General features: G+C 62.8%; 53 protein-coding genes and 1 pseudogene (1 of these 54 cut by a window edge). 34 read left to right on the top strand and 20 right to left on the bottom strand.

Annotation, left to right across the window (positions count from 1 at the left end; genetic code table 11):
- The 5 genes in view from ACFVSJ_RS18385 to ACFVSJ_RS18365 are tightly spaced (at most 23 nt apart) and all read left to right on the top strand, a layout consistent with a single transcriptional unit that may run on beyond the window.
- Nucleotides 1–985: the 3' portion of a glycosyltransferase gene (locus ACFVSJ_RS18385; RefSeq protein WP_387438387.1), read on the top strand. The gene continues 179 nt to the left of window position 1, outside the view; the window shows 985 of its 1,164 coding nt (coding positions 180–1,164); the start codon falls outside the window, past its left edge; it ends in the stop codon at nt 983–985.
- On the top strand, nt 985–1,731 hold the full coding sequence (locus ACFVSJ_RS18380; RefSeq protein ID WP_387438386.1) for a hypothetical protein: 747 nt from the start codon (nt 985–987) through the stop codon (nt 1,729–1,731). Before ACFVSJ_RS18385 ends, ACFVSJ_RS18380 begins: the two co-directional genes overlap by 1 nt.
- Nucleotides 1,732–1,733: 2 nt before the next feature.
- Nucleotides 1,734–2,423, top strand: coding sequence for a hypothetical protein (locus ACFVSJ_RS18375; RefSeq protein WP_387438385.1), 690 nt, complete (start codon nt 1,734–1,736; stop codon nt 2,421–2,423).
- Nucleotides 2,404–3,741, top strand: coding sequence for an O-antigen ligase family protein (locus ACFVSJ_RS18370; protein ID WP_387438384.1), 1,338 nt, complete (start codon nt 2,404–2,406; stop codon nt 3,739–3,741). The genes ACFVSJ_RS18375 and ACFVSJ_RS18370 overlap by 20 nt, the downstream gene beginning before the upstream one ends.
- 23 nt (nt 3,742–3,764) lie before the next feature.
- Complete coding sequence (locus ACFVSJ_RS18365; protein ID WP_387438383.1) at nt 3,765–5,072, top strand: hypothetical protein; 1,308 nt, start codon at nt 3,765–3,767, stop codon at nt 5,070–5,072.
- 1 nt (nt 5,073) lies between these two features.
- Here ACFVSJ_RS18365 and ACFVSJ_RS18360 read toward each other — a convergent pair whose 3' ends face one another.
- The 3 genes from ACFVSJ_RS18360 to rfbB form a co-directional block, all read right to left on the bottom strand.
- Nucleotides 5,074–7,758: a WecB/TagA/CpsF family glycosyltransferase gene (locus ACFVSJ_RS18360; RefSeq protein WP_387438382.1), complete on the bottom strand. Its 2,685-nt coding sequence runs from the start codon at nt 7,756–7,758 to the stop codon at nt 5,074–5,076.
- Nucleotides 7,759–7,952: 194 nt separating this feature from the next.
- Nucleotides 7,953–9,362 carry a sugar nucleotide-binding protein gene (locus ACFVSJ_RS18355; protein WP_387438381.1) on the bottom strand — a complete coding sequence of 470 codons (1,410 nt, stop codon included), beginning with the start codon at nt 9,360–9,362 and terminating at the stop codon, nt 7,953–7,955.
- Nucleotides 9,363–9,365: 3 nt separating this feature from the next.
- Nucleotides 9,366–10,364 (bottom strand): dTDP-glucose 4,6-dehydratase, encoded by a 999-nt coding sequence (rfbB, locus tag ACFVSJ_RS18350; RefSeq protein ID WP_387438380.1) that lies wholly within the window; start codon nt 10,362–10,364, stop codon nt 9,366–9,368.
- Nucleotides 10,365–10,415: 51 nt separating this feature from the next.
- Between rfbB and rfbA the strand changes: the two genes are divergently transcribed.
- Nucleotides 10,416–11,282 (top strand): glucose-1-phosphate thymidylyltransferase RfbA, encoded by an 867-nt coding sequence (rfbA, locus tag ACFVSJ_RS18345; protein ID WP_387438379.1) that lies wholly within the window; start codon nt 10,416–10,418, stop codon nt 11,280–11,282.
- On the opposite strand, the gene ACFVSJ_RS18340 is transcribed toward rfbA, so the two are convergent.
- Entirely contained in the window at nt 11,279–12,205 is a 927-nt protein-coding gene (locus ACFVSJ_RS18340) for an aldo/keto reductase (RefSeq protein ID WP_387438378.1), read from the bottom strand. The genes rfbA and ACFVSJ_RS18340 overlap by 4 nt on opposite strands.
- A 51-nt stretch (nt 12,206–12,256) precedes the next feature.
- Between ACFVSJ_RS18340 and ACFVSJ_RS18335 the strand changes: the two genes are divergently transcribed.
- Nucleotides 12,257–13,090, top strand: a complete 834-nt coding sequence (locus ACFVSJ_RS18335) for an undecaprenyl-diphosphate phosphatase (RefSeq protein ID WP_387438377.1) — start codon at nt 12,257–12,259, stop codon at nt 13,088–13,090.
- A 15-nt stretch (nt 13,091–13,105) separates the two neighbouring features.
- Nucleotides 13,106–14,386 (top strand): cysteine--1-D-myo-inosityl 2-amino-2-deoxy-alpha-D-glucopyranoside ligase, encoded by a 1,281-nt coding sequence (gene mshC / locus ACFVSJ_RS18330; protein WP_387438376.1) that lies wholly within the window; start codon nt 13,106–13,108, stop codon nt 14,384–14,386.
- A 113-nt stretch (nt 14,387–14,499) separates the two neighbouring features.
- Here mshC and ACFVSJ_RS18325 read toward each other — a convergent pair whose 3' ends face one another.
- Entirely contained in the window at nt 14,500–15,405 is a 906-nt protein-coding gene (locus tag ACFVSJ_RS18325) for a PAC2 family protein (RefSeq protein ID WP_387438375.1), read from the bottom strand.
- A 122-nt stretch (nt 15,406–15,527) separates the two neighbouring features.
- Here ACFVSJ_RS18325 and ACFVSJ_RS18320 point away from each other — a divergent pair, with 122 nt between their 5' ends.
- From ACFVSJ_RS18320 to ACFVSJ_RS18235, 18 genes are all read left to right on the top strand, one after another.
- A complete protein-coding gene (locus ACFVSJ_RS18320; RefSeq protein WP_387438374.1) occupies nt 15,528–16,247 on the top strand; it encodes an HAD family hydrolase in 720 nt (239 codons plus the stop codon).
- Nucleotides 16,248–17,417, top strand: a complete 1,170-nt coding sequence (locus tag ACFVSJ_RS18315; RefSeq protein WP_387438373.1) for a site-2 protease family protein — start codon at nt 16,248–16,250, stop codon at nt 17,415–17,417.
- Between the two features lie 111 nt (nt 17,418–17,528).
- Nucleotides 17,529–18,584 carry a tRNA (adenine-N1)-methyltransferase gene (locus tag ACFVSJ_RS18310; protein ID WP_387438372.1) on the top strand — a complete coding sequence of 352 codons (1,056 nt, stop codon included), beginning with the start codon at nt 17,529–17,531 and terminating at the stop codon, nt 18,582–18,584.
- 97 nt (nt 18,585–18,681) lie between these two features.
- On the top strand, nt 18,682–20,490 hold the full coding sequence (arc, locus tag ACFVSJ_RS18305) for a proteasome ATPase (RefSeq protein WP_387438371.1): 1,809 nt from the start codon (nt 18,682–18,684) through the stop codon (nt 20,488–20,490).
- Between the two features lie 50 nt (nt 20,491–20,540).
- A complete protein-coding gene (gene dop / locus ACFVSJ_RS18300) occupies nt 20,541–22,160 on the top strand; it encodes a depupylase/deamidase Dop (protein ID WP_387438452.1) in 1,620 nt (539 codons plus the stop codon).
- Between the two features lie 116 nt (nt 22,161–22,276).
- A complete protein-coding gene (locus ACFVSJ_RS18295; protein ID WP_216925702.1) occupies nt 22,277–22,480 on the top strand; it encodes a ubiquitin-like protein Pup in 204 nt (67 codons plus the stop codon).
- Nucleotides 22,481–22,559: 79 nt separating this feature from the next.
- On the top strand, nt 22,560–23,369 hold the full coding sequence (prcB, locus tag ACFVSJ_RS18290; protein ID WP_387438370.1) for a proteasome subunit beta: 810 nt from the start codon (nt 22,560–22,562) through the stop codon (nt 23,367–23,369).
- A gap of 1 nt (nt 23,370) precedes the next feature.
- Nucleotides 23,371–24,078: a proteasome subunit alpha gene (gene prcA, locus ACFVSJ_RS18285; RefSeq protein WP_387438369.1), complete on the top strand. Its 708-nt coding sequence runs from the start codon at nt 23,371–23,373 to the stop codon at nt 24,076–24,078.
- 1 nt (nt 24,079) lies between these two features.
- Nucleotides 24,080–25,444, top strand: coding sequence for a Pup--protein ligase (gene pafA, locus ACFVSJ_RS18280; protein ID WP_387438368.1), 1,365 nt, complete (start codon nt 24,080–24,082; stop codon nt 25,442–25,444).
- A gap of 126 nt (nt 25,445–25,570) precedes the next feature.
- The gene (locus ACFVSJ_RS18275) at nt 25,571–26,500 is read left to right on the top strand and encodes an FKBP-type peptidyl-prolyl cis-trans isomerase (protein WP_387438367.1); all 930 of its coding nucleotides are present in this window, start codon (nt 25,571–25,573) and stop codon (nt 26,498–26,500) included.
- A gap of 92 nt (nt 26,501–26,592) precedes the next feature.
- Entirely contained in the window at nt 26,593–26,988 is a 396-nt protein-coding gene (locus ACFVSJ_RS18270; protein WP_387438366.1) for an FKBP-type peptidyl-prolyl cis-trans isomerase, read from the top strand.
- Nucleotides 26,989–27,080: 92 nt separating this feature from the next.
- Nucleotides 27,081–29,087 carry a helix-turn-helix transcriptional regulator gene (locus ACFVSJ_RS18265; protein WP_387438365.1) on the top strand — a complete coding sequence of 669 codons (2,007 nt, stop codon included), beginning with the start codon at nt 27,081–27,083 and terminating at the stop codon, nt 29,085–29,087.
- Nucleotides 29,088–29,096: 9 nt separating this feature from the next.
- On the top strand, nt 29,097–29,447 hold the full coding sequence (locus tag ACFVSJ_RS18260; RefSeq protein ID WP_387438364.1) for a hypothetical protein: 351 nt from the start codon (nt 29,097–29,099) through the stop codon (nt 29,445–29,447).
- Nucleotides 29,448–29,482: 35 nt separating this feature from the next.
- Nucleotides 29,483–29,752, top strand: a complete 270-nt coding sequence (gene tatA, locus ACFVSJ_RS18255) for a Sec-independent protein translocase subunit TatA (protein WP_387438363.1) — start codon at nt 29,483–29,485, stop codon at nt 29,750–29,752.
- Between the two features lie 6 nt (nt 29,753–29,758).
- Entirely contained in the window at nt 29,759–30,595 is an 837-nt protein-coding gene (gene tatC / locus ACFVSJ_RS18250; protein WP_387438362.1) for a twin-arginine translocase subunit TatC, read from the top strand.
- A 24-nt stretch (nt 30,596–30,619) separates the two neighbouring features.
- Nucleotides 30,620–33,571: a DEAD/DEAH box helicase gene (locus ACFVSJ_RS18245; RefSeq protein WP_387438361.1), complete on the top strand. Its 2,952-nt coding sequence runs from the start codon at nt 30,620–30,622 to the stop codon at nt 33,569–33,571.
- 45 nt (nt 33,572–33,616) lie between these two features.
- A complete protein-coding gene (locus ACFVSJ_RS18240) occupies nt 33,617–35,257 on the top strand; it encodes an amidohydrolase (RefSeq protein ID WP_387438360.1) in 1,641 nt (546 codons plus the stop codon).
- A gap of 179 nt (nt 35,258–35,436) precedes the next feature.
- Nucleotides 35,437–36,180 (top strand): polyprenol monophosphomannose synthase, encoded by a 744-nt coding sequence (locus tag ACFVSJ_RS18235; protein WP_387438359.1) that lies wholly within the window; start codon nt 35,437–35,439, stop codon nt 36,178–36,180.
- Nucleotides 36,181–36,263: 83 nt separating this feature from the next.
- Here ACFVSJ_RS18235 and ACFVSJ_RS18230 read toward each other — a convergent pair whose 3' ends face one another.
- The 4 genes from ACFVSJ_RS18230 to ACFVSJ_RS18215 form a co-directional block, all read right to left on the bottom strand.
- On the bottom strand, nt 36,264–36,611 hold the full coding sequence (locus ACFVSJ_RS18230; RefSeq protein WP_387438358.1) for an RNA polymerase-binding protein RbpA: 348 nt from the start codon (nt 36,609–36,611) through the stop codon (nt 36,264–36,266).
- 257 nt (nt 36,612–36,868) lie between these two features.
- Nucleotides 36,869–37,849, bottom strand: a complete 981-nt coding sequence (locus tag ACFVSJ_RS18225; protein ID WP_387438357.1) for an SPFH domain-containing protein — start codon at nt 37,847–37,849, stop codon at nt 36,869–36,871.
- 91 nt (nt 37,850–37,940) lie between these two features.
- Complete coding sequence (locus tag ACFVSJ_RS18220) at nt 37,941–38,402, bottom strand: NfeD family protein (RefSeq protein ID WP_387438356.1); 462 nt, start codon at nt 38,400–38,402, stop codon at nt 37,941–37,943.
- Between the two features lie 80 nt (nt 38,403–38,482).
- The gene (locus tag ACFVSJ_RS18215; RefSeq protein WP_387438355.1) at nt 38,483–39,337 is read right to left on the bottom strand and encodes a methyltransferase domain-containing protein; all 855 of its coding nucleotides are present in this window, start codon (nt 39,335–39,337) and stop codon (nt 38,483–38,485) included.
- A gap of 68 nt (nt 39,338–39,405) precedes the next feature.
- Here ACFVSJ_RS18215 and ACFVSJ_RS18210 point away from each other — a divergent pair, with 68 nt between their 5' ends.
- Nucleotides 39,406–41,421, top strand: a complete 2,016-nt coding sequence (locus ACFVSJ_RS18210; protein ID WP_387438354.1) for a S9 family peptidase — start codon at nt 39,406–39,408, stop codon at nt 41,419–41,421.
- A gap of 6 nt (nt 41,422–41,427) precedes the next feature.
- Here the strand turns inward: ACFVSJ_RS18210 and ACFVSJ_RS18205 are convergent, their stop codons facing one another.
- Nucleotides 41,428–42,102 (bottom strand): peptide deformylase, encoded by a 675-nt coding sequence (locus ACFVSJ_RS18205; protein ID WP_387438353.1) that lies wholly within the window; start codon nt 42,100–42,102, stop codon nt 41,428–41,430.
- Nucleotides 42,103–42,168: 66 nt separating this feature from the next.
- On the opposite strand from ACFVSJ_RS18205, the gene ACFVSJ_RS18200 reads away from it, so the two are divergent.
- Nucleotides 42,169–42,606, top strand: coding sequence for a nuclear transport factor 2 family protein (locus tag ACFVSJ_RS18200; protein ID WP_387438352.1), 438 nt, complete (start codon nt 42,169–42,171; stop codon nt 42,604–42,606).
- Here ACFVSJ_RS18200 and ACFVSJ_RS18195 read toward each other — a convergent pair.
- Genes ACFVSJ_RS18195 through ACFVSJ_RS18185 form a run of 3 tightly spaced genes read right to left on the bottom strand, consistent with a single transcriptional unit; the run spans nt 42,593 to nt 45,577 of the window.
- Entirely contained in the window at nt 42,593–43,738 is a 1,146-nt protein-coding gene (locus ACFVSJ_RS18195; RefSeq protein WP_387438351.1) for an FAD-dependent oxidoreductase, read from the bottom strand. The two genes, ACFVSJ_RS18200 and ACFVSJ_RS18195, sit on opposite strands and share 14 nt — an antisense overlap.
- Nucleotides 43,716–44,444: a class I SAM-dependent methyltransferase gene (locus tag ACFVSJ_RS18190; RefSeq protein WP_387438350.1), complete on the bottom strand. Its 729-nt coding sequence runs from the start codon at nt 44,442–44,444 to the stop codon at nt 43,716–43,718. Before ACFVSJ_RS18190 ends, ACFVSJ_RS18195 begins: the two co-directional genes overlap by 23 nt.
- On the bottom strand, nt 44,441–45,577 hold the full coding sequence (locus tag ACFVSJ_RS18185; protein WP_387438349.1) for a type III polyketide synthase: 1,137 nt from the start codon (nt 45,575–45,577) through the stop codon (nt 44,441–44,443). Before ACFVSJ_RS18185 ends, ACFVSJ_RS18190 begins: the two co-directional genes overlap by 4 nt.
- A 219-nt stretch (nt 45,578–45,796) precedes the next feature.
- Between ACFVSJ_RS18185 and ACFVSJ_RS18180 the strand changes: the two genes are divergently transcribed.
- The 3 genes from ACFVSJ_RS18180 (at nt 45,797) to ACFVSJ_RS18170 (ending at nt 49,887) form a co-directional block, all read left to right on the top strand.
- The gene (locus ACFVSJ_RS18180; RefSeq protein ID WP_387438348.1) at nt 45,797–48,190 is read left to right on the top strand and encodes an ATP-binding cassette domain-containing protein; all 2,394 of its coding nucleotides are present in this window, start codon (nt 45,797–45,799) and stop codon (nt 48,188–48,190) included.
- Between the two features lie 574 nt (nt 48,191–48,764).
- Nucleotides 48,765–49,670, top strand: a complete 906-nt coding sequence (locus ACFVSJ_RS18175) for a recombinase XerD (protein WP_387438347.1) — start codon at nt 48,765–48,767, stop codon at nt 49,668–49,670.
- Nucleotides 49,657–49,887: a hypothetical protein gene (locus ACFVSJ_RS18170; RefSeq protein WP_387438346.1), complete on the top strand. Its 231-nt coding sequence runs from the start codon at nt 49,657–49,659 to the stop codon at nt 49,885–49,887. The genes ACFVSJ_RS18175 and ACFVSJ_RS18170 overlap by 14 nt, the downstream gene beginning before the upstream one ends.
- A gap of 79 nt (nt 49,888–49,966) precedes the next feature.
- Here ACFVSJ_RS18170 and ACFVSJ_RS18165 read toward each other — a convergent pair whose 3' ends face one another.
- Both ACFVSJ_RS18165 and ACFVSJ_RS18160 read right to left on the bottom strand, forming a co-directional pair.
- Nucleotides 49,967–50,206, bottom strand: coding sequence for a hypothetical protein (locus ACFVSJ_RS18165; protein ID WP_387438457.1), 240 nt, complete (start codon nt 50,204–50,206; stop codon nt 49,967–49,969).
- Nucleotides 50,207–50,332: 126 nt separating this feature from the next.
- Nucleotides 50,333–50,488: pseudogene (locus ACFVSJ_RS18160) on the bottom strand (DUF4304 domain-containing protein); the annotation flags it as partial.
- A gap of 77 nt (nt 50,489–50,565) precedes the next feature.
- On the opposite strand from ACFVSJ_RS18160, the gene ACFVSJ_RS18155 reads away from it, so the two are divergent.
- Entirely contained in the window at nt 50,566–51,060 is a 495-nt protein-coding gene (locus ACFVSJ_RS18155; protein ID WP_387438345.1) for a hypothetical protein, read from the top strand.
- Nucleotides 51,061–51,132: 72 nt separating this feature from the next.
- Here the strand turns inward: ACFVSJ_RS18155 and ACFVSJ_RS18150 are convergent, their stop codons facing one another.
- From ACFVSJ_RS18150 to ACFVSJ_RS18135, 4 genes are all read right to left on the bottom strand, one after another.
- The gene (locus ACFVSJ_RS18150; RefSeq protein ID WP_387438344.1) at nt 51,133–51,444 is read right to left on the bottom strand and encodes a hypothetical protein; all 312 of its coding nucleotides are present in this window, start codon (nt 51,442–51,444) and stop codon (nt 51,133–51,135) included.
- Entirely contained in the window at nt 51,441–51,827 is a 387-nt protein-coding gene (locus ACFVSJ_RS18145; RefSeq protein ID WP_387438343.1) for a hypothetical protein, read from the bottom strand. The genes ACFVSJ_RS18150 and ACFVSJ_RS18145 overlap by 4 nt, the downstream gene beginning before the upstream one ends.
- A gap of 154 nt (nt 51,828–51,981) precedes the next feature.
- Nucleotides 51,982–52,365: a hypothetical protein gene (locus ACFVSJ_RS18140; RefSeq protein ID WP_387438342.1), complete on the bottom strand. Its 384-nt coding sequence runs from the start codon at nt 52,363–52,365 to the stop codon at nt 51,982–51,984.
- A 498-nt stretch (nt 52,366–52,863) separates the two neighbouring features.
- Complete coding sequence (locus ACFVSJ_RS18135) at nt 52,864–54,288, bottom strand: GntR family transcriptional regulator (RefSeq protein ID WP_387438341.1); 1,425 nt, start codon at nt 54,286–54,288, stop codon at nt 52,864–52,866.
- Between the two features lie 159 nt (nt 54,289–54,447).
- Here ACFVSJ_RS18135 and ACFVSJ_RS18130 point away from each other — a divergent pair, with 159 nt between their 5' ends.
- Both ACFVSJ_RS18130 and ACFVSJ_RS18125 read left to right on the top strand, forming a co-directional pair.
- Complete coding sequence (locus tag ACFVSJ_RS18130; protein WP_387438340.1) at nt 54,448–54,594, top strand: hypothetical protein; 147 nt, start codon at nt 54,448–54,450, stop codon at nt 54,592–54,594.
- A gap of 38 nt (nt 54,595–54,632) precedes the next feature.
- On the top strand, nt 54,633–56,453 hold the full coding sequence (locus ACFVSJ_RS18125) for a glycoside hydrolase family 15 protein (RefSeq protein WP_387438339.1): 1,821 nt from the start codon (nt 54,633–54,635) through the stop codon (nt 56,451–56,453).
- A 15-nt stretch (nt 56,454–56,468) separates the two neighbouring features.
- Here ACFVSJ_RS18125 and ACFVSJ_RS18120 read toward each other — a convergent pair whose 3' ends face one another.
- Entirely contained in the window at nt 56,469–56,798 is a 330-nt protein-coding gene (locus ACFVSJ_RS18120) for a hypothetical protein (protein ID WP_387438338.1), read from the bottom strand.
- Nucleotides 56,799–56,840: the final 42 nt, after the last annotated feature.

Genomic DNA, 56,840 nt, shown 5'->3' with positions numbered 1-56,840 from the left:
CGAAGCCGTTTCGCCGTCGATCAGCAGGCTCCGGCTTCCTGCGCTTCCTGGCTTCAGCCGCCCTCTGGTCCGGCGCACCACGGAATCGCTGGCAAGGAAAGCAGTCGCGTCCGCCGCGCAGAAGGTGCGCGTTGCCGCCGTCGTCAATGCATCGCCGGTGGTGCCGTTCCCTCCAAGCGTCAGGGCTCCCCGGCTGCTTCATCTCACCGACGATTGGTTGGCGGCTTCGGACCTCCTTGGTTTGTCACGTCGCCACGTGGAACGCGTGCTGGAAGTGAACTGCGCGCTGGCAGACGTGATCACCGCAGTCTCGCCGGGCCTGGCGCAAAAGATGACGGCGCTCGCGGGGCGCACGGTGGAGGTTCTGCCCAATGGCTGCAGGACCCCGCGGCCGGTGCACCCGGCTCTTGCGGTGCACCACGTTGCCGCACTGGTGGGGCAGCTGAATGAACGGCTTGACACGGATATCCTCGCTGGACTGGGCAACTCGGGAGTGCCCCTGGTGGTAGTCGGGCCCCGTGCCGAGCGCGATCCGGCAATGACCCGCTTCCTGGACGGATTCCTGGCACTGCCGTCGGTTGATTGGCGCGGCGAAGTGGCACCCGGCGAAGTGGCCCGCATCCTCCAAACAGTTGCTGTGGGCCTGACCCCGTACCGCGTTTCGGAGTTCAACACGTCAAGTTTTCCCTTGAAGACCCTCGAGTATCTCTCCTCCGGCCTTCCGGTGGTAGCGACGGACCTTCCCGCCACACGCTGGGTAGGGGGTCCGTTCGTTTCAATCGCCGGGACACCAGGGGAGTTCGTGGATCTTGTGCGTTCCATGATCGCGCACCCGCCCGGCCCTGGGCGGCGGCTGGCGATCCAGGATTCGGCCTTTGCGCACACGTGGAATGTCAGGGCAGAACAACTGCTTTCCCTTGTGGGCGAGCAGCAAACCACGGAGCCGGGCAGCACAAGCGGTCCCCGTCATGTTGGGAGCAAATGATGCAATTTCGTACCGTCTTAGCGAGCGTTGTCCGGCGGTGGTATGTGCTCGTTGCGGGCATCCTGGTCACGGGCCTGCTGTGCGCGGCCATCCAAATGAACGCCCCGGACAAGTTCAAAGCCCAGGCCAGCCTTGTCCTGATGCCCTCAAGCCAAAGCATCGGTGCGGCGGGAAACCCCTACCTGTACCTGGGAGGCATGAGCGAGGCCCTGGACATCCTGATCCGCAAGCTGTCCTCCCAACCGGTCAGGGAAAGGGTCCTGGCGAATTTCGGCACGGCCACCTACACGGCAGAGCCGGACCGCGGTACCAATGGTGCCATCCTGGTCATCACGGCGAACGCGGACTCGCCCGAACAGACCATGTCCCTGCTCAAGGCCGTCATGGAAGAGACCCCACGGTCCCTCAACGAAATGCAGGAAGCCCTGAACGTGGCCGTCCCGGCACGGATCACCACCATGAACCTGCTGGTGGACCGCCAGGCGGTACCGGAAGTCAAAGCCCGCACGCAGCTCGTCCTCGTGGCCGGCGCAGGCGGCGTAGCCATGACCCTCGTGATTGCTGTCCTCCTCGATGGACTGCTCCTCACCCGGCAGCGCCGCAAGCAGGCGGCGGAACAGGAAATCACGGTGGACCAATTGGCCGCCGCGCCGCCCCGGTCCCGCAACCGGCACACGTCCAAGAGCCGGGCGGCCACTGAAGCTGAAAGCGACGGTGTCCTGCCCCTGTCCTCCGGACCAAGTTAGCCATGACTGCGGCTACTTTCCTCGGGATCCTCCTGCGCCGCTGGTACGTGGTGGCCATAGGCCTGGTTCTTGGCCTGGCTGCGCTGGGTGCCATCAGGTCTTCCGAGCCCGTCTTCTGGACCGAGGCAGACGTCACGTTCCTGGCCCCCGAACGGGAACCTGCCTACTGGATCTCAGGAGGCAGCGCCATGACGTTGGTGGAGTTCGCAGACATGGTCAAGCGCCGCGTCAACCAGGAGACGCCTGCGGTGGACCTGGTGCTGACGAGCGGAACCCTCTATGGCGCAGGGGTCCAGCAGGGCTTCTCCGTCACGCTGCCCAACAATGGCGGCCAGTGGAACAAGACCTTCAGCCAACCGGTCCTCAAAGTGCAGGTTGTCGATTCGAGCGCGGAGAAGGTGAACGAAGTGCTGGCCAACATCCTGGACCGGATCAACAATGCCACGGTCCAGCTCCAGGCCGAGGCTGCGGTCAGGGGAGACTTGATTTCCACCCAGACCACACCATCCAAGTCCGAGGTGGTGTTCGGAGGCGGGACCCCGGTTACCCGGCTCAAAGGTGCCGCGGTGCTGGAAGCGCTCTGCCTGTCGGTCACATCGGTGGCCACGATCTACGTAGACCGCTGGATGGTCCGCCGCCGCCGGCTGCGGACCCAACCGAGGGAGGTATCCGGTGAAAAGTCCCGGGTCTGAGAGGAACAAACTGGTTCCGGCCCCCACGCCCCTCGAACCGGCCGAGCGCAGGGACGTCTCATCGTTCGTCATCGTCTACCTGCTCCTCGCCTGCGCCATACCGTCCAATCTGACCCTTACTGCCCTGGGGTCGGTGGGCAGGCCGAGCACCCTCTGTGGACTCCTCGCCTTCGCCTGGTGGCTGCTGTACCAATTACAGCGCACCACTCCAAGCCGCGCAGGAACGCAAATGGTCCGCAACGCCATGGCGGTCTTCCTCGCCATAGCATTGGCCAGTTACGCGCTGGCCATGCTCCACGGCGTCCCTGAACCCGAGGCCAGCCCCGCGGACAGCGGCATTATCCGCCTCACGAGTTGGGCCGGCATCTTCCTGCTGATCAACGACGGCCTGGCCAGCCGGCGGACCCTCATGAAGGTCCTGCGTGCACTTGTCCTGGTTGGAACGGGAACAGCGCTCCTGGGACTCCTTCAGTTCGCCACCGGCCAATCGTTGGTGGACTGGATCAGCTTCCCCGGATTCAGCGCCGCCTCCGAACTCTCCGGCGTCCAGTCCAGGGGCGGATTCGTTCGGGCGGCCGGGATGGCAAGCCACCCCCTGGAATACGGCGTCGTCCTTGTCGCCTCCCTCCCCGTCGCGATCGCCTTCGCCGTGACCGACAGGCACCGGGGGTGGCTCCTGAGATGGCTGCCGGCCGCGATCATCTCAGCCGCCGCCGTCCTCTCCGTCTCCAGGTCGGCCCTCACAGCCTTCGCCATCGCCGTGGTCGCACTGGTTCCGTCCTGGCCCAGGAAGATACGACGCCGGGCAGTGCTCCTGGCCGTCGTCCTGGCCGGCGCCATGTACGTACTCACTCCCGGGATGCTGGGGACCCTTCGTGGACTCTTCACCGTAGGCACGGCCGACCCAAGCATCAGTTCCCGCACCAGCGCCTACGGCACTGCTTTCGGAATGCTGGCCAACGACCCGATCGTCGGCCGCGGCTTCGGCACCTTCCTTCCCGACTATGTGATCGTGGACAACCAATACCTGGGCACGCTCGTGGAACTTGGCGTCCTGGGCCTGACCGCCTTCGTGGGCCTGATCGCCTGCGCGATCGTGGCCGCCTGGCGGGCCAGGAAGCTCGCCACCGATGCCTCAGCCCAGCAGCTCTCCCAAGCCGTCCTCGCCTCCGTGGCGGCGATCGCCGCGACCTTCGCCTTCTTCGATGGGCTGTCCTTCAGCATGTCCGCCAGCGTCCTCTTCTTCATGCTTGGAATCTCGGGAGCGCTGTGGCGGCTGGCCCGCACCGATGCTGCCCTTGAACCCACACCCCACTAGTCAATGGGAACTCGGGGAAACCAATGAAGGGCAGGTCCGCGGCAACACTCGGAGGCTTGGCCCTGTTGTGCTTCATCACGGCGGCAACCGTCAGCGGGGGAGCGCCCCTCCCGTACGCAGCCACATCGCCGGAGCCCACCCACCCGGCCGGCACCGCCCTGCGCATGATCGACGGCGGTCCGGACTTCTACGGACAATTCACCAACCCGCTACCCACCGAGCCGAACTACTTCCCCGTTGGTGTGTGGTTCGAAAGTGCGCTGGAAAAGGACTACCTGGCCAAGGACCTGGCCGCGGGAATCAACACCTACGTCGTGCTCACACCGGACTCCGACATGGAGCTCATCAAGTCCTCGGGAATGTACGCCATCCCCACCTACCCGGCCGGTAGCGCCTCCGGATTTGCCCTCGGCGACGAGGTGGACATGTGGGCCGGAGGAGGCGACGCCCCCTGGAGCGGCAAATACCCTGGTGAAGGGCCTATCTGCGTTCCCGAACAAGCCAAATGCGGCTACACAGTCCAAAGCCAACTGCGGGCCGCCGCGCCACAAGGCGCCATGATCTACGCCAACTACGGCAAGGGCGTCACGTTCTGGCTGTCCGACGAACAATCCCAAACTTTCATCCAGGGATTCCAGGACCTCGTCTCCGCAGACAACTACTGGTTTACCGACCCCAACATCTGCGCCAAAACGGAAGGCGGCGCCATCAACGGCTATCTCCGGGACCTGAGTACCGATGAATGCCGCCTCGCCGCCAACTACGGCTGGACAGTGGACCGCATCCGCAAACTCACGGGTGGCAACAAACCCGTATGGGCCTTCGTCGAAGTCGGACACCCTTTCGAGGATTCACCCGCCGCTGCCACCATCACCGGTCCGCAGATCCGCGCAGCCGTATGGAGCAGCCTCATCCATGGTGCCCGCGGAATCGTCTACTTCAACCACAGCTTCGGCGGGGACTGCGTCACCCAGCACGTGCTCCGCGACTGCCCAGGCGACGTCCGGCCCGCCGTCACCGCCGTCAACCAACAAATCAAGCAACTCGCCCCGATGCTCAACGCCCCGTTCCTCGACGGCGCCGTGACCACAACCGGCCCCGTGGATGTGGCAGCCAAGCTGTACGGCGGAAAGGTCCATCTCCTGACCGGTGCCAACACCGGAAACGGGGGACAGGCGATCTTTCGCCTCGCCTGCGGCGGCCGCACCGCCGTCGTGATCGATGAAAACCGGACCATCCCCGTCACGGACGGAACTTTCACGGACAACTTCGCCGACGGCAACACCATCCACCTGTACCGCATCGAGGGCGGCTCCAGCTGCGGCTACTGAGCTAGCGGCTGCTGTTGTCCCTTTCCCAAGCAACGGCCGGGCGCACCGCACGACGGCGGCCCGCACCTGCGAAGGCGGCGTATACCAACGCGTCAAACGCCGACAGGGGACCCTGGACCGAATCCAGCAGCTGGCGCACCGTCCTGGAGGTCGTAGCCGAACCGGACTCCTCGTCCTGCTGGGCGTTACCCCGATAGGTACGGCGGAGTACGGACATCAGGGCAGACAGGGAACGGGGTGTCCGAACCACCACCGGTTCAGTGTCCAGGACTGCCTTCTCATCTGCCGCGAACAGCCCATCAACGTAGTAGTCGTCGCCTGTCAGGGGTGGAAACGTCCCCAGCCGGGCGTGTCCGGGCTTGCTCAGCGCATACGCCCCCGCACCCCACAAGCCCTGCGAGTTTCCGGGAATCCTTGCCCTGGCCCTGTAGTAGGCGCGGACAAGGAACGACGCTCCCACGGTGTCATAGCGGTAGGCAGGACGACCGGCAAGGAGGTGACCGTCCGTGAGGGCTGCGAACACGGCAGCCAGGGCCTCCGCCGTCACCTCAATGTCAGCATCCAGATACAGCCGGGGCCACAGGTGGGCGGCCTCATCGGCGGCGTTCAAGGCTGCCACCTTCGATGCCGCCTCCACCTGGAGGACGCGCACGCCGTCATAGGCAGCGGCGATGGACTCCGTCCCGTCCGAACACCCATTGCAGGCAACTATCACCTCCACCGTGCCCCAACCCAGTACCTCCCGCAACGAATCCAGGGTTCGCCCAATCACTGCAGCTTCGTTGTGCGCGGGAATAATCACCGCACCCACAGGATGAAATTCCGCAGCGGACACCGGGTAGGTCCCGGCGTGGGGCAACGACGCCCACCGCTTCCGGCTCAGCAACGCGACAGCTGCCTCCCGATGCCCCCGCTTCCCCAGTCGCACAAGCTCCGATCCCAGGACCGCCAGCCGGAAAGCCCCCGAACGCGCCCGGCCAAGATGCTTCTCCGCATACCGCACACGATTGACCGACATCAAAGCCGACAACTGGGCAGACGATCCCGACCCACCACGCTCATGCCACATCTTGGCCGACGGCTCAAACCATATGGAAAAGCCCAAGCCCCGCATACGCCGGCAAAAGTCCGTTTCCTCCGAATACAGGAAGAACTGCTCATCCCAGTCACCCACAGCCTCCGCCACGCGGGAATCAACCAACAGGGCAGCCCCGGTTGCCCACTCCACGGTGTGCGCGTACTTGTAGCCCTCCCCGTCAAAGTCCATCTCGGACAACCACCCAGGCCGACTGGGCAGCCGGCTCCCCATGGCCGCGTCGCCCAGCGCTCGCAGGACACTTGGTTCGCGCCGCAAGGACGGGTAGACGCTGCCGTCGTCGTCCAGGAGGACCGGCACCACTGCTCCAGCGCCTGAAGCCTGCATGCGGCGCCGCATGGCGGCAAGGGCACCCCTCTCCACCCGCAGGTCGGGGTTCAGGATCAGGAGGGCATCCGCAGGGCCGGCGGCGCGGATTCCTACATTGATTCCGCCGGCGTATCCCAAATTTCCGCCCGTCCGCCTGGCAATCACATCGGGATGGGCTGAAAGGGCTGCCATGGTGTGGCCATTGGGTGAATTGTCAGCCACCACCACCTTGATTGTTTGTTCCGCTGTTTCGGCCCTGAGGCTTTCGATGAGCGGGCCAATATCATCGGCGTTGTCGTAGGTCACCACGACGACGGCCAGATCGGCATCGTTCTCGACCGAAGCGAAGGTACCCTGCGCGCTGCCGGCGGCATGCCCCTGAATACCCACGGGGGGAGCGAAGCTCCGAAAATTGACGCGTGGTGCTGCAGGGCCGCTGTCCCGCCGAAGGTGGACGTAAGCCTCGGGTCCATCCACAAGGTAGCGGTGGGCGAGCCGGCGTGGCTCAAGCATCAGGCGCCACGCCCATTCAAGGCCGTGCCCGGCCACCCAGGCTGGGGCCCGCTTGATGTGTCCGGCCAGGAAATCCACCACGGCGCCGAACGCCAGCAAAACCTTCGCGCCGGTCAAGTGGCCGTACTCCGTGATCCACAGTTCCTGGCGAGGCTTGCCCAATCCCACGACGAGGATGTCTGTGTTGCTGGCCGACATCTCCCCGGCCAGCCGCCTTGATGCCGCTGGATCACTGATTGCCGACCGATCGGGCGACCACCAGCCTGCGATTGCCAGCCCCGGACGCTCCAAGGCGAACCGGTCACGGATCAACTGCTGGGCATGCCCGGAGCCGCCAAGGAAGCCGACTCTTAATCCCCGCGCCTCGGCTTCATCGAGGATCGGTTCCACAAGATCGCTTCCCGCCAGCCGCGGCCACGGCCTGCCCGTCAGGCGTCCGGCCTCCGCGGCGAGGGGAGAACCATCAATCAGGGTCAGCCATTCAACTGAAGGGCCGTCCATTGTTCCTGCCCAGCGGCCCCCCGTCCCAAAGTGTCGGATATGGTCCAGATTCGCCGAGCAAACGCCCAGCGGTGGTGTTCCCTGCCGCGCGGCACGGTCCGTGATGAAGCGAACGGCCTCAGGAAACTCCATCAGTTGAACTTCAGTGCCGCCGAGATTGAGCTGCTTGATCTGCGCAGCACTTGCCGCTGCCGGCTTGTGGGAACCCAGCCTTCCGGCAAGGTCGTGGAAAAGGCCCCCGACGGGAAAGGTCTTTGGCTGCAGCATTATCGGCTCTCCAGACTCAAGGTCTCGCTCGGGACCAACTCAAGGCACAGACTATCGACCGGCGATCCCAGGCCGCTGCACTGCCTTGGATCGCCGCGGGAAGCGGGTGCTGCCCTGTGTTATTTGAGTTGTCTCCCGGCCCCGTCTGTTCGAGGTTGCCGTAGGGCCACTGTAGGACGTTTTGTCCGGCGCCGCTAGGGCTCGCGGCCCTGCAGGTATTCCTTGAGCCGGACGTCGGCTGATGGCGGCAGGAATCCTGTTGCTTTGATCTTTCCCAGGTCAAGCACGCTGCTCCGTGGGCGGGGCGAGCTTCCGGGTTTGGCATAGTCGGCGGTACTCGCCGATGCCACCTGGCCAGGATCCGCGCCCCTCAGCCGGTAGACGTCCCGGGCAATGTCCGCCCAGGACTGCACCGGGCCGTCGTTGCTGACGTTGTAGGTTCCGTAGGGGGCGCTGGTGCCGAGCAAGTGCTTGATCGCCGCTGCGATGTCCCCGGCGAAGCTCAGCCGCCCCCACTGGTCGTCCACCACAGAAGGTGCCGCCCCGCGGGCGGCGAGGGACGCCATGGTGCGCACGAAGTTCTTTCCATCACCCACAACCCAACTGCTTCGGATGATGTAGTGCTTCGGCACCACGGCCACCGCCGCGTCGCCTGCTGCTTTGCTTTGCCCGTAGACGCCCAGGGGACTGGGCTGCTCCATTTCGCTGTGGACCTCGGCGGTGCCGTCGAACACGTAGTCGCTGGAGACATGCACCAGCGTGAGTGAATGTTCGACGGCGGTCCTCGCCAAGCGCGACACCGCTGCTGAGTTGACGGTCCAGGCCGCGACGCGGCCCTCGGGGGTCTCCGCGGCATCCACAGCCGTGAACGCCGCTGCGTTGATGACCGTGGAGTACCTTCGCCAATCGGTCCTCTCAAAAGAGCGGCGGTCCGTGAGGTCAAAGCCCGCACGGTCGAAGAAGTCCACGGTTTCCCCGCCCGCGAAAAGCCGCCGCAGGGCCGAGCCGAGTTGGCCGTTGGCGCCGAGCACCAGGGTCCTGCGCTCCTTCATCGGTGTCACCGCCGCCAGGGGTGGATGCTGCTGGTCCTGGGGAGACATGGTGGCTTCGGCCAGGTGGATCGGCCACGGAATAGCCGCGGTGGCATCGGCGAGATTCAGGAACGTGTATTCGGCCTGCGCTTCCGCGCTCCAATGGTCGTTGACCAAATAGGTATACGCCGTGTTGTCCTCGAGGGTCTGGAAGGCATTGCCCACTCCCCGGGGGACGAAAACGGCCTGGCCGGGCGTCATCTCGGCGTAGAACACCGTACCGAACTGGGGGCCATCCCTAAGGTCCACCCACGCTCCGAAGATCTTGCCGGCAGCAACGGAGATGAATTTGTCCCACGGTTCGGCATGGATGCCGCGTGTGGTGCCGCGCCTGGCATTGAAGGAAATGTTGTTCTGGACGGGCCCGAAATCCGGCAGGCCGAGGGCGCCCATCGTGCTGCGGTTCCAATTCTCCTTGAACCAGCCCCGTCCGTCTGCGTGCACCGGCAGGTCGAAGAGCAGCAAACCGCCGATCGGTGTGGACCGGGACGTCAGCTCTGTGGGGGTCCCCATCGGCTAGTGTCCTTGCCCGGCGTACTTCACTTCGGTCTCGGCCTTTTGCGGCCGCCACCAGTCCTCATTCTCCTGGTACCACCGCACCGTCGCCGCCAGCCCCGCGTCGAAATCTTCGAATAGTGGCCGCCACCCGAGTTCGCGGCGCAACTTGGTGGAGTCGATGGCGTAGCGCAGGTCATGGCCCGGGCGGTCGGTCACGAGGTCATAGGCATGCGTTGCTCGACCCATGGTGTGGAGCAACTTTTCCACCACGGTGCGGTTGGACTGCTCCCCGTCCGCGCCGATCAAGTAGGTTTCTCCAATGCGGCCGCGCTCCAGAATGGCCGCCACTGCGGAGGAATGGTCCTCCACGTGGATCCAGTCACGCACGTTCAAGCCGTTTCCATAGAGACGTGGCCGGTGGCCGTCCAAGATGTTGGTGATCTGGCGCGGGATGAACTTCTCCACATGCTGGTACGGGCCGTAATTGTTCGAGCAATTGCTGATGGTGGCCCGCAACCCGAAAGAGCGGACCCAAGCCCGCACCAACAAATCCGAACCGGCTTTCGTCGCTGAATACGGACTCGTCGGCCGGTACACGGAATCCTCGGTGAATCGGGTGGGTTCATCCAGGGCGAGGTCTCCATAAACTTCATCGGTGGAGATGTGGTGGAAGCGGGTCCCGTGTTTGCGGGCCGCCTCTATGAGGGTGTAGGTGCCCAAGAGGTTGGTGTCCACGAAAGGCCGTGGGTCCTGCAGGGAATTGTCGTTGTGGGATTCCGCGGCGAAATGCACCACGGCATCCACATCGGCCGTCAGACGGTCCACCAACACGGCATCACAAATATCCCCGCGGATGAACTCGAATCTTTCCGGTGGCAGGCCGGACAGTGATTCCTGGTTGCCCGCATACGTCAATTTGTCCAGCACAGTGACATGGAAGCTGGCGTGCTCCATGATGTAGTGGACAAAGTTGCATCCGATGAATCCGGCCCCGCCGGTGACAAGGATTCTCTGCATGGCGATAGCGTAGCCGCCAGCACCGGCGACGGGCAGGGGAGAGGACGGCAAATGCGCGGAATAATTTTGGCAGGTGGAACGGGCTCGCGGCTTCATCCAATAACGCTCGGAATCAGCAAACAATTGGTTCCGGTGTTCGATAAGCCTATGATCTATTACCCGCTGTGCACCCTCATGCTGGCGGGGATCAGGGACGTCCTGGTGATCACCACCCCCCAGGACGCTCCGCAATTCGAGAATCTTCTCGGCGACGGGTCGCAATTCGGGATTTCCCTGACCTACGCCCGGCAGCCGACTCCCGACGGCCTTGCCCAGGCGTTCATCCTGGGTGAGGAACACATCGGGGGTGGCAAGGTGGCACTTATCCTCGGTGACAACATCTTCAACGGTCCCGGCATGGGTGCCCAGCTCCGGCATTACAACGACGTCGACGGCGGAGCCATCTTCGGCTATTGGGTCAAGGACCCCAGTGCTTACGGCGTGGTGGAGTTCGACGACGACGGCCTCGCCATCTCGATCGAGGAAAAGCCCGCCGTGCCCAAAAGCAACTACGCGGTGCCGGGTCTCTACTTCTACGACAACGATGTTGTTCCGATGGCCAAGGACCTGGAGCCCTCACCCCGTGGCGAATTGGAGATTACGGACATCAACAGGAGGTACATGGAGCTCGGCAAACTCCACGTGCAGAAGTTTCCCCGTGGAACGGCTTGGCTCGATACGGGCACCTTCGGAGACCTGAATGACGCTTCCAACTACGTCCGGACCACGGAGAACCGGCAGGGCCTGAAAATCGGCGCTCCTGAGGAGGTGGCTTGGCGGATGGGCTACCTCAGCGACGAGGAGCTGCGACGGCAGGCGGCCAAACTGGCCAAGAGCGGTTACGGAAGCTATCTGCTGGACATCCTGGACAGGCGCTAGGAAACGTCTTCCAAGGCACGGGAAATCTCGGTGGGCAGGACGCCCAGTTGTGCGTCCAGGAGTTCCTTGAGCTGAACGGCATTCCGTGGACCGACGATTGCCGTGGAGACACCCGGCCGGGACAACAGCCAGCTCAGCGAGACATCCAGCGGCGAGCGTCCCAGTCCCCGGGCAGCCATGGCCGCGGCTTCCACCACCCGCGACGCCTGGGGGTCGAGGTACCGTTCCACGTACGCGGTCAGCCGTCCCTGGGCGGCTCGTGAATCGGTGGGGATCTGCCCGCGGTACTTGCCGCTCAGCACCCCGCGGCCCAGCGGAGCCCATGCCATCAGTCCCAGGCCGGCGTCTTCAATGGCCGGAACGAGTTCTTCCTCCGGTCGGCGCTGGAGCAGCGAGTATTCGGACTGGTTGGCCACCAAAGTGAAGCCGGCAATCGCGGCGGCCTTGGCGGTTTGCCAGCCGTTGTAGTTGGAAATTCCCACATAGCGGGCACGCCCGGTGCGTTGGGCCAGTTCCAACGCGGACAGGGTCTCTTCAAGGGGCACATTCGGATCCCACTCGTGGGCGAACCAAATGTCGATGTAGTCGGTGCCCAGCCGCGCCAGGCTGGCGTCCAGGGCGGCGAGCATGGCGCCGCGTGAAGCGTTGATGCTGCGACGCGACTCGGAAGAGGACACTCCGGCTTTCGTGGAGATGACCACCTCTGAACGGGCAACAACATCTCCCAGCATCGAGCCGAGCATCGCCTCGGCCTGGCCCTGGGCGTAAGAGGCGGCAGTGTCAATGACGGTGCCCCCGCCGTCCACGAATGCGTGCAGGAGGGCGGCGGCTTCCTGTTCGTCAGTCTCCTGCGCCCACGACATGGTTCCGAGCGACAAAGATGAAACCCGGAACCCGCTGTTTCCGACATAACGCTGCTGCATGCTGATAGCTTACGGGGAGTTCCCATACTTCATGACGTAGGGTCTATTCACGTGAACTGGATAGAAGCAGCCTTGCTGGGCCTGGTGCAGGGCCTCACCGAATTCCTCCCGATCTCTTCGAGCGCGCACCTGCGGATTGTGGGTTCGTTCCTCCCGAATGCTTCGGATCCCGGAGCAGCTTTCACCGCGATCACGCAGCTCGGCACCGAGACCGCCGTCATTGTGTATTTCTGGCGGGACATCGTCAGGATCATTCGCGCGTGGTTCGGTTCCCTGACCGGAAAAGTCGCCAGGAACCATCCTGACGCGCGAATGGGTTGGCTGGTCATCCTGGGCAGCCTGCCCATCGTGATCCTGGGCCTTTTGTTCCAGGACCAGATCGAATCCGTGTTCCGGAGCATGTGGATCGTTGCCACCATGTTGATCGTGTTCGGCATGATCCTGGCGGTGGCGGACGCGATCGGCCGGCAGGAGAGGGATCTCTCGCAGCTGAGCTACAAGCACGGCATTCTTTACGGTTTCGCCCAGGCCATGGCCTTGATCCCGGGTGTTTCCCGGTCGGGAGGCACCATTACGGCCGGCCTGCTCATGGGCTACACGCGTGAGGCAGCGGCCCGCTACTCCTTCCTCCTTGCGATTCCAGCGGTATTCGGCAGTGGCTTGTACCAGTTGTACAAAACAGTTTCCAAGGAGGGGCTCGCCGGACCCTACGGGCTTCCCGAAACAGCCCTGGCCACCGTCATCGCTTTTGTGGTGGGTTACGTCATCATTGGCTGGTTCCTGAAATTCGTCTCGACCCGCAGCTACCGGCTCTTTGTTTGGTACCGGATCCTGCTGGGCCTGGCGTTGTATGTCCTGCTCGGTTTCGGTGTGATCAGCGCCTAGCACTAAGGTTGACTCGTGAAATCGTGGATCTCCCGCCCTGTTCCCCAACTGCCCGGCAGCCTGCCGCCATTGCGCCTGTTCGACACTGCCCTGGGGCAAGTGGTTGAGGTCGGCCGGCAGCCGGAGCAATCCATGTATGTCTGCGGCATCACCCCGTATGACGCTACGCACATGGGTCACGCCGCCAGCTATGTGGCGTTCGACCTTCTCAACCGTGCGTGGCGCGACGCCGGCACCACGGTGTCCTACGTGCAAAACGTGACGGACATCGACGACCCCCTTTTGGAGCGGGCCACCGCCACCGGCGTGGACTGGCGCGAGCTGGCGGCGAGCCAGATCGAACTGTTCCACACCGACATGGACGCCCTCAATGTCCTGGCCCCGGACCACTACATAGGCGCTGTTGAGGCCATCCCGGACATCGTGCCCGCGATCGAGCGTCTAGTCGCCGATGGCGTCGCCTACCGGGTCCAGGGTGCGGATGGTGAGCCTGACGGCGACGTCTATTACGACGTCGAAACGGCCGGCAAGCGCTCGGACGCTACGGATGCCTGGACGCTGGGCGACGTGTCCGGATTGGCCGAAACGGAAATGCTTGAGCTCTTCGCCGAACGCGGCGGTGATCCCACGCGCCAGGGCAAGCGGCAGGCACTGGATCCGCTTCTATGGCGGGTAGCCCGCGAAGGCGAACCCAGCTGGCCGGGCGCCAGTCTCGGCGACGGCCGGCCGGGTTGGCACATCGAGTGTACGGTCATCGCGCAGAAGTACCTCCCGGCGCCCTTCACTGTCCAAGGCGGTGGCTCGGACCTCATCTTCCCGCACCATGAAATGGGAGCCGGCCACGCGTACTCTTTGGCCCATGTTCCGCTGGCGCGGCACTATGCCCACGCCGGCATGGTGGGCCTGGACGGCGAAAAAATGAGCAAGTCCAAGGGCAACCTTGTCCTCGTTTCCAGACTCCGGGCTGCTGGCGAAGAACCGGCCGCCATCCGGCTCGCCATCCTCGCCCACCACTACCGCTCGGATTGGTCGTGGACCGCTGAGGAGTTCCAAGCAGCCAAGAACCGACTGGCCACATGGCGTTCCGCGGTGGCCAAGGCGCCGGCAGGTTCGGCTGGAGAACTCCTTGCAGCCATGCGCGCAGAACTGGCCAACGACCTCAACGCTCCCGGCGCAATCACCGCGGTCGATCAATGGGCAGGCCAAGCCCTCCGGGCTGATGCCGGATCGGCCTCAGCGGTTGACAGTGCATTGGTGGGAGACGCCATCAACGCTTTGCTCGGCGTCGAGATTTAACCCAAGCGACCCTGACCAAAGAGGCCCAGACCAAAGAGGCCCTGACCAAAGAGGCCCAGACCAAAGAGGCCCTGACGAAGTTCGTCAGGGCCTCTGCGTTGGCCGGCGGACCGCTAAGGCCGCTCTTTGCCGCGCCGTTTGAGGTAGCGTTCGAATTCCCTGGCTATGGATTCACCAGAGGCTTCGGGCAGGTCCGCTGTGTCCTTGGCCTCTTCGAGCTGGCGAACGTAGGCCGCAATCTCCGGATCTTCGGTGGCGAGTTCGTCGACGCCCCTTTCCCAGGCTTCCGACTCTTCTGCCAGCGCACGGTTGTCCAAGGGAACCTGGAGCAAGTCCTCGATTTTGTGCAAGATGGCCAGCTGCGCTTTGGGCGAGGGCGGCTGCGCCACGTAGTGGGGGACTGCCGCCCAGAGGGAGACCGTGGGCAACCCTGCCAGCATGGCAAACTCCGCAAGGACGCCCACGATGCCTACAGGGCCTTCGTACTGTGAAGCTTCCAGGTTCAGCCGCTCCCGCAGTGAACTGTCCTCCGTGGTGGTGCTCACCGGAATCGGGCGGCTGTGTGGCACGTCGGCCAGCAATGCACCGACCAGGATCACGGAGTCAACCTTCAATGCCTCCGCATGGACCAGCAGTTCGGTAGTGTAGGCGCGCCAGCGGTAAGACGGCTCCGTACCCAGGACAAACACCACGTCCACGTTGCTGTCAGGTACGGCAGCCTTGTAGATCCGGGTGGATGGCCACTTGACTTTGCGTGCCCCGGACGAGGTGCGGCGCACCGTGGGGCGGGTGAACTGGAAGTCGTAGTATTCCTCGGCATCGACCGTGCCGACCTTCTTGCCGTCCCAGAGTTTGTTCAGATAGTGCAGGGCGTCGCTGGCCGCCTCGCCGGCATCGTTCCATCCTTCGAACGCGGCGATCATTACGGTGACACGTTGGCCTTCCGCGGGTTCCTTGAGGAAACGCTCGGGCTGCGCAGCGGTGTCCTGTCCTTCGGGGGTCCCGTCCACACTGTTCATCCACTCACCCTACGTCCAAGACCCACACGGATGCATGGCATTTCACGTGGGCGCGTGTCCGGTATTCGCCCACAGCGCAAGCGCGGCCAGGTTGGCTCTGTGTTCCACGTAGACTTGAAGCCATGCATTCCTCACCCAGCCAGCCCTTACTCAAAGCCGTGCTCTGGGATATGGATGGCACCCTCGTGGACACCGAACCGTACTGGATTGCGGCTGAGCGCGCCCTCGTGGAGGCACACGGCGGCACGTGGTCCCACCAGCAGGCCATGCAGCTCGTGGGGCAGTCGCTGATGCACTCGGCCGCCATCCTGCAGGCCGCGGGGGTCCGCATGGAGGCCCGGGACATCGTGGACCACCTCAGCAGCAAAGTGATCCAGGCGGTCCGCAAGGAAGTCCCATGGCGTCCCGGTGCCCGGGAGTTGCTGGACGACCTCCACCAGGCCGGCATCCGCTGCGCGCTTGTGACCATGTCCGAGGGACCCTTGGCCGGCGTCATCGTCGAAAGCCTGCCCAAACCGTATTTCGAATTCCTTGTTACCGGGGACACCGTGACCAACGGCAAACCCCATCCGGAGGCCTATCTGACGGCCGTGGACCGCCTGCGGCTCGAGGACCCTACGTTGACCATCCATCACTGCGTCGCCTTGGAGGACTCTGTTCCCGGTGCCACGGCGGCCCTCGCCTCGGGTGTGGTGACGGTTGGCATTCCGCACCAGGTCCCGTTGCCCGAACATCCGGACATGGTCCTGTGGGACACCTTGGTGGGGCGGTCCACCGCCGATGTGCGCGATCTGGTGGCAGGACGCTTTGAAGCAGCAAACCTGCTTGAAGGGGCCAACTAAGTGAGCAGTCCCTCCGCACCACACCATGCCGCCACCAAGCGGGAGGGCATACCCCTGGGGAAAATCGCCGGGATCCCGGTATATCTGGCTTACTCGTGGTTCGTTATCGCCGGGTTTACGGTTCTGGTCTTTGGGCCGGCCCTTCAAGTGGGGCGTCCTGACCTGGACCTCGGCTACTTCGCCTACGTCGTTGCCTTCGGCTACGCGTTGTTGCTTGCCGTGTCGGTGCTGATCCACGAACTTGCCCACGCCCTGAGCGCGAAGATCTTCAAGTGGCCGACTGAGAAGATTGTGCTGAACCTGTGGGGCGGGCACACGCAGTTTGAAAGCTTTACGGCGTCTCCGGGCCGCGCAGTCATCGTCGCCATGGCTGGACCGGTCTCCAATTTCCTTCTTGCCGGCCTCGTCTGGGCCATGCTCGAAGCGGGACTGTTCAGCGGCGTGTCGCGGCTGCTCGCCGACATTCTGATGGCGGCCAACCTTTTGATCGGCATCTTTAACGTGCTGCCCGGACTGCCGCTGGACGGCGGCCGATTGGTCGAGTCGGCAGTCTGGAAAGTAACGGGAAGCCAAGACAAGGGAACCGTTGCGGCCGGCTGGGCCGGGCGGGTCATCGTTGCAGCACTGGTGGTCTGGTTCGTGATTCTGCCCCTGCTCAGCGGCAGCCCCGTGAATTACAGTTACCTGCTCATCACGGTCGTGGTCTGCGTTTTCCTCTGGATGGGCGCCTCGAGCTCCATCCAGCAGGGGCGACTCCGCAGCCGCCTCTACCTCGTGAGCGCCGCCGGCCTGGCCGATCCCGCCGTCGGCATTCCGAACTCCGCCAGCGTTGCCGACGTCCTGGACATAGCGCCGGCCGGGCGTCCCGTCGTCGTCATTTGCGGTCCTGACGGCAAGCCGCAGGGCGTGGTTGATACGGGTGCCGCCGCGGCAGTTCCGCCGGAAGCCCTGACGACGACGCCAGTCACCGCCGTCGCGCACGCCCTCGCAGCCGGCGCCTATGTCCCGGAATGGTCGAAGGGCCAGGAGCTGATCCAGTACCTCGCCCGCCTTGACGGCAATGAGTACGCAGTGGTGGACCACAACGGCGCTGTGACCGGTTTGCTCCGCCAGCAGGCGGTAGTGACAGCCATAACAGGCAAAGAAGCCCGCGGGAGCGGGCGGGCCTGACGCCCTGGCCGGTAGAGTTACGTGCCGGCCGCAAAAGAGACCAACGAACTTTTGCTGCCCTCAACGCAGCAAGACACAGCGGCACAGCCGCACAGGAGCGAGGAACACCACATGAGCAGCGAAACCGCCGCGGAAACGGCCACCACCATCTCCGGCGCAAGCCCGGCGGCACAACCTACCGGCGCTGCACGGCGGCGTGGACCCTTCCGCGTTGGCGAACGCGTCCAGCTCACCGACGAGCGTGGCCGCATGAATACCATCACTTTGGAAGTCGGCGGCGCCTTCCACACGCACCGCGGGTTCCTGAACCACGACGAAATCATCGGCAAAGTTGACGGCTCGGTGGTCAGCAACAACATCGGGCAGCAGTACCAGACTCTGCGTCCGCTGCTGTCCGACTTCGTTCTTTCCATGCCGCGCGGCGCTGCCGTTGTCTACCCCAAGGACGCCGGACAGATCGTCACCATGGCGGACATTTTCCCGGGTGCCCGAGTGGTTGAAGCCGGCGTTGGTTCCGGTGCCTTGTCGATTTCGCTGCTGCGGGCCGTTGGCGACGGCGGCTACCTCCACTCGTTCGAACGTCGCGAAGAATTCGCGGACATTGCCCGGGGCAACGTGGAAACCATTTTCGGCGGGCCACACCCCGCTTGGCAGATTTCGCTGGGTGACTTCCAGGAGGAAGTGGTCAAGGCCGAGGCGCCGGGTTCCGTGGACCGAGTGGTGTTGGATATGTTGGCGCCGTGGGAATGCCTCGATGCCGTGGCCACCGTCCTGGCCCCGGGCGGCGTCTGGATCAACTATGTGGCCACCGTGACCCAGTTGTCCCGGACAGCCGAAGCGATCAGGGCCGATGGCCGCTTCACCGAGCCGGACGCATGGGAATCCATGGTCCGCGGGTGGCACCTCGAGGGACTGGCTGTCCGTCCGGACCACCGCATGGTGGCCCACACCGGTTTCCTTTTGGTGGCGCGGCGCCTGGCCGACGGAGTCCAAGGTATTTCCGTGAAGCGCCGCCCCTCCAAGACCGAATTCAGCGAAGAAGACCTGAACGCCTGGACCCCCGGCGCGGTGGGGGAGCGTTCCGTCTCGGACAAGAAGCTGCGCCGTGCCGCCCGGGACGCGATCGCCGGAACGAACGTCCAGGACGATCCCACGGTCACAAACTGACAAAGGTCACAATAGGGTCCGCATTCCGGATGTCGCCCAGCACCCTGAGCTTTTCGGGACTAAGGTCTTCTTAAGCGCAGGAAGGGGCTGATGAATCGTGGATACGTCGAACAACGACATTGGACGGCCGACGCCGGAAGAAGCAAACGCAGCAGCGGAAGAGGCTGCCCGCCGAAGGCTCGCCGCCATCCAACCACCTGACCCTTCGAGTGAACTTACTGTCGCCGAGCGGCAGATCAACATCCTTCGGGACAAACTCCGCCACATTGACCGGCAGCTTGCCGCTGCCACGCAGAACAACACCAAGCTCGTCAGCATGCTGGAAACGGCCAAAGCCGAGATCCTCCGGCTGAAGGGTGCGCTGGAACAGGAAGGCCAGCCTCCCTACAGCTTCGGCACCGTGGTCCAGATCAATCCCCGCAGGCAGCCCACGGCAGGAAATTCGGGTCAGGCCGCCACGGAAGAATCCGTGGATATCTTCAATGCCGGCCGGAAGATGCGGGTGGGCATCAGCCCCCTGGTCAATGTCAACCAGCTCGCCGTTGGCCAGGAAGTCCTGCTGAATGAGGCGCTCCTGGTGGTGGCGGGCCTCGGTTATGAACGTGCCGGTGAACTGGTGACGTTGAAGGAACTCCTCGGCCGGGACCGTGCATTGGTGGTGGGCCGCGCGGACGAAGAGCGCGTGGTCCGTCTTTCCGGCGCGCTGCAAAGCGTGCACCTCAAGGTGGGAGATGCGCTCTCGCTGGACTCGCGGACCGGCTACGCCCTGGAGAAGGTGCCGCGCGCCGAAGTGGAGAACCTGGTCCTCGAAGAGGTTCCGGACATCACGTACCAGGACATTGGTGGGTTGGGGCCGCAGATCGAACAGATCCGCGACGCCGTGGAGCTGCCGTTCCTGCACCCGGACCTGTACCGCGAGCACGGTCTGAAGGCTCCGAAGGGCATCCTGCTCTACGGTCCTCCAGGGTGCGGCAAGACGCTCATCGCCAAGGCTGTCGCCAATTCCCTGGCCGCACGTGCTGCCGAACGCGCCGGGAACACCGACCTCAAGAGCTACTTCCTGAACATCAAGGGTCCCGAACTGCTGGACAAGTACGTTGGCGAGACTGAGCGGCACATCCGCCTGATCTTCGCCCGGGCCCGCGAGAAGGCCTCGGACGGCAGCCCGGTGGTGGTGTTCTTCGACGAGATGGATTCGCTGTTCCGCACCCGCGGAACAGGTGTGTCGTCCGACGTCGAAACCACCATTGTTCCGCAGCTGCTGAGTGAGATCGATGGCGTCGAGCGGCTGGACAACGTGATCGTGATCGGTGCGTCAAACCGTGAGGACATGATCGACCCCGCCATCCTCCGGCCCGGCCGCCTGGATGTGAAGGTAAAGATCCAGCGTCCGGATGCGGAAGCTGCTGCGGACATCTTCGGCAAGTACATCACCACGGATCTGCCGTTCCATGCCCAGGACCTCGCGGAGTACGGCGGCGACGTCCAGGCAACGGTTGACGCCATGATCCAGCGCACCGTCGAGGCCATGTATTCCACCGAAAAGTCCAACGAGTACCTTGAGGTCACCTATGCCAACGGCGACACCGAGATGCTCTATTTCAAGGATTTCAACTCCGGGGCCGTGGTGCAGAACGTGGTGGACCGCGCCAAGAAGTATGCCATCAAGGACCTCCTGACCAACCACCAGAAGGGCCTGCGGATCGACCACCTGCTTCGGGCAGTCGTGGACGAATTCCGCGAGCACGAGGACATGCCCAACACCACCAACCCTGACGACTGGGCCCGGATCTCGGGCAAGAAGGGTGAAAGGATCACCTACATCCGCACCATCGTGCAGGGCAAGGCGGGCCAGGAGCCGGGCAAGTCCATTGAAACCACCGCCAACACAGGCCAGTACCTGTGACAGCACGGCCCGAGGGACAACCCCAGGAGAAGTTGCCTGTTGGCGGTGCCATGCGGGTGATGGGTTCGGAGACGGAATACGGAATCCACGCACCATCCGCTCCGGGTGCCAACGCCACCATGATGTCTGCCCGCATCATCCAGGCCTACGCGACCGTAACCCGGCAGCGTGCTGCCGGGGGAGCGGAAACGCGTTGGGACTACACCGACGAGGAGCCGCTGCACGATGCCCGTGGCTGGACGCTGGAGCGGTCGGCGGCCGATCCGAGCCAGCTCACGGACCAACCACCAGTGCTCGACGCCGAAGCGGTCGCCTTGGCGTACGGGCGGCAGGAACTGGAACTCGACGGAGCGGACGAGTCCGGATCGCTCCTCATGAACATGGTGCTCGGAAACGGTGCCCGGCTCTATGTGGACCATGCACACCCTGAATACTCGAGCCCGGAGGTGACCAACCCCCGCGACGCCGTGACGTGGGATGCCGCGGGTGACCTTGTGGCCCTGGCCGCGGTGCGTAAGGTTGCCGCGGACACCAGCCTTCCGCCCATCAACCTGTACAAGAACAACACGGACAACAAGGCTGTGTCCTATGGGTCGCATGAGAATTACCTCATGCCGCGGTCCGTGCCGTTCGGGGACATTATCCGCGGGCTGACACCGTTCTTCGTCGCCCGTCAGGTGGTTTGCGGTGCCGGCAGGGTGGGCCGTGGGCAGGACAGCTCATCGTCGGGCTACCAGATCAGCCAGCGCGCAGATTTCTTCGAGGCTGAAGTCGGCTTGGAAACCACCATTCGACGGCCCATCATCAACACCAGGGACGAGCCGCACGCGACGGCGGACAAGTACCGCCGCCTGCATGTCATCATCGGCGATGCGAACCTTAGCCAGGTATCCAATTACCTGAAGTTCGGGACGACTGCCATGGTGCTGAGCCTGATCGAAGCGGGTCAGGCACCGAAGATCGAGGTCCACGAGCCCGTCCAGGCACTTCAAGCCATCAGCCACGACACGACCCTTGCCACCACCGTGAGGCTTCTCGACGGCAGGCGCGTCACCGCGCTGGACATTCAATGGATGTACTACGAGGCGGCCGCCAAACTGGCACAGGAAACGGGCGTTGCCGACTCCCTTACCGGAGACGGCCACACTCACGAGGTACTCGAGCGGTGGGAAGCGACGCTGACCGCGCTCGGCACGGACCCCGCCACAGCCGCATCGTCTGTGGAGTGGGTCGCAAAAAAGTCCATCCTTGAGGGCTACCGGAACCGGGACAACCTCGAATGGGGAGATGCCCGGCTGGGCCTCGTGGACCTTCAATGGTCGGACATACGGCCGGAAAAGGGCCTCTACTACCGGCTTCTGTCGCGGGACCGGATGGCGCGGATCGTCGACGACGCGGACATCGCGCGGGCGGTTGGCGAACCGCCGTCGGACACCAGGGCCTACTTCAGGGGACGGTGCGTTTCGACGTTCGGCAAGGACGTCGTCGGAGCGAGCTGGGACTCGGTGATCTTTGACGTTCCGGGCCTTGGCAAACTGCAGCGTGTTCCCACGCGGGAACCCTTGCGCGGCACCCGCGCGCTCACCGGTGCACTCTTCGACAGGCATAGCGAAGCAGGACCTTTCCTGGCTGAGTTGCTGGGCCAAAACCCCTTGCCGCCCAAGCCCTAGGAAGGCAACCGGCACGGCAAAAAGGCGGCCGGGCAAAGCCGGGCGCGGCAGCCCGCAGCGTGGCAATATGGCAGTAGGAAGTCCTCATATCGGGGACTGACAGTAGGGAGAAAGAAATGGCAGCTCAGGAGCAACAGCAACCGCAGTCGCGGGACACCGAGACCGAGGTGGACGTCCCGGAGGCCCCGCCCGCGGCCCCCGAAGCCCAGGCATCAGACGCCACCCAGGGCGTGGACGATCTCCTGGACGAGATTGACGGCGTGCTCGAGTCGAACGCCGAAGAATTCGTCAGGGCCTTTGTCCAAAAGGGCGGCCAGTAACCGCTCCCGGCCACAGGATATAAAGCCCGGCTGGCGCGAGGCCGCCGGACATTGGAACGCGAGTCGAAGGAGTGCAGCAATGCAGGACCCATCAATCGGCCCCCTGGCCACCCAGGCAACGTCTTCATTCACGGAGCATCTCCAACGCTCGCGTCCCGAACTTCTTCCGTTCAACCAAACCCTTCCGGCCGGTGCCGTGCCCGCAGCACCGCACGCCACGACCATCGTTGCCATGACTTACGCTGGTGGAGTCCTTATGGCTGGCGACCGGCGGGCGACCATGGGCAACGTCATTGCCAGCCGCCACATCGAGAAAGTCTTCCCGGCTGACGAGTATTCCGTCTTGGGAATTGCGGGGACGGCAGGACTGGCCATCGACATCACCCGTCTTTTCCAGGTGGAACTGGAGCACTACGAGAAGATCGAGGGCACCCTCCTCAGCCTCGTCGGAAAGGCAAACCGCTTGGGAGCCATGATCCGCGGCAACTTGCCCATGGCGATGCAAGGCATGGCTGTAATACCCCTTTTCGCTGGCTTCGACCACGTGTCCGCTACCGGACGGCTCTTCTCCTACGACCTGACCGGTGGCCGGTACGAAGAGTACGAGCACCACTCGGTGGGTTCGGGTTCCGTCTTTGCCCGCGGTGCCTTGAAGAAACTCTGGAAGCCCAACCTCTCCGAGGAACAAGCGGTCGCAGTAGCCGTCGAAGCTCTCTACGACGCGGCGGATGATGATTCCGCAACAGGGGGCCCGGACCCGGTCCGCCAACTCTATCCAGTGATTTATGCCGTGAACCGGGCAGGCCACCGGAGGGTTCCGGAAAGGGACCTTGCCGTGATCTCCTCGGCCATCGTCGAATCGCGGGCAATCGCCGGACGGGAGGCCTGAGATGACCCAGCAGTTCTACGTTTCGCCGGAACAGCTGATGAAGGACCGGGCGGATTTCGCCCGGAAAGGCATCGCCAGGGGCCGGTCGGTCATCGTGATTTCGTGCTCGGAAGGCATAGCCCTGGTTGCCGAGAATCCCTCACCTTCCCTGCATAAGATCGGTGAAATCTACGACAAGATTGCCTTCGCCGCAGTTGGCAAGTACAACGAATTCGAGAGCCTCCGGCAGGCCGGTGTCCGGTACGCCGATGTCAGGGGCTACTCCTACGATCGCGAGGACGTCACGGCGAGGGGCCTTGCCAGCGTCTACGCCCAAAGCCTGGGCGCTGTGTTCACCGCTGAACAGAAGCCATTCGAAGTTGAACTCGCGGTGGCCGAGGTAGGGCTGCGCCAGGAGCAAGACCACCTTTACCGGCTCACGTTCGACGGTTCGATCGCGGATGAAAACGGCTTCGTGGTCATGGGTGGAGTAGCCGAGCAGATCTCGGACGTGGTGCGGGGCTCATGGGAGCCCGAACTGGACTTCGCGGGCGCCATGAGGTTGGCCTTGCGAGCCCTGGCTGCGGACAAGGACATGGAAACGCTCCCGGCCACGGCTGTCGAAGCTGCCGTCCTGCACCGTGCCTCCGAAAGCAGCAGGGGAACCCGGAGGTCTTTCCGTCGCCTCCTCCCCGAGGACATGACGCAACTGATCACCGAGGAGGCCTGAGATGGACAAGCGGATTTTCGGCATAGAAACCGAATTCGGGATCTCCTATTCGAGTCCCGATTCCCGTCCCCTGGCCCCTGAGGAAGTGGCCCGCTACCTGTTCCGCAAAGTCGTCAGCTGGGGCAGGTCGTCCAACGTCTTCCTGACCAACGGCTCGCGGCTCTACCTGGATGTTGGGTCACACCCCGAGTACGCCACGGCGGAATGCGACGACCTCGCCCAGCTCATCGCCCACGACAGGGCGGGGGAGCTTATCCTGGACGACCTCGTTGATGAAGCACAGGCGCGACTCGCCGCCGAAGGCTTCAACGGGACCGTTTACCTGTTCAAGAACAACACCGATTCTGCCGGCAATTCCTACGGAAGCCATGAGAACTACCTCATTCCCCGCCGGGGCGAGTTCTCCAGGCTGGCCGAAATCCTGATCCCGTTCCTGGTGACAAGGCAGCTGATTGCCGGTGCGGGCAAGGTCCTCAAAACCCCGCATGGTGCTACTTTCGCCTTCTCGCAACGCGCGGACCACATCTGGGAAGGCGTTTCCTCCGCCACCACCCGCTCGCGTCCCATTATCAATACCCGCGACGAACCCCATGCCGACGCTGAGTTCTACCGCCGCCTGCATGTGATCGTCGGCGACTCCAACATGTCGGAGACCACGGCCCTGCTCAAGGTGGGTACGGTGGACCTCATTCTTCGCATGATCGAGGCCGGGGTCATCATGCGCGACATGCGCATGGAGAACCCGATCCGGAGCATCCGTGAGATCTCCCATGACCTGACCGGCAGGGCACTGGTCCGTTTGGCAAACGGCAGGCAGCTGTCCGCGCTGGACATCCAACGCGAGTATCTGGGCAAGGTGAAAGAGTTCGTTGCGGCCAACGGCGCCCACAATCCACACGTACCGCTCATCATCGATCTTTGGACGCGTACCCTCGATGCGATCGAAAGCGGCAACACCGGCTCGATCGATACCGAAGTCGACTGGGCCATCAAGAAGAAGCTCATGGATGGCTACATGCGCCGCCACGACCTAAGCCTCGATTCGCCCCGGATCGCGCAACTTGACCTCACTTACCACGACATCTCCCGGCAGCGGGGGCTCTTCTTCCTCCTGCAGTCGAGGGGTGCTGCACGACGCTTGGTCACGGAGACCGAGGTCAAGGACGCGGTTGACGCTCCGCCCCAGTCCACGCGTGCCAAACTGCGCGGCGACTTTGTCCGTCGGGCCCAGGAACTTGGCCGTGACTACACAGTTGACTGGGTTCACTTGAAACTCAACGACCGGGCCCACCAGACCATCCTTTGCAAGGATCCTTTCCGCAGCGTCGATGAAAGGGTGGACGCCCTGCTGGACTCTATGAGCTGACTCCCAGCTTCGCCGGTTACTCTGGATGTTGGTCTCTTTCCAAAGAGGCACCTGATCGGAAGCGGCACGCACCTTTCGCTGCCCGCTCTTCCGAATGTCCGCTGTCCCGACGAAAGTGTCTTTTTTGTGCGACGACTCCTAGCAATACTTATTCCTGCCCTTCTGCTGATGACCGCCTGCGGGGGAGGAGGAAGCACCCCGGCGGCAGAGCCCACCAGCCAGTCCACGGGCGACGTCTCAAAGCTCTCTTCGTTGAAGGTGACCGACAACGGTGATGGCAAAGCCCCTGGCCTCGACTTCACCAAGCCCTTGGCAGTCAGCGAACCCACCGTCAAGGTGGTGGATGAAGGTGGCGGAGACACCATCAAGGCGGGTCAAACGGCCGAACTCGCGTACATCGCGGTGGACGGAACCGACGGCAAAACCCTGGAGGACACCTATCCCCAGGGACCCCAGCCCATTGAGTTGAATGACAAGCTGAAGTCCGGCAATGCCGCGATCTATAACGCCATCGTGGGCGCGAAGATTGGCTCCCATGTCGCTTTCGCCGCACCTGGAAACGCTTCCACCGGCGAGGCACCTTCGACGCAATTGGTGGTGTTCAAGCTGCTCTCAGCCAAGGACACCCCGAAGGCCCTGGACAAGCCCGAAGGGGAAACCGTCACGCCCCCGGCAGGATTGCCTGCCGTCAAGGAAAACGACAAGGGCATCCCGGAGATCTCGGTTGACGGCGTTGCGGCCCCGAAGGAGCTCATTGCCCAGGACCTGATCAAGGGAACCGGCGCCACGGTCAAGGCCACGGACACGCTGACCGTGAACTACGTTGGAGTCAACCTGGTTGGCGGCGAGAAGTTCGATTCCAGCTTTGACCGCGGAGAGTCCACCAGCTTCGCGCTGAACCAGGTGATCAAGGGCTGGACGCAGGGCCTGACCGGCAAGACCGTCGGCTCCCGCGTGCTGCTGGTCATCCCGCAGGATCTTGCCTACGGCGCAGAAGGATCCGGCAAAGCCAAGGGCGACCTCGTCTTCGTCGTGGACATCCTCGCCGCCAGTTAGCAACTTCAGGTAACAACATCCACGAGGGCGTCTACCCGCGCGCACTGGCTTAGTCTTGAACCTGACACCCCGACTACCTTCAAGGAGCAACCATGTCATTTGGACAGCGCGATTACGATCGCACCAAGCCCGAGATCGACTTTCCTGAGGGCGAGGTTCCCACGGAACTGCGCATCACCGACCTCATCGAGGGCACTGGCGCCGAAGCAAAGGCCGGAGACACCGTTTCCACCCACTACGTGGGCGTTGCCTGGTCCACAGGTGAAGAATTCGACGCTTCCTGGGGCCGTGGAGCACCGCTCGACTTCCGTGTTGGTGTGGGCCAAGTCATCCAGGGCTGGGACCAGGGCCTGCTGGGCATGAAGGTGGGTGGCCGCCGCCGTCTCGAGATCCCGTCCGAACTTGCCTACGGCTCGCGCGGCGCAGGTGGCGCCATCAAGCCCAACGAGGCCTTGATCTTCGTCGTGGACCTTGTAGCAGTCCGCTAATACGGCCAAGCGCGAAGGCGCGTCACCTCCGGTTCAGCCGGCAGGTGACGCGCCTTGCTCGTTTTCGCCGGGTGTTTAGTAACGTAGCAAGCGTGTCCGCATCCCGCACTGAACGACTCCTGAACCTGCTCCTGGCCTTGCTCAATACCAAAGTAGGGCTGAGCCGCGCCGTCCTGCGTGAGACGGTCTACCGCGGTTCCGCTGAGAACGACGCCGCTTTTGGGCGCATGTTCGAACGCGACAAGGTGGACTTGAAGCAGTTTGGCTTCGACATCGAGACCCTGATGGATACAGGCTTCGGTGAGGACGATCCCGCCTCGACGCGCTACCGGATCGGCAAGGATTCAAACAGGCTTCCCGACGTGCGCCTCACCCCGGCGGAGGGAACCGTCCTCCTGCTGGCTTCCCAGCTGTGGGAGCGTGCCGCCCTCGGGAACGCGGCCGTGAACGCCGTGCGCAAATTGCAGGCGGCTGGTGGATTCAGCGATGTGGATCTTCCTGCCGGAGTCCAGCCACGCCTCAAGCCCGCAGGGCAGGCCTTTGATGATGTGGTGGCGGCCATGCACGGACGCCACGCTGTCCGTTTTGGCTACCTCGCCGCCAGCACCAACAAAGAAGAAACCCGGGAAGTTGAGCCGTGGGGACTTGGCAGCCGTTTCGGCCAGTGGTATCTGGTAGGGCTGGACCGCGGGAGGAAGGCCAAACGGTTCTTCCGCCTTTCCCGCATGACAACGGCTGTGACGGTCCTGGCCACAAGCACGTTCGACCCTCCCGCTGGATTCGACGCGCGGGCCGAACTCGATTCCCTCAATGAACTCCCGCTCCGGAGCGCCTCTTTGGACGTGGATGCCGGGCGGTTGCTTGACCTCCGGAAACGGGGCACGGAGACGTCCGGCAGCGACGGGCGTGACAGGCTCAGCATCGCTTTCCGGGACCCGGAGGAGTTGGCGGAGGAATTGGCCTCCTACGGACCACTGGTTACGGTGCGGGAACCCGCAGAGTTGCGTGCCGCCGTCGTGCGCCGCCTGCGGGCAGCTGCCGCCTTCGATGCCTCCCCACCGGTTCCCGTGGCGTTTCCTGCCACCACGCCCGCCGTCCGGGCCAGGAAGCGTACCTCCGAGGACCAGCTCACACGCATGCTCCAGCTGGTACCGTTCCTGGTGCACCACCAAGGGCTGCACATCCAGGAAGTCGCGGACCATTTCGGGATCACCCGCAAGGCCCTCATTGATGACCTGAAGATCCTGATCTGTTCCGGGCTGCCCGAAGGCTATCCGGATGACCTGCTGGACATCCAGTGGGAAAACGACCACGTGTACATCACCGAACACCTCGATTTGAACCGCCCGGTGCGGTTCAGCGAGGAAGAGGCGGCTGCACTGTTGACCGGCCTGGCCATGCTGGGAGACCTGCCCGCTCTGGCAGGCGTTGAGGAGGACCATTCGGGCAGCGCCCTGGAATCGGTCACGCTCAAGCTCGCGGGTGCAGCGGGCGAGGCGGGGAGGTTGGCGGGCGCAGTGGCCGGAGCCTCTGTGGAGCCCGCGCAGTCCCAGGCGTTCGAGACGGTGAGCAAGGCCCTGCGGGACGGCCGGCAGCTCCGCCTGCGGTACTTGTCGCCACAGCGGGACGAAGTCAGTGAACGGGACGTGGATCCGCTGCGGCTTTTCTCGATGGACAGCACGTGGTATTTCGAGGCGTACTGCCACAGCAAATCCGGTTTACGTAACTTCCGCCTTGACCGGGTGGAATCGCTGGAACCCAACGGCCTTCCTGCGTCCCGAACGACCGTGGCGGACGCTGATGTGCCCGCCCGCCTGTTCACTCCCAGCGACGACGATGTGCTGGTGGTGTTGCAGCTGACGCGCCAGGGCGCGGGACTCGCCGACGACTATTACGCGGAGCGTACCGCCCAACTGCCCGACGGCGGATTGCTCGCCGAAGTCCGCTTTGGCAGCGCGGAGTGGCTTCCCATGTTCATAGCCCAGCACGGTGGCACGGCCCGGATCCTCGATCCGGAGCCGCTGAGGACGGCCTCGCAGGCCTGGCTTGAATCCGCGTTGGCGCAGTATGGCGTCACGACATCCGGTCCGGCTGGCTAGACTACTCAGATGCCTTGGTGGTTTTGGATCCTCCTGTGGATCGCGCTCATAGCCTTGTCGTTGCTTTTGCACGTCATGCTGGGATTCCGGTTGTTCCGGAAGTTCATGGCAACGGTCCGCGAATTGGGCGAAGCGGGTAAACGTTTCAGCAACATTTCACCAACAACGGAAACCTCCGACGTGGACGTGGTGTTCGAACGGTCAGCGCCCGGCTCCGCCGTTTTTGCCTCGCCCGAGCAGATGCGTCATGATTACCTGACGGCCAAAGCCTTCCGCCAGGAAGTTCGTCGCCAACGGCGCGTCCAGCGCAAAGCCGAGCGGGGCCAACCCCAATCCCTGCACGACATAGAATTCAGATAGACGTAGGATGTATCCAAAAGGAAAGGACCTCCCACATGAGGCTTGAAGGCTGGCATCTCATCATCATCATCGTTCTGGCTCTGGTGCTTTTTGCCGCACCGAAGCTGCCGTCCATGGCGCGCAGCATTGGTCAGTCGATGCGTATTTTCAAGTCTGAGGTCCGTGAAATGAAGAAGGACGGATCCTCCGAGTCCAAGGAATCCAAGGACGCTTCGGACGCCGTCGAAGGCCGGGTTGTTGACCACCCGGACGCAAAGGCAAAGAACAACGGCGAAACAGACGTTCCGCCCTCCAACCGCGTCTAAAGAAGAGTGGTAGAAACGAAAGGACGCAAAGCCAATCCCGAAGCCCGGATGGCGTTGCTTGACCACCTTAAAGAGCTGAAAAACAGACTCTTCAAGGCAGCGATTGGCGTCATTGTGGGCACGGTGGCGGGCTTCATCGTCTACCAGCCCCTCCTTGAGGCATTGATCAAGCCGATCAAGGACCTCAACGAGAAAGAAGGCCGCGCTGCCACGCTGAACTTTGACGGCGTGGCCAGTTCCTTCGACCTCATGGTCCAGGTCTCTGTGTTCCTTGGAGTGCTCATTTCCAGCCCGGTCTGGATCTACCAGTTGTGGGCCTTCATTGTTCCGGGCCTGCATAAGAAAGAACGAAATCTGGCGTTGTCCTTTGTGGCGGCGGCCGTTCCCTTGTTCATCGGCGGTGTGCTTCTGGCGTGGCTGGTCCTGCCGAATGCCGTCAGGGTCCTGACCGACTTTACGCCCAGTGGTGCATCAAACTTCATCAGCGCCGAGATCTATCTTTCCTTCGTCCTGCGGCTCTTGTTGGCTTTCGGTATCGCATTCCTGGTTCCTGTGGTCCTGGTGGGCCTCAACCTCGCCGGAATCGTCAAGGGCAAACAGTTGGTCAAGAGCTGGCGAATTACCATCTTCCTGGTGTGCTTGTTCGCCGCAATGGCCGCACCCGGCGCGGACGCCATGAGTATGTTCTATCTGGCTGCTCCCATGCTGCTGCTTTTCTTCGCAGCCATCGGGGTCTGCTTGTGGAACGACCGGCGGCGCGAACGCAGGGCCGTCAAGCGGGCTGCCGAGACAGAAGCCACTGCGGACATTGCCACCCCGGCGTCGGATCTGGAGAATCTGTAGAGCCCAGCCCACTAGGCTTGATGCATGTCCTCCATCTCCGGGTCTCAGTCACCATCAGACCGCTACCAGGCGGCAGCCAACCGGACAGCCGAGGCCAAGACGTATCTTGGCGCCTTCGCACGTTCCCTCGATTTCGATCTGGATGATTTCCAGCGTGAGGCATGCCGGTCGCTCCAGGAGGGCCGGGGTGTCCTCGTGGCGGCTCCGACGGGTGCCGGTAAGACAATCGTTGGCGAATTCGCCATCTATCTTGCGCTGCAACGGGGTTTGAAGGCGTTCTACACCACTCCCATCAAGGCGCTGAGCAACCAGAAGTTTTCGGAGCTCTCCGCCAAGTACGGTGCGGCCAATGTGGGCCTGCTGACGGGCGATACCACCATCAATGGGGAGGCTCCTGTGGTGGTCATGACCACCGAGGTTCTCCGGAACATGCTGTACGCAGATTCGGAAACCCTGGGTGACCTGGGCTTCGTGGTGATGGACGAGGTGCACTACCTCGCGGACCGGTTCCGTGGTGCTGTGTGGGAGGAAGTGATCATCCACCTCCCCAGCGAAGTCCAGGTGGCTTCGCTCAGCGCCACCGTGTCCAATGCCGAGGAGTTCGGTGCCTGGCTCGACACTGTCCGGGGAGATACGGACGTCATTGTGTCCGAGCATCGGCCCGTTCCGCTGTGGCAGCACGTGATGGTGGGCAGGGAAATAGTGGACCTCTTTGCCGGCGACACCACCTTTGACGAGATCGCCCCTTCCATTCCTGATTCCGAAGTCCCGGATCTGGACGAGTCCGAAGACGCCGCCGAGGAACGGGCAGCGGCCTACGCCAAACCGTCGAGGCACGCAGCAGCTAAGGTCCGGCAGGCCGTGACCGGGCCGGAGTTCGAGGTGAACCCCGACCTCCTGGCCATGGCACGCTCGGAAAGCCGCATGAACTTCAGTGGCCGCTTTGGCCACGGCGGACGCAGCCGCCGTCGCCAGGACCGGCAACGGGACGATCGCAGCGCAGAACAGCGGAGCCCGGTCCGGAAGGCCAGCAGGCCCCAGGTAATCGACAGCCTGAACCGGCAGGGCCTGCTTCCCGCCATTACCTTCATTTTTTCCAGGGCCGGCTGTGACGCTGCCGTGGCGCAGTGCGCGGCCTCCGGATTGTGGTTGACCACCGAACGCGAGCAGCAGGTCATTGCCCAGCGGGTGGACGAGGCCAGCCGCGACATTCCGGCGGACGACTTGGATGTCCTGGGTTTCTGGGGCTGGCGGGACGGCCTCATCAGGGGTTTTGCGGCCCACCACGCCGGAATGCTCCCCACGTTCAAAGAGGTGGTGGAGAAGCTGTTCGCGGACGGCTTGGTCAAAGCCGTGTTTGCCACCGAAACCCTGGCGCTCGGCGTCAACATGCCCGCCCGCTGCGTGGTCCTCGAAAAGCTTGAGAAGTTCAATGGGGAAGCCCACGTCAACATCACGGCGGGGGAGTACACCCAGCTGACGGGACGGGCCGGCCGCCGCGGGATAGACGTCGAGGGCCACGCCGTGGTTCTGTGGCAACCCGGGACGGATCCAGCGGCAGTGGCAGGCCTGGCGTCCCGCCGTACCTACCCCCTGAACTCGAGCTTCAGGCCGACGTACAACATGAGCATCAACCTTATTGCCCAGTTTGGGCGCGCCAGGGCCCGTGAAATCCTCGAATCCTCCTTCGCCCAGTTTCAGGCCGACCGTTCCGTGGTCGGCCTGGCCAGGCAAGTCCGCGGACGCGAAGAGTCCCTGGCCGGCTACGCCAAGTCCATGGAATGCCACCTTGGTGACTTCAGTGAATATTCCCGGTTGCGGCGCGAGCTGGGCGATGCCGAGCAGTTCGCGGCCCGGGACAACCAGCGGGCCCGCCGCTCACGCGTCTCCGATTCCCTGAACCGACTCATACCCGGGGACGTCATCAGCGTCTCGAGTGGCAGATTGGCGGGATTCGCCGTCGTGCTTGATTCCGATCCGAACGCACGTGAACCGCGACCGTCCATCCTGACCTCGGACAACCAGCTGCGGCGCATCGGCGTGCATGACGTGGATGCACCGGTCTCCCCGGTGACCCGCATCCGGATCCCCAAGTCTTTCAATGCCAAGCTGCCAAAGGCGCGGCGCGACCTCGCAGCGTCCATGCGGCACGCCATCAGTGACGACGCCCCGAAGCGGCGCAACAGCAGGCACGAGGACTTTGGGCTCGGGTCACGGACCCAGGAGCAGGAGAAGCGGATTGCCGACGTCCGCCGGACCTTGCGGGCGCATCCGTGCCATGGCTGCAGCGAACGCGAAGACCACGCGCGCTGGTCCGAACGCTGGTGGAAGCTGCGGAAGGAAACTGACGGGCTGGTCCGTCAGATCCAAGGCAGGACCAACACCATTGCCAAGACGTTCGACCGTGTGTGCGACGTCCTGTCTTCCTACGGTTACTTGGAGGCGGACGACGCCGGAAGGGTCACCATCAGTGCCGACGGGCAGCGTCTCCGCAGGATCTACGGCGAGAAGGACCTGCTCATTTCGCAGGCCATCAGGGAAGGCGCCATCAACGATTTGGATGCCGCCGAGATGGCGTGCCTCGCCACCACGCTGGTGTACCAAGCCAAGCGCGAAGACCGGGGCCTGAGGCCGAAAATGCCCTCCATATCGCTGGAGACAGCCGTGGACATCGTGGTCCGCGAGTGGTCCCGGCTGGAGGACACTGAAGAACAGAACCGGCTCCCGTTGACCGCAGAACCGGAACTTGGCCTCATGTGGCCCATGTACAAATGGGCCAAGGGGCGGCACCTCCAGGATGTCCTGAGCGGCACCGACTTGGCTGCCGGTGACTTTGTCCGCTGGGCAAAGCAGGTGGTGGACCTGTTGGACCAACTGGCAAAGATCCCGCAACTGGATCCCCGGCTGGCCCGGATCTGCAGGGAGTCCATAGACCTGGTCCGCCGCGGCGTCGTGGCCTACTCCACGGTTGCCTGACGCCGTTCGATTTTCACTTTCCGTCTTTCCCTAGGAGTTCAGCGAATGAACCAGCCAGGCGCGCCTGCCGGCAACCGCAAGGTCACCATGTACCGCAACGGGTCCATCTATACGGCGGCAGACCCTTTCGCCACGGCCATGGTGGTGGACGGCGATACCGTGGCGTGGGTCGGCTCCGAACAGGCAGCCACGTCCATAGCGGACGGCACCATGGAGATCATCGATCTTCACGGCGCCCTCCTTGCCCCGGGCTTCGTCGACTCGCATGTGCACCTGACCGAAACGGGCCTGGCCTTGGCCGGTGTGCAGCTTGCCAGTACGGGGTCAGCACGCGAACTCCTGGACGCCGTTGCCTCAGCGCCCGGCACCGGTGCGATCCTGGGGCATGGATGGGATGAAACAACCTGGAACGATCCCACGCTTCCCACCTTGGACGAGCTGGACCGGGCAGCCCGAGGCCGCACCGTCTATCTGTCGCGCATAGACGTTCATTCAGCACTGGTTTCGTCAGCGTTGGTCAGTGGGGCTGGCCTTGGCGGGCTCGACGGCTTTACCGGAAGCGCCCATGTAGTCCGGGCAGCCCACACGGCAGCGCGCAGCGCAGCCAGGAACTTCGACGATCCCACTCGTCGGGGCTTCCAGGAAGCCGCACTCCGCGAAGCGGCAGGCAACGGATACGTGGCGCTGGCGGAAATGTCCGCTCCACATATTTGCCATCCGGATGATCTCCGGATGGCCACTTCCTGGAACCAGGAAGTCGGCAGCCCCCTGATCTTGCCGTACTGGGGTGAGTTGGCTTCCTCGGAGGAGAACGCCCGGCAGATCCTGGAAGGCTTGGGAACACCCGTACTGGGACTGGCGGGTGACCTCAACATCGATGGTTCCATCGGTTCCCGCACGGCGGCGTTGACGTCCGACTACGCCGATGCGCCGGGCAGCCGCGGTAATCTTTACTTGTCCGTTGTGGAGGCTTCCAGCCATTTGGCGGCATGTTCCGCCTTGGGTATCCAGGCCGGGTTCCACATCATCGGGGACGCCGGCCTGGCTGCCGCCCTGGACGCGCTGGATGCGGCCGCCGCAGAAGTGGGGGAGCAGCGGATCCGGGCCGCCGGGCACAGGTTTGAACACGTCGAGCTTGCCGATCAGGAGTCGGTGGACCGGCTCGCGCAATACTCCGTCACGGTGAGTGTCCAACCTGGATTCGACGCGGCATGGGGACGTCCGGGAGGCCTCTACGAGCGACGCCTTGGTGAACGCAGCCGGGGCATGAACCCCTTCGCCTCGTTCTACTCCAGCGGCGTTCCCGTTGCCTTTGGAAGCGACAGTCCGGTAACGCCGCTTCGACCGTGGTCCAGCATCCGTGCCTGCCTGGAGCACAGCAATCCGGGACAAAGGATCTCGGCCCGCGCAGCGTTCCTGGGCCACACCCGTGCCGGATGGCGGGCCACCAAGCACCGCAATCCCCTCATGGGCCAATTGGTGCCGGGCGCGCCTGCGAGCTTTGCTGTCTGGGAGGTTGAGGAACTTATGGTCCAGGTGGCAGACAGCCGGGTCCAGTCCTGGAGCACGGATCCCCGCGCCAGGACACCACTGCTTCCGGCCCTGGATACGGGAAGCGATCCCGTGTGCTTGCAAACAGTCCATGAAGGCCGGGAGTTGTTCGCCCATGACGCGCTGCGCAGCTGATTCCGGGGGAGCCCCCCCAGGCTTGCCTTCGCGCTGAACCGGGCCTGACCAATAGTGTGGGCGCTGACACACGCGCAATTTTCCCTGGTCGCCTCACCCTATAATGGAGAGTTGCGCCAGAACGCCAGCGTCCACGCTGGTCCGGCACACTGACCGCTCCATCAAGGAAAGGCCTCTTCTTGCGTGTCCTGACGATCATCCCTACCTACAACGAGCTGGAATCGCTCCCCAAGACCCTGGGCCGGCTCCGGACTGCCGTTCCCGACTCGGACGTCCTCGTGGTAGATGACAACAGCCCGGACGGTACAGGACAGCTGGCCGACGGGATCGCCGCCGAGGACAGCCAGGTACACGTTCTGCACCGCAAAGGCAAGGAAGGCCTCGGAGCCGCCTACATCGCTGGCTTCAAGTGGGGACTGGCCGCCGGTTACGACGTCCTGGTGGAAATGGATGCTGACGGCTCCCACAAGCCCGAACAGCTCCCTCTTCTGCTCGACGCCATCAAGGATGGCGCCGACCTCGCCATGGGCTCCCGCTGGGTTCCCGGTGGCAGCGTCGTGAACTGGCCACTGTACCGCCAGGCGATCTCGCGTATTGGCAGCACCTACGCCCGGATCATGCTCGGTGTGAAGATCAAGGACGTGACCGGCGGTTACCGCGCTTTCCGCCGCAGCACCCTTGAGGCACTGAAGTTGGATGAAGTTGAATCGGTGGGTTACGGCTTCCAGGTAGACCTTGCCTGGCGCGTAGCCAAACTGGGGCTTCGGATTGAAGAACGGCCCATCACCTTTGTTGAGCGCGAACTCGGCGCATCCAAGATGAGCGGCAACATCGTAGTGGAAGCCATGATCAACGTCACCAAGTGGGGCCTGGCCGCACGTTGGGCCAAACTCACGGGCAAGCAGCCGGCGCCGGCCAAATAGCCGAAGCCGCCAAGCCACAAAAAAGGCCGGGCCCGCTGTCCCCTAAGGGATTCGGGCCCGGCCTTTGTACCTTCTTGGCTGTGCTACGCGGAGCGGCGCTCTCCACGGCGCTCACGGAGGATGTTCAATCGATCCTCCAGGATCTGCTCCAGCTCGGGAAGCGAGCGGCGCTCAAGCAGCATGTCCCAGTGAGTACGAACGGCCTTCTCGTTGGCGTCTACCGGACGCTCGCCGTCAACCAGCAGTGCTTCCTTGCCGGTCTTGGAAACCCAAACAGGGGGAATCTCGGCTTCGGCGGCGAAAGTCACGAAGACCTGCTCGCCATCCTCGCAACGGTACTCGACCCGCTGGCGCGGTGCCGGCTCAACACCGGATTCGGTTTCCATGCTCTGGGCGCCAAGACGCATGCCCCGCAGGCTGCGATCGCTCATGATTACTCCCTCTGTCTGTTCGCAGGGCTGGAAACCCTGCGCTAGCCGCAAGCTTTTGTCTCGCCGCTCACGGACTACTTCTGCACACCTTGCATCACTATTTGCAACGCCTGGCCAAGCTCTTATGTTCCATCCACGCTGAACCAGCCGGACAAATATCCCATTATACGCTCAAACAGGCTTGCGGCCCAAAGCCCCAAAAGCCGCGGAGCGGCCAGCCGTCCGGCTGACCGCTCCGTGTGCTTTTGGGCCAGGTGCTATTCGGCAGTCCTGGTGGACTCTGCGGCTGATCCGGCGGCTGTGGCCTTCGCATCATCCTTGGGGCCGAACAGGCCTTGGACAGGGGAGTCTCCGGTGGTCCCGCCAAGGGCTCCTCCGATGCCTTTCAGGGCTTCGCCAACCTCGCTGGGAATGATCCACAGCTTGTTCGAGGATCCTTCGGCGAGCTTCGGCAGCGTCTGCAAGTACTGGTAAGCAAGGAGCTTCTGGTCCGGGTTTCCCTTGTGGATTGCGTCGAAGACCTTCTGGATCGCCTGGGCTTCACCGTCGGCGCGCAAGATAGCGGCCTTGGCGTCACCTTCCGCGGCCAGGATCGCCGCCTGCCGCTGACCCTCTGCCGTGAGGATCTGCGACTGCTTGGTGCCTTCGGCAGTGAGGATGGCTGCACGCCGGTCACGCTCGGCACGCATCTGCTTCTCCATCGAATCCTGGATGGAGTGCGGTGGGTCGATGGCTTTGAGCTCGACCCGCGAAACGCGGATACCCCAGCGGCCCGTCGCCTCGTCCAACACACCGCGGAGCTGGCCGTTGATCTGGTCGCGTGAGGTCAGCGCCTCTTCGAGGTTGAGTCCGCCCACGACGTTACGGAGTGTGGTTGTGGTCAACTGCTCGACGGCCTGGATGTAGTTCGCAATTTCGTATGTGGCTGCCCGCGGGTCCGTCACCTGGAAATAGACAACGGTGTCGATGGACACCACGAGGTTGTCCTCGGTGATCACCGGCTGCGGCGGGAAGGACACCACCTGTTCACGCAGGTCCAGCAACGGCAGGAGCCGGTCCACGAACGGAATCAGGATGGTGAGTCCCGGGTTGAGCGTGCGCTGGTACTTGCCCAAGCGCTCAACAACGCCGGCACGTGCCTGCGGAATAATCCTGATCGAGCGAACCAACACAATGATGACAAATATGACAAGAACAATCAGCACGATTGCTGCTGCTGTTCCTCCTAGGCCGTCCATACATCTCCTTCATTCCCCAATTTGAGTGGTTTGATGCGGCTCGACGGGGCGGGGCCAGCCCGCACCCTTGAGCAAAAACTTCGGGTGTGCGCTAGAGCGGGCTGCTTTCGGCAGTCGAGGCGACAACCGCCGTCGCGCCGTCAATCCTGGTGACCTGGACGGTGGCGCCCGGGTCGATGACTCCGGACGTGCTGCGTGCGCTCCAGACGTCGCCCCCGATCTTCACCAGGCCGCTGGTTCCGCTGACGGCTTCAATGACGAGGGCGGATTGGCCAATCAGGCGATCGACGTTGGTGCGTTGCTCCGCTGGTCCCTTGTGGAGGTGCTTGAGGGCCACGGGTCGCACGAAGGCGATCATCAGGAGGGAGACCACACTGAAGATGACGATCTGCAGCCAGAAGTCGGCACCGGCGAAGTCCGCAACCAAGCCAGCGAGCGCCCCGCCACCCAGCATGATGAAGAAGAGGTCGAGCGTCAGCATCTCCACCACTGCGAAGGCGAGGAAGACCGTGAGCCAGAGAGCCCACCAGTTCTCGCCGAGCCATTCAAACATCTGTTCCCCCTTGGTCCCGGACCCCGAGGACGGGATCGCAGTCGCTGTCCTTCCATCCTAGCCCGGCGCGGAGCCCCACGTCAGGACGGGATTTTCCGGCTCCTGAAGAGGCTGACCAGGAACTTTGCCGTGGTGTGGACAGATTCCCCGCCACCGGCCACCCGCGCTAGCTGTTGCGAATCAAGATGGTGGCCTGCCGGGCCCATGTAAGCGAGGTCCGCGAGCTGTCCGGGGTCCAGTGTCAGTGGAATGTCGAGGCTGATGGAACGGTCCGGCAGGAAATGCTCCGAGAGAGTCTCTGCCAGCCTCTCGGCCTTGCCTTCCTGGATGGACAGCATGCCCGCGCGCTCTGCCGCCTCCAACAGGTGTCCGGGGCGAGGGGTGACCACCAGCAAGGTGCCGCCGGGACGCAATACCCGGGCGAACTCTCCCGCATTTCGCGGGGCGAAGACCACAAGGACGACGTCCACGGAGTGGTCCGCGAGGGGCAGCGGGCGCCAGATGTCCCAGACGAGGTTTGCGGCCTGGGGATTCAGGCGGGCTGCCCTGCGCAGGGCGAATTTTGAGATGTCCAGCCCTAGGGCCGTTGCCGGCGTCTTTTGCAGGACCGAGTGCAGATAGTGGCCGGTTCCCGTCCCGGCGTCAAGGATGGCAGCGTCCGGGCCCTCCATGGACTCTGCGGCCAAGGTTGCGATCGTGTCGGCCAGTTCGGCGTAATGGCCGGCGTCCAGGAAGCGCTGGCGTGCAGCCACCATGTCAGCCGTGTCGGCTTCGAATACGGTGCCCTTCCCTGTCAGCAGATTGAAATAGCCTTGCTTGGCGGCATCGAAAACGTGGCCGGCGCTGCACAGAATTGCCCGGCGCGGCCGCTCTCCGAGGTGGCAGGGTCCTTGGCAAACGGGACAGCGAAGGGCGGCGATGGCGGCGGACAGCATGGCTTCAATCCTACGACCGACGGAGTGTCAGGCTTCCGCATCGGGGGTGTGCAGTTAGGCTCACCCACGTGAAACCCGAGCAACTGCCCCTGTTGAACACTGTCTCCGCTCCCGCCATCCATCCCGATGGCACCAAGGCGGTGGTGTCTGTTACCAGGCCGGACTTTGACACGGATTCCTACGTTGGCCAGCTCTGGACGGTCCCGCTGGACCCAACCAAGCACTCCCGGCGCATTACGCGCGGGTTCCGGGACACGGCGCCCGCCTTCTCGCCGGATGGGTTGGTCCTGGCTTTCCTGCGAAGCGACTACGACGGCAAGCCCCAACTCTTCGTCGTCGAATCCGCGGGGGGAGAACCTCAGCGGATCACCTCACAGCACGCGGGCGTGGGAGGTTTTGAGTGGGCGCCGGACTCGCATCGGATTGTTTTCACGTCCCGCGTCCCCGAACCTGGCCGTTATGGAACGGTGGACGACGTCACCGCGGGGCGCGAGGACCCGCGGCTCATCAGTTCCAAGCAGTATCGGATGAACGGCGTTGGCTATACCGCAGACCAACGCCAGCATCTCTTCACGGTCGAGGTACCTGAACTCGGCGTCGAACCGGCGTTCCGACCCCGGGGACGTGCCGCCCACGAAGCCAGCCATGACGCATTCACGGACGTTCCCCAGGCCACGCAGCTCACCTTTGGCGACGCCGACCATGAGGCACCGTGCTTCTCTCCCGACGGACGTCACCTCTACTTCGTAGCGGCTTTGCATGAAAAGCACGACGACGACCTTGTCACCTCTGCCTACCGGATGGACTCCCGCGGTGGTCAACCCGAACCCGTACATCCTTCCAACAACCGTCCACAGACTGTCAACGCGGTCAGGGTTTCGACGGACGGGCGGTGGCTCTTCTACACAGCCCAGGACATGGGCGAATCAGGGATCGACTTCGTTGCCAGGAATTCAGTCCTCTTCGTGATGCCTGCAGACGGGGGAGAGGCGCGGCCGCTGACCGATGCAGAGCACCTGGATGTCTCCGGTCCACTTGAGCCGAGCGGACCGGACAGCGTTTTGGTTCTGAATACGGCGTTGGGCACAGTGGAACTGTTGGAGGTCGCAGCGGATGGGAGCATAAACCCGTTGGTGCACGGCGCCCGGGTGGTGCTGGGAGCGACAGTGGCGGCCAACGGTGAAATGGCAGTCAGCTTCTCCGATGCGTCCACCGTGGGTGATCTTGCATCCTTGGACCGGGGCGAACTGCGCCTCCTCACCGACTTCTCGGCCACCCTCCGCAACAATTCCCAACTCAGTGAACCGCGCGACTTTGAAGCCACGGTGGAGGACGGCCACTCCGTCCATGGCTGGGTGGTCATGCCGGATGGTCCCGGACCGCACCCGGTGCTCCTCAGCATCCATGGCGGACCCTTCGCCCAATACACCGGCGCGTTCTTCGACGAAGCCCAGGTGTACGCCGCTGCCGGATACGCGGTGGTGATGTGCAACCCCCGCGGTTCCGCCGGGTACAGCCAGGCGCACGGCCGGGCCATCAAGGAACGAATGGGCACAGTGGACATGCAGGACGTCCTTGCCTTCCTTGACGCAACCCTGCAGGAGATTCCGGCCTTGGATAAGGATCGGCTCGGCATCATGGGAGGTTCCTACGGCGGGTATCTCACGGCATGGACCATTGCCCACGATCATCGCTTCAAGGGCGCCATTGTGGAGCGCGGCTTCCTGGATCCAGTCAGTTTCCACGGCTCCGCGGATATTGGCTGGTTCTTTGGCGGGGAGTACACGGGCGGGACTCCGGAACAACTCCAGGCCCAGAGCCCCATGGCCGTGGTGGGTAGTGTTAAGACCCCTACGATGGTCATCCACAGCGAGAACGATCTCCGCTGCCCGATTGAACAAGGCCAGCGGTACTACGCGGAACTGCAGTCCCGCGGAGTGGAAACGTCGCTGCTGGTGTTCCCGGGCGAGGACCACGAATTGTCGCGGTCGGGAACACCACACCATCGCAAGGCCCGTTTTCAGCACATCCTGTCCTGGTGGGCGCAGCACTTGCCCAGCACGGTGAACCGCCTCGACACCTAGGCCCGCTTAGTCGGGAAGGAAGCCCAGAGCCAAGCGGGCATCCTCGATCCCTGGTTGAGACCAGCGTGCGGCATGTTCGGCATTGGTGGACAGGGAGCGGATTTCTGCACGGTCCAGGTAGAGCGTGCCATGCAGGTGGTCCGTTTCGTGCTGCACAATCCTCGCCTGCCACCCGGAATAGCTGGCCTCAACAGGTTGTCCGTCAGGAGCGAGGCACGTCAGCTGGACCGTGTTGTGCCTGGTCACCACGGCCTGGTAGCCGTTGACGGACAAACAGCCCTCGTAGAACGAGGCGGTCTCCGTTCCGATGGGGTGGTACTGGGGATTGACCACCGCCAGGAATTCCAGGCTCTCCCGGTTCCTCGCCGCTGCCGAAGCCGGATCTATCTCGTATTGATCCTCCAAGACAGCCAGTTGGAGGGGTACGCCGAGTTGCGGAGCGGCAAGACCAACGCCAGGTGCAGCATGCATGACCTCGCGCATGCGCCCCAGGAATGCGTTCAGTTCCTGGCTGTCCAGTTGCCCGTCGTATGGAGCGGCAAGCTGCCTGAGCGCAGGATGACCTGCCTGGACGATCGGGGGAAGGGCCTCTGCGTCCAAGAGCCTGCGGACCGCATCCCGGATGTCGGTTGCCGTGAAGTCTGTTGGAGGGCCGTACAGCGGCCGGACATGCTGGGTCATGAAGCGAGCCTATCCGTTCCGCGGCGGTCCAGCAGGCTGGGTTGCGCCGTGGGTTAGGCTCGTCGGATGAGCGACACCGACCCCCTCGAGGTAGTACTTGGATTCGTCAGGACCGTGGAAGCGGGCGGCGGGGCAGCCGATCTCCGCCCCTTCCTGGCCGAAGATTTCACACTGACGGAATGGCCCCATGTGCTGTCCAAAACAGGTTCCACCAGGACACTGCAGGAGACGCTCGCCGGCGCCGACGACAGCAAGGCGATCGTCGCCGATCAACGCTTCGAGGTGGTACGGACCACTGCCGAGGGCAACCGCGTCGTCCTGGAAATGAACTGGTCGGCCCTGCTGCTCATGGACCTTCCGTACTGGGACGCCGGCGAGACAATTCGCGCACGGAGCACGGCCGTCTTCGAACTGAGGGACGGACTGATATCCAGCCAAGACACCTACGACTGCTATTACACCGTGCCCGAAGAACCAGCAGGGGCCGAAACTAGCGCATCGTGAAGCGCCGCTCCACGAGGTCTGCAACAGGTCCCAGCCGGAGGGCGTCAGCAAAAATGCCGTTCCTGGCAGCCAAAGCGAACGGTGCCATCGGGCGCCCCAGCGCCATGTTGAGCCCAGCCTGGTGCGAAGCTTTGACGGCGGCACGCTTCCGGGTCCGTTCAAAGCTGCGGAGTTGCCTTCCCACGTCACAGCCGGCCAAGGAAGCGTCCACGATCGGAGCCAAAGCTGCGGCGTCCAGCCATCCGAGGTTCATTCCCTGGCCGCCGATCGGACTGATCTCGTGGGCTGCATCGCCCAACAGGACCACCCGCCCGTGGACCATCGACGGAGCCAGCCTCGCCTGAACGCCGAAGGCACTCAGCATCGAGTTGGTTGCCGGATCCGGGGTCGCTCCCGTCCTTGACGCCACCAACCCGGCCAGGCCATCCGCCGTCGGGCGTGTTGCCGGTGCGCCCAACCGCACCACCCACCGCCGCACCCGGCCCGGCAACGGAAAGGACTCCACGATCCCTTCCGGCTCAAGGTAGAGGACGGCGTCGCAACCATGGCCGGTGGTGTCCTCGAAGTCGCCCATGAGGTAATAATCCGGGTATTTGCGGGGACGTAGTTCCGGCATGAGCCGGTGGCGGAACGTGGAGTGGGCTCCATCAGCGGCGACGGCGAGACTGGACCTGAACTCGACGTCCCCCGCAGGTGAGCGGGCTTCGACACGGACGCTGCCGCCGTCGTCGATCATGGTGTGGACGTCTGCTCCGCGGACGATGGCAGCCGGGTCCAGTGCCGTCACTGCATCCGTCAGCACCTGCTCCGTCACCGGCTGGGGGACCGCCAGGATGTAGGGAAAGTCCGGATCCCCGGCGAACGGCAGTTCGGCGACTTTACTTCCCCTGCTGTATGCCACGCCCTTCCGGATCTGTATGCCCTGGGCCACGAGCCCGGCGGCGAGACCAGACCGCTGGAGTTCCTTCAGGGCAGGTGGGTGTATGCCGATGGCGCGTGACCGATGGCTGGGTGTCGTCCGGCGTTCCAGGATGCGGACCGACCTGCCGCGCTGCAGCAGGAGGACGCCCAGGAAGAGTCCCACGGGACCGGCGCCGACAATGACCACATCAGCCACCCGCGGAACCGCCATCCGGCCGCCCCGGTCCGTGGATCAGCAGGTTGTGCCACGGACCGTTGGCCTCCACGTGCCAACCCGCTGGCACGGAAGACCTCAGTTCCGCGGGCGTATAGCTGCGTCGTATGGACATTAAGCCGTCGCCGCAGATGTAGGAGCCCAGCCCCAGAGGCCAGAAGCCGGCCAGGAAAAGGACGTAGGCAAGGTTGCTGCGACGAAGGTCGTTGTGCAGCGCCAGGGAAGTGGCCAGGTCCTCGGAGTCCTGCAACACGCCGGCAAGGTCGGCAGCGTCGAGATGGTGGAGCATGTGGTTGGACAGCACGATGTCGAAAGAGCGGCCCTCCGAAACAAGTTCGGAGCTGTGTGCCTGCCTGTACTCGACACCCCTCACCGCCGGGGCCCTTGAAGCGAACACGTATGCGCGTTCGTCCGGGTCGATCGCGGTGACGCGCAGGTCGAAACCATCGTGGAGTGCCCAATGAGCCAGGCTCCGTGCGACGTCCCCGCCTCCGCAGCCGATGTCCAGGACCGAGACCGATTCGCGCGCACTCAGCAGAGGCCGGAACTGCTTGCGGTAAGTCCTGTGCCACCCGGAAAGCAGTGCGTTTACCACGGGAAAGCGCGCGTAGCTCCGCTCCAGGCGTTGGGGATCGCAACCCGGCCGGTCCATCTCCTCGACAGCGTCCAGGTCCCTTTCCCGCAGCGGCCCCCAAGGACTCACAGTGCGGGAGAGACCAGCGTCATGAGTCCGGTCTCTACGGTCAGTCCGGGACCGAACGCCATGGAGCAAATGCGTTCCTCAGGCTTGCTGGCAGCCCTGTCCAGCATGTATTTGAGGACGAAAAGCACCGTTGCGCTGCTCATGTTTCCGTATTCGCGCAAGGTTTCCCGGGCCGGAACCAACTGTTCAGCGGTCAGTTCAAGCTTGGCCTCCACCTTGTCGAGAATGCTGCGGCCGCCGGGATGGATGGCCCAATGGGTGATGTCGCGGTAAGGCTTTGCGCTCAGCCCCGGTACCTTGGCCAACAGCGGTTCCAGAGCCCCCGTGATGTGTTCTTCAATGATGTGGGGTACGTAGGATCCCAGCACCATTTCGAAGCCTTCGTCGCCGATGTTCCAAGCCATGGCCTCTTCACCAACCGGTGTGAGCACGGTTTCAAACTCGTCCAGCCTGATCACTGGCTCAGGTCCTTCCGGCTCGCGGGCCGTAACAATGGACGCCGCAGCACCGTCACCGAAGATTGCCGATCCCATGATCGTGTCGGGGTCGTTGGACGTCCGCACGTGAAGGGAACACAGTTCGGCACAGATGACGAGGACGACGGCGGATGGATCCGCCGTGCAGAATTGCTTGGCCGCCCTGAGCGCCGGGAACGCTGCATAGCAGCCCATGAACCCCAGATGGTAGCGCTGGACGGACGGTTGGAGTCCGAGGGCCCTGACCACTTTGTAGTCTGGCCCGGGGTTGAAGAATCCCGTACAGGACACGGTGATGACATGGGTGATGTCATCCAGTCCGATACCCGGAGCACTCGCCACGGCGGCCTTGCCCGCTTCGATGAAGAGTTTGGTGGCTTCAGTGGCAAAGATTTCGTTTCTGGCCTTTGTGCTGGGGCTCAGCACACGGTTGGTGGCGAGGTCGAAGAACTGCGGATTTTCCGGGTGGGCGTCGAGGCTCAGTTCAGCCACAGCGGTGTAGCGGGTGTCGATGGCGGCGGAGTCGAAGCAAGTGGTGACAAGCCGTGAACCAAGCCTGGTCAAGCCCGGTTGTGCCGCAAAAACTTCACGTGCCTGCGACTGGACAAGGATGGTTGGCGGAACTGCGGTTTCGAGGGACCTCATGTAGACCGGCATGCTTCATTCTTAGTGAGTATGGACGGGAAGACAATGGGCTTGGCTTGTTGCCGTGTGTTCACCGTTGCGGCGCGTACTGCCCAGTAGTGTGGAAGGGGCCGTTGCCGCATCAGCGCCAACGAACGAGAATCGAACGTACTGGCCGCGGGTGGCCATGACGGGGAGAGGCGACGCCAACGGGTGACTGCAAAGCAGCGCCGCCAGGCAGATGGAGAGATCATGAGCATTGCCGCGAGCACGGACACGCAGACTACCGGATCGCACGTTGCAGACACCCACGGCCTCATCCGGGTCCAGGGAGCACGCGAGAACAACCTGAAGGATGTCAGCATCGACATCCCCAAACGCCGCCTGACTGTTTTCACGGGCGTGTCAGGATCGGGTAAGAGTTCGCTGGTGTTCGGCACCATCGCAGCGGAATCCCAGCGCATGATCAACGAGACCTACAGCGCCTTCGTTCAGGGGTTCATGCCTTCACTCGCACGGCCGGACGTCGACATGCTCGAAGGCCTGACAACCGCGATCATCGTCGACCAGGAGCGCATGGGATCCAACCCCCGTTCCACTGTTGGCACTGCCACGGATGCCAACGCGATGCTGCGTATCCTGTTCAGCCGGCTCGGCCAGCCGCACATCGGATCACCCAACGCGTATTCGTTCAATGTGCCCACCGTCAAGGCCAGCGGTGCCATCACCGTGGAACGTGGTGAGGGCAAGACCAAGACCGAGAAGGCTTCCTTCAACCGCCTGGGCGGCATGTGTTCCCGGTGTGAAGGGATGGGCTCCGTTAACGACTTCGACCTCTCTGCCCTCTACGACGACACCAAGTCCCTCAGCGAAGGTGCCCTGACCGTTCCCGGTTACAGCATGGACGGATGGTACGGACGCATCTTCAGCGGCACCGGGTACTTCAACATGAACAAGCCGATTGCCAAGTTCACCAAGAAGGAACTCCACGATCTCCTCTACCGCGAACCCACCAAGGTCAAGGTGGAAGGCATCAACCTTACCTACGAAGGCATCATTCCCAAGATCCAGAAGTCGATGCTCTCCAAGGACGTCGATGCGCTGCAGCCGCACGTCCGGGCTTTCGTGGAGCGCGCCATTACCTTCACCACCTGCCCCGAGTGCGAAGGCACCCGCCTCAGCCCGGAAGCGCGTTCTTCCAAGATCCAGGGCAAGAGCATTGCCGACGTGTGCAAGATGCAGATCAGCGACCTGGCAACCTGGATCCGTGGACTTGACGAGCCGTCCGTAGCGCCCCTGCTCAAGGGCCTGCAGCACCTTTTGGATTCGTTCACCGGCATTGGCCTTGGCTACCTGTCCCTGGACCGTCCTGCGGGTACTTTGTCCGGGGGAGAGGCCCAGCGGACAAAGATGATCCGTCACCTCGGTTCTTCCTTGACGGACATTACCTACGTCTTCGATGAGCCAACGATTGGACTCCACCCGCACGACATCGAGCGCATGAACCAACTACTGCTGCAGCTTCGGGACAAGGGCAACACGGTGCTGGTGGTGGAACACAAACCGGAGACCATCGCGATCGCCGACCACGTAGTGGACCTGGGCCCCGGAGCCGGAACGGGAGGCGGGACCGTCTGCTTCGAGGGCGACCTCGAAGGGTTGCGGGGGAGTGGCACCATCACAGGACGGCACCTGGACGACCGCGCCTCCATCAAATCCAGCGTCCGGCCCTCCGAGGGACAACTCGAGGTACGCGGCGCATCAACGAACAATCTGCAGGATGTGGACGTCGATATTCCGCTCGGGGTTCTTTGCGTCCTTACGGGTGTGGCCGGTTCCGGCAAGAGCTCGCTGATCCATGGCTCGGTAGCCAAGCGCGAGGGTGTCTTGGTCATTGACCAAGGCGCCATTCGCGGCTCGCGGCGAAGCAACCCAGCAACCTATACCGGACTTTTGGAGCCCATCCGGAAGGCTTTTGCCAAGGCCAACGGCGTGAAGCCTGCGTTGTTCAGTTCCAATTCCGAAGGTGCGTGCCCAACCTGCAATGGTGCCGGTGTGATCTACACGGATCTGGGCGTTATGGCCACTGTCGAATCGACATGTGAGGAGTGCGAGGGAAAGCGCTTTCAGGCGTCGGTTTTGGACTACAGGTTCGGCGGGCGGAATATTGCAGAAGTGCTTGCAATGTCTGTCAACGAGGCCGAAAAGTTCTTCAGCGAAGGCGAAGCCCGGACTCCGGCCGCCCACAAGATCCTCGACAGGCTGGCAGACGTCGGTCTCGGCTACCTGACCTTGGGCCAGCCGTTGACTACCTTGTCCGGCGGCGAACGCCAGCGCCTGAAGCTTGCAACCCAGATGTCCGAAAAGGGCGACATCTACATCCTGGACGAACCAACCACGGGCCTGCACCTGGCGGACGTGCAGAATCTGCTCGGAATGTTGGACAGGCTTGTTGAGTCCGGCAAGTCCGTCATCGTGATTGAGCATCACCAGGCAGTCATGGCTCACGCCGACTGGATTATCGACTTGGGTCCTGGGGCGGGTCACGACGGCGGCAAGATCGTTTTCGCCGGAACCCCGGCTGAACTGGTGGCCGGCAAATCGACGCTGACGGCGAAGCACTTGGCGGCTTACGTAGGAGCCTGAGGGCGCGGCGCTTGGGGCCGTCCGGGCTGGTTCGGACGGTCCCTCTCTTCGCCTCTATAAAACGCCGATAATCTACATTATGTCAAGTAGTACTCTGCGTATCTCATCAGATGAATCAATTCGCCCCATCCGCTGATCCTGTCGGGATCTCCCCGACCCCCGGTAGTTTCCGCAGAATCTAGGCGGTCGGCTTGCCTCCGCCGGCGATCCTGCCTACGGTCCGGCGTGATGCGTTGCGCATGGATGACTGCGCAAGAAGCGCCTCTGACCTGCGGTTTTGCCTTGATAACCCCGCTGATCCCGCAACAGCTGCCCGGCTTATCGACATTCTCTGCCAAGCCGAGCGCCCCGAGAGCATCATCACCTGGAAACGCTCGGCCACAGTCCAAGCCCTCCTGAGATCCCTCCCCAACGGGACAACACCCTGACCCACGAAGGCCTCGATACCTACGCCGAAACGGCCGAACGAGCAACAAACCACCTACGCGCCCTGCTCGTCCACCACGGCCTGCTCCCCTACCTGGCCCGGTTCGAAGACTGGATCAAATCCAAACTCGTACCCCTGCCCGAGCAGGTGGCTAAACCAGTCGAGCACTTCGCGACCTGGCACCACCTCCGACGCATCCGGACCACCACAACACCGGAGAAGAACGCCCGCGGCCCGGTGCACTCGGCCAAACAAGAGATCACCGAAACCATCAAATTCCTTCTCTGGCTCTGGGAAACGCACCAACGAACAGCAGCGACCTGCACCCAGCAAGACATCGAATCCTGGCTCGCCGCCGGACCCACAACCAGAAAACAGATCCGCACGTTCATCATCTTCATCATCTTCATCAAGAACACCGGCACGAACCACCGCGCCGAAATGGGCTACTACACCGCGAAAACACGGCCAACAATCACCCAGGACCAGCGCCTGGCCTGGTTGCGGGAACTCCTCACAGGCACCAGCGAATCCCTGCCCTACCGAGTCGCCGGCGCCCTTCTGCTTCTCAACGCCCAACCGCTCGTGAAAGTCGCCAGACTCCGGACCGACGCCATAGAGACCAACGAAACCACCGGCAACATGAGAATCACCTTGGGCCTCCACCCAGTGCCCGTCCCCACCCCCGTAGCAGACTTGATCCGACAGCACCTGGCAAGCCGGCCCAACCTCAGAACCGGATCAAACACCCAAGGCCCATGGCTTTTCCCAAGCACCAGAGCAGGACAACACCTGCACCCGAACACCATCATGGACAGGCTCCGGAGCCTCGGCATCGACCTGCGTGGCGCCCGAAACACCGCCCTCGATGAACTCCTCACGATCACACCGCCACCGCTGGTCGCCGACGCTCTGGGCTACGGCCACCAAGTAGCATTCATCCACGCCGACAACGCCGGCGACGAATGGACCCGCTACGTCAGCCGACGGACGAACAACACTCCGGAAAAGCTGAGAGACAACAAGCGAAAGGACCGGAATGGGAAAGCGTAAACCCGCCGCTTGGGGCATAGTCGTGCGCCTGGACACAGGACAGACGTTCTATTACTACCTGCATCCCAACCGGCCCGGCGACGAATGGACCCCCAGAGAAAACCAGGCACTACGGTTCAATTCCGAAGAAGAAGCCCAGTCCCGATGCCGCACCTTCGTGACAAGCAGGAAAGCAAAGGAATACTACGTCGTGCCGCTGCCCCTGCTGAGGGTCTAGGCCTCTGGCACCACGGCTCTCGCCGTTGATCGGGTTGTGACGACCACGATTTCTGGTTGCCATGGGATCCCGCCGTGTCCTAGCGCTGGGGCAGCTCATATCCTCGGCGGCTAAGTTCTTGCCGCACGGGAACGAAAGCGAACTGGGGCTTGGCAGAAAGCAGCGGAACCAGATCGACTACAGACGGGGTACTGTCCATAAAGTCTGCGACCGGGTTGATGACAACGTCAGTGAGCTGTTTGAGGAACGCATCCTCGGGGATGCGAGCACCCATTTCGGCGTCGAGCAGGATGGTTCCCGGAAGGTCTCGTGCAACCAAGCCATCAGGTCGAGCAAAATCAATCGGCGGGATTACGTCTGTTGTTTCGGCTCGAAGGCTCAGGAGGCAGAAGTTTTCTGGACGGAACTCCCCACTAGGGACCGATGGGTCCCAACCAAGGTTCAGATAGTAGTCTCCGCTCCCCCACGGGGACTTCTGAAGGTTAACCACCTGATACTCGCCGGCTGATGTCGTTCGGAACCAGTTCCGGCCCCGTTTCCGGAACCCGCGCAATTTGAAAGCGCCAGCGAAGGCCGACCCGACCAATTTCGTTCTATCCACACGGGATATTCTCCAGCATGGGGCGTCCGCATTGACGAATGTATCGACGCAGTCGTGCCCTCTGCGAAACTCGTCCTATGACGCATACAAACGATCTCCGCGTGCTTGCCATCCGGGAAGCCCTATACGAGGAAATTGTGGGCGCCGACGTGTTGATTGCAACAGCTCTAAACGCTCTGTTGGATGGCGTAGATTCGCCATCGCTGCCGCTCCTAGCCGGTCTTACTCGACGGGAAGAAGGCGACGCGCATGATCTATTCAACGCAGTCGTCAACGAGTTGAACATTGCGCCGCCGACACCCGCGAAGACGACGCCCGAACGCTGGAACTTGGTCAGATGGCTCTGCCAGACGCTGATAGACGGGGAACTAAAGCCCGACTATGCGGGTCGCCTCATCTGGTGGGAGGGGTGGGACGAACTCGGATATCCCGAATCACTCAGACCACTCGTCGGCCAAGTGAGCGAGTGGGACGATTGGACACCATCTTGGACCATTGACCGACACCAAATCGGTCAGCTGATTGTCGAAGAAGCAAAGAAGCTCCTCAACGGGCCCTGGCCACCGAAGTAGCCGAACGGTTCACCTCACAACGAGGAACGCCACTAATCCGTCTCGGACCTCATCTCATTCATCACTGCGGCCTCAGGACACAGTAAAGTTCTTGAGGGTTGTTGGCCACAAAATGACAAAATCGTTCGAATCCATGGGCCTGTACGCCGCCCTTGTATCTGTCCACCGTGACTCAGAACTGAGCGACGACATCACAGCCGCAAACGCTTCAACTGGCCGTTCGGTGTGAACGAAGATGTTCATCTCACCTGAGCCACAGTCGTGCCCATCCACCACTCCAAGCGACCCCGGGAGTTCTGCCAAGACGATGTCTTCCATCGCGATAAGTTTGTCGTAATCAATCCCAGAGCGACCCTGCCATTGCAAGACGAGGATGTACTTCATATCTGCTGGCCAAGGTCGGGGCGGCTACGGGCATCAAAGACGTCTTCGATGCGGCCCTGAGCGACAACTCTTGGCCCTTCCAGAACCACAAGCTGTACGCCCGGACACACGAACGGCCTTGCAAGCTCTGGGACGAGGAACCCGACGTTGTAGCGGATCTGATTGGAAGCGCCTACTGCCGCGATTTCCTCAAGGAGGATGCTGAACATCTCCTCAGCCGTTGCCGGCCAGCCTAGTTGCACTACCGGCTCTTCTCCTAGAGAAAAGACGCATGTAGCGGCATAGACATTTGCGGTCGGCGGTCCAGCCTTGCGTCCACCTTCTTCGGCTGTCAGCCAGGTCAACACGGCCGTCGCTACGGGTTCGTCTATGGTATGCAGCACCGTCCGGCCTTTCCCGAATGAAAGAGTCTGCTGCGTCTTCTGCGTCCTCTTCTATTCGTTCCGCAGAATTTTCCCTCCCCGTGGGGCCAATCGTAGTGAATTTCCCGGTGGATTGGATCGATGCCATGTCCCTGCAAGGACTGCGCCGACATTTTCACCCGCTGATCTCACCGACCCACCACGGTTCACCAGCCGTGGTTGCGGCCGGTTTTCCCGAGACAGTCAGGCTCGGCGCATTGAATAGATCGATGCGCAAGTTGAATTCAGGATCGACCAGAACGTTAGAGACGGTGCAATTATTGATTTGAAGTGCTGACATCAGCCACTTGTCATCGGAATCTGTGTCGCCGGTCGTGTCTCCTATACTCCACGGGGCGTCGATGTAGAGACGGATCTCCCTTGCCTTCTTTCCCCTGTCATCGCAGAAGCCTATGAAGGGCCACGCTTGCCTGATCCCAACCTCAACGACGAACGTCCCGGCCAGGGCCATCGCTCCAGATGTCACAAGTCTCCCTGGCGATAGATTCTCAGTATTCATGGACCAAGAGTTGCATGAGTTCGCTCGTGAACGTGCTGTTTCGCCGGTCCCCCGTGCCTGACGGCTCACGCGAGGATGCTGTGAAAAGTCACGCCGTGGAGCTGGTCACACTTCCTCGATATCGCGTGGGAGCGACTGCAAGAATTGGTGGAGCATCACCGATCCAAGGATCCTCAGCATCATCAAGCACCAAGGAAACAATGCCCGGCGAAATTGCCTACTGCCAAACCTGTTGGACCAACCCCGCCCACGCGCACATTCGGGAAACGCCCATATGCGCGCAGTGCGTCCAGGAGTTCAACATCGTCGGGCTGCCCCGCCTCACTTATCTGGATGAACGGCCCTTTGTGACTTTGGGTGGTCAGCGCCTATCAGGGCCTGACGCGAAGCCCATGGGTGAATATGCCATATTCAGCCCCCGCAGCAGCAGGGACTTGGAGATTGCCTGGCTCAACGAGTTGGTCGGAGCGAACTGAGTCCTTCCGGACCAATGGAGAGCTACGCAGAGTAGCCAATGCAGAGCCGCCAAGGGACGCCGGGCAACTCACGCGAATCTTTGGTATTCACAGGTATGGTTGCGCCGACAAAGCGGCCCGAGTTCGTTGCCAGGGTCGCTCCTTCCTGGTCAATGATGCAGCTGTTGGGCGGCAATTCACGCAGGTGGGCTTCGAATGCCGTTTGCAGTTGGCTGATCGAGACATCGGCGCCCACCACGCCGACGTATTTTCCATCGACCGTGATCCGTCTGCTGAAGGTCATCACCATCTCATTGGTGCCGCTGGCGTCCACGTAGGCATGGCTGACGTGGTTGCCGCCTTCATCGTCATCGTCCTGGCGCGGTAGCCACGGCGCGGTGTTCACCTCATAGAGGTCCATGTCGATGTACAGCCGCTGCGGAGATTCGGGCCCGTTCGGCGCGTAGGACCAGGCAATCCAGCTTTCGCCATAAAAGTCCTGATCAGCCATGAAGCCGTTGCCGTACAGGAGCGGAACCCCGATGGCCAAGGACCTTCTGGCGACGGCATAGATATCCGAATCTGCCTTGTCCCGGCTCACACCGGAGGCGATGCTGCCCCGAACAGCCTGCTCAAGGTCGCGCAACGAGGCGGCCGCAATCCCCCGGAAGGTGTCGGCAAGGGTTTCGATGGCCGTGACTGCACGCTCGTTCGACGCAGGAGGACGTTTTGCGTCCGCAGGTGGAACATCGAGCTCCAATCTCTTGTCAATAACCAGGTTCATGTCCCTCCGCACGTGGTCCTCGGCGAGCTGACGGCTCAGCGCGACGTTCCCGGCCTTGATCGCTTCAACGATCCGTGCGTGCTCGTCCGCCGCAGTAGCCCTGTGGGGCGACGGATCCATCCAGATCAGTGGGCCGACCTCCGCCTGCAGTTCCGCTTCCTGCCGGGTCAGCCTGACGGAGCCGGAACTTGCCGCCAGCTCAATGTGGAACTTGCTGTCGGCCCGGATCGCTTCGGCCGACTGTTTGCTCGCCCGGATTTCGTCGGACATGTGCTCGAGGCGGCCCAAGGAGAGTCTGCCGGACCTTTCAGCAGCTGCCGCAGCGGCGCTGCCGGCCAGAAATGCCCGGAATTCGCGCAGGTCCCGGAGATCCTCAAGCGAATAGGTTCCAACCGACTGTTTTTGCATCCGTGCGACGTCGCCCGTGTTGGCTTTGACGAAACTTCCACCGCCCTTGCCGCGCCGGGTCTCCACGAGTCCCAGTCCCCGCAGTTCAGCCAGTGCCGCCCGAAGCGTCAGCGTTGAAACGCCCATTCGGGCGGCGAGATAACTCTCGCTTGGCAGTTGGGACCCGTCCTCCAGGACACCCAGCTCGATGGCATGCCTGAGGCGCCTGGCAACCTCCTCTCCCCTGTCGGCAGTCTCCAGAGGGGCAAAAGCCAGTTGCTCTTTCCATGTCGACACCGGTACTCGTCCTCCTTGGGAAAGTGACATTTAACCTTGAATGTCTATTGACCCTTATCAATGAAAGTCTATAGTTAAGAGTACCAATCGATCAGAAGAACGGCACCTGTAGTAGCCGCCCCCAGTGGTCCGGCACCTGGATGAGGAAAGGAGAAGACGATGACGCGGGAAGAAGCCTACGCACAATGCACTCCGGACTCGTACGTCGAGTTCTACGGTGGTCGCTGGATCGTCGTCCCGTTTGCCCAGGTTGAGCAGCCGCCGTTTTTTGTCTGCTCACCGATGGCGCTGAGCGCCGCAACGTAGCCCTCCCGCCTCACGTCCCGCTGTGTTTTAGTAAAGCCATGGCCGATCCCATTGAGGACTACGCACTGCTGTCGGACCTGCTGACCGGTCCATTGATTTCCCGGTCAGGCAGCGTCGACTGGGCGTGTTTCCCGAGATTCGACTCCCCCTCCCAGTTCAGCGCGCTGTTGGGCGCTGAAGAACAGGGCCGATGGCTGCTCGCCCCTAGTGATCTCGAAGCCGTGGTGGAGAACCGGTCATACCTGGACTCGACCTTCGTTCTGGAAACGGTTTGGCGCACGGCCACTGGGTCTGTCCGGGTTACGGACTTCATGCCGGTAGGGCATGCCACCTCGTCAATCCTCCGCCGCATCACGGGCCTTGAGGGAGTCGTGCAAATGCGCCAGGAACTGATCGTTCGTCCTGGCTATGCCAAAATCGTCCCCTGGACGCGGCGAGTCCGCGATCCCCATTCCGGCGGGACAATGCTCCAGGCCTTGGCTGGACCGGACGCGATGGCGCTTCGAGGTCCATGCCTTCCAGAGCCGCACACCCACGGTCACGCAGGAGAATTCCCGGTATCCGAGGCGGACATCCTCGACTTTGAGCTGACGTGGTTCCCGTCGCACCGGACGGCGCCGGCCAGGATCGATGTGGACGCCGCCCTGGAACAGGCCACATCGTATTGGACAAGATGGGGCAGCCATTGCCGCTCGAACGGCACCTACGGCAACGCCGTCAAAAGGTCCCTCCTGGTTCTACGGGCCCTTACAAACTATGAAACCGGTGGGATTGTTGCCGCCCCCACAACTTCCCTTCCGGAGGAATTTGGTGGAACCAGGAACTGGGACTACCGCTATTGCTGGTTGCGGGATGCTGCTCTGACCTTGGAATCGATGCTGACGCATGGATATGAAACCGAAGCTTTGGAATGGCGCAACTGGTTGTTGCGGGCGTTGGCAGGGCAACCGGAAGACCTTCAAATCATGTATGGCATTGCGGGCGAACGGGACCTGCCGGAACTGGTTCTTGAGCACCTTCCGGGATACGCAGGCTCCCGTCCCGTACGAGTAGGGAACGCTGCCGTGGCACAATTCCAGGCTGACGTGGTTGGCGAAGTAATGGTGGCCCTGGAAAGGCTTCGCATGGCTGGCGGGAAGGAGGATCACTTCTCCTGGACCCTGCAGCAGATCCTCCTGGGCTTCGTGGAAAAACATGTCGACGACAAAGACTACGGGCTGTGGGAAATCAGGGGTGAACCGCGGTTCTTCACGCATTCGAGGGTGATGATGTGGGCCGCCTTCGACTGCGGCATACGCGCCGTGAGGGATCACGGCCTGGAGGGGCCGGCAGAGCACTGGGAGCAGCTCCGCGACAGGCTCCGCCAGGAGATCATGGACCAGGCCTTCAACCTGGACCTGAACTCATTCACGCAGACCTATGGAGGCGTCCAAACGGACGCTGCCCTGCTTGTCATGCCCCAGGTTGGTTTCCTGCCGTACTGGCATGAACGGATCCTGAGTACCGTGGCCCGCCTTGAAGAGGAACTGCTGACCGACGGCGGCCTGTTGCTGCGTTACCGAACGGAGACTGGCGTGGACGGGCTGGAACCCGGAGAACACCCTTTCCTGGCCTGTTCCTTTTGGTTGGTTGAGCAATATGCCCGGACAGGACGCACGGACGATGCCAAACGCCTCATGGACAAGCTGGTGGGACTCAGTAATGAGCTTGGACTCCTCGGTGAAGAGTACGACACGGAAAACCAACGGATGGCAGGCAATTATCCGCAGGCTTTCTCGCATCTGGCACTGGTCCGCGCCGCAGATGCGATGCATGGTGTGGACCTGCTGAGCCTGGCAAGCACAACGCAGGCCGGTTAGACCCTCGCTGTGGATTCAGGCGGCGGCGCCTGGTTCCACCGAAAGCTCCCAGTCATCGGCATTTCCGGTGCGGCAAGGAACTGCACTGGAAACGACATAGTCCCGGGCGGCGGGCCCCACCATCCGCAGGCCCACCAGGACCCAACCGCCTTCATCGTGGCCCCAACGGAGCCGGTGCCGGCGCAACGTGGAAAGGAACCGGCCTTCGGGTTCCCTCGGAACGTCCGAGATACGGCACCAGCTGATGTAGAGGCCGTAGAGGGTATCGAGGTCCATGCCCTCGTCGGTGTCTTCTTCAATCACCAGGGTTTCCTGGATGAAGCGCGCGAAAGTATCTGTGGCCATGACGGCCTCCAAAGGGGATGAAAGGCAAAGACCGCCGGGCTG

The sequence above is a fragment of the Paenarthrobacter sp. NPDC058040 genome, assembly GCF_042885775.1.
Taxonomy (GTDB): domain Bacteria; phylum Actinomycetota; class Actinomycetes; order Actinomycetales; family Micrococcaceae; genus Arthrobacter.
Note: the sequence above shows the minus strand (reverse complement) of the source record. Positions and strands in the feature narration are given on the sequence as shown.

What these genes read in the sequence shown, in the direction of transcription:
- ACFVSJ_RS18260 (WP_387438364.1), top strand. Translation starts at nt 29,097, where the DNA reads ATGCCTTGGTGGTTTTGGATCCTCCTGTGGATCGCGCTCATAGCCTTG.
- ACFVSJ_RS18355 (WP_387438381.1), bottom strand. Translation starts at nt 9,362, where the DNA reads ATGGGGACCCCCACAGAGCTGACGTCCCGGTCCACACCGATCGGCGGT.
- ACFVSJ_RS18140 (WP_387438342.1), bottom strand. Translation starts at nt 52,365, where the DNA reads ATGAATACTGAGAATCTATCGCCAGGGAGACTTGTGACATCTGGAGCG.
- ACFVSJ_RS18295 (WP_216925702.1), top strand. Translation starts at nt 22,277, where the DNA reads ATGGCAGCTCAGGAGCAACAGCAACCGCAGTCGCGGGACACCGAGACC.
- ACFVSJ_RS18195 (WP_387438351.1), bottom strand. Translation starts at nt 43,738, where the DNA reads ATGGCGGTTCCGCGGGTGGCTGATGTGGTCATTGTCGGCGCCGGTCCC.
- ACFVSJ_RS18150 (WP_387438344.1), bottom strand. Translation starts at nt 51,444, where the DNA reads ATGAAGTACATCCTCGTCTTGCAATGGCAGGGTCGCTCTGGGATTGAT.
- ACFVSJ_RS18225 (WP_387438357.1), bottom strand. Translation starts at nt 37,849, where the DNA reads ATGGACGGCCTAGGAGGAACAGCAGCAGCAATCGTGCTGATTGTTCTT.
- ACFVSJ_RS18245 (WP_387438361.1), top strand. Translation starts at nt 30,620, where the DNA reads ATGTCCTCCATCTCCGGGTCTCAGTCACCATCAGACCGCTACCAGGCG.
- ACFVSJ_RS18120 (WP_387438338.1), bottom strand. Translation starts at nt 56,798, where the DNA reads ATGGCCACAGATACTTTCGCGCGCTTCATCCAGGAAACCCTGGTGATT.
- ACFVSJ_RS18215 (WP_387438355.1), bottom strand. Translation starts at nt 39,337, where the DNA reads ATGCTGTCCGCCGCCATCGCCGCCCTTCGCTGTCCCGTTTGCCAAGGA.
- rfbB (WP_387438380.1), bottom strand. Translation starts at nt 10,364, where the DNA reads ATGCAGAGAATCCTTGTCACCGGCGGGGCCGGATTCATCGGATGCAAC.
- ACFVSJ_RS18155 (WP_387438345.1), top strand. Translation starts at nt 50,566, where the DNA reads ATGACGCATACAAACGATCTCCGCGTGCTTGCCATCCGGGAAGCCCTA.
- ACFVSJ_RS18130 (WP_387438340.1), top strand. Translation starts at nt 54,448, where the DNA reads ATGACGCGGGAAGAAGCCTACGCACAATGCACTCCGGACTCGTACGTC.
- ACFVSJ_RS18240 (WP_387438360.1), top strand. Translation starts at nt 33,617, where the DNA reads ATGAACCAGCCAGGCGCGCCTGCCGGCAACCGCAAGGTCACCATGTAC.
- ACFVSJ_RS18380 (WP_387438386.1), top strand. Translation starts at nt 985, where the DNA reads ATGCAATTTCGTACCGTCTTAGCGAGCGTTGTCCGGCGGTGGTATGTG.
- ACFVSJ_RS18220 (WP_387438356.1), bottom strand. Translation starts at nt 38,402, where the DNA reads ATGTTTGAATGGCTCGGCGAGAACTGGTGGGCTCTCTGGCTCACGGTC.
- tatA (WP_387438363.1), top strand. Translation starts at nt 29,483, where the DNA reads ATGAGGCTTGAAGGCTGGCATCTCATCATCATCATCGTTCTGGCTCTG.
- ACFVSJ_RS18360 (WP_387438382.1), bottom strand. Translation starts at nt 7,758, where the DNA reads ATGCTGCAGCCAAAGACCTTTCCCGTCGGGGGCCTTTTCCACGACCTT.
- rfbA (WP_387438379.1), top strand. Translation starts at nt 10,416, where the DNA reads ATGCGCGGAATAATTTTGGCAGGTGGAACGGGCTCGCGGCTTCATCCA.
- ACFVSJ_RS18180 (WP_387438348.1), top strand. Translation starts at nt 45,797, where the DNA reads ATGAGCATTGCCGCGAGCACGGACACGCAGACTACCGGATCGCACGTT.
- ACFVSJ_RS18200 (WP_387438352.1), top strand. Translation starts at nt 42,169, where the DNA reads ATGAGCGACACCGACCCCCTCGAGGTAGTACTTGGATTCGTCAGGACC.
- dop (WP_387438452.1), top strand. Translation starts at nt 20,541, where the DNA reads ATGCGGGTGATGGGTTCGGAGACGGAATACGGAATCCACGCACCATCC.
- ACFVSJ_RS18270 (WP_387438366.1), top strand. Translation starts at nt 26,593, where the DNA reads ATGTCATTTGGACAGCGCGATTACGATCGCACCAAGCCCGAGATCGAC.
- ACFVSJ_RS18320 (WP_387438374.1), top strand. Translation starts at nt 15,528, where the DNA reads ATGCATTCCTCACCCAGCCAGCCCTTACTCAAAGCCGTGCTCTGGGAT.
- ACFVSJ_RS18230 (WP_387438358.1), bottom strand. Translation starts at nt 36,611, where the DNA reads ATGAGCGATCGCAGCCTGCGGGGCATGCGTCTTGGCGCCCAGAGCATG.
- ACFVSJ_RS18365 (WP_387438383.1), top strand. Translation starts at nt 3,765, where the DNA reads ATGAAGGGCAGGTCCGCGGCAACACTCGGAGGCTTGGCCCTGTTGTGC.
- ACFVSJ_RS18205 (WP_387438353.1), bottom strand. Translation starts at nt 42,102, where the DNA reads ATGACCCAGCATGTCCGGCCGCTGTACGGCCCTCCAACAGACTTCACG.
- ACFVSJ_RS18340 (WP_387438378.1), bottom strand. Translation starts at nt 12,205, where the DNA reads ATGCAGCAGCGTTATGTCGGAAACAGCGGGTTCCGGGTTTCATCTTTG.
- prcA (WP_387438369.1), top strand. Translation starts at nt 23,371, where the DNA reads ATGACCCAGCAGTTCTACGTTTCGCCGGAACAGCTGATGAAGGACCGG.
- ACFVSJ_RS18375 (WP_387438385.1), top strand. Translation starts at nt 1,734, where the DNA reads ATGACTGCGGCTACTTTCCTCGGGATCCTCCTGCGCCGCTGGTACGTG.
- ACFVSJ_RS18170 (WP_387438346.1), top strand. Translation starts at nt 49,657, where the DNA reads ATGGGAAAGCGTAAACCCGCCGCTTGGGGCATAGTCGTGCGCCTGGAC.
- ACFVSJ_RS18310 (WP_387438372.1), top strand. Translation starts at nt 17,529, where the DNA reads ATGAGCAGCGAAACCGCCGCGGAAACGGCCACCACCATCTCCGGCGCA.
- ACFVSJ_RS18185 (WP_387438349.1), bottom strand. Translation starts at nt 45,577, where the DNA reads ATGCCGGTCTACATGAGGTCCCTCGAAACCGCAGTTCCGCCAACCATC.
- ACFVSJ_RS18325 (WP_387438375.1), bottom strand. Translation starts at nt 15,405, where the DNA reads ATGAACAGTGTGGACGGGACCCCCGAAGGACAGGACACCGCTGCGCAG.
- ACFVSJ_RS18125 (WP_387438339.1), top strand. Translation starts at nt 54,633, where the DNA reads ATGGCCGATCCCATTGAGGACTACGCACTGCTGTCGGACCTGCTGACC.
- prcB (WP_387438370.1), top strand. Translation starts at nt 22,560, where the DNA reads ATGCAGGACCCATCAATCGGCCCCCTGGCCACCCAGGCAACGTCTTCA.
- pafA (WP_387438368.1), top strand. Translation starts at nt 24,080, where the DNA reads ATGGACAAGCGGATTTTCGGCATAGAAACCGAATTCGGGATCTCCTAT.